Consider the following 50,592-nt stretch of genomic DNA (forward strand, 5'->3'; position numbering starts at 1 on the left):
CACTATTGAGTTCTCAAACAACAGACACACCCGGCACCACCCAAACCAACGTTCAGGATCGCTCCGGAGCAACTTTTCAAACTTACCCGGTTTCACTCCCCGACGCAAACCCATGTTTCAGGATCCACATCGGCAGGAAAACCAGCCCCACCACACCCAAGCAACCTAAAAGTCACCAGATCATGGTCTTGATTTCGGGGATTTGGCCGCCCGCGGTTACCAGCTCTTCGCTGTCTCCCTCGCGGCGACTTAGAAAACAATACACCCGCTGCCGCCCCACCGCAAACCGTCCTCGCGAGAGCATGGGATCCCTGCGTTTCCGCGGTGAAACGGTGCGCGAAGGCACCCTGGTGAGCCTCCGCCGTCGTAATTCCCCTCTGTGCGGTGCGTCACCTACACCCAGCCGTTACCGCAAACGTGCGCGGTTAAAGCAAAGGAGGGCCGGCAACCATGTGGTTGCCGGCCCTCCTCAAGCAGCTGGAATCAGCGGTGCTGAATTACCAGGAAGACTTGGTGATGCCCGGGAGCTCACCGCGGTGAGCCATGTCGCGGAAGCGAACACGGGAGATACCGAACTTCTGGAAGGTACCGCGCGGACGGCCGTCGATGATGTCGCGGTTACGCAGACGGATCGGGGAGGCGTTGCGGGGCAGCTTCTGCAGGCCGAGGCGTGCAGCTTCGCGTGCTTCGTCAGTCGCGTTCGGGTCAACCAGGGTCTTCTTCAGCTCGAGGCGCTTTGCAGCGTAACGCTCAACGATGACCTTGCGCTGCTCGTTGCGAGCAATCTTGGACTTCTTAGCCATGTGTTTAGCGCTCCTCTCGGAATTCGACGTGCTGGCGGATCTTGGGGTCGTACTTCTTCAGGACCAGACGGTCCGGATCGTTACGACGGTTCTTACGGGTTACGTAGGTGTAACCCGTGCCCGCGGTCGACTTGAGCTTGATGATCGGACGTACGTCCTTGTCCTTTGCCACTAGAGCTTCACTCCTCGTGCCAGGATGTCGGCGACGACAACGTCGATGCCGCGTACGTCGATGGTCTTGATGCCCTTTGCAGAAAGCTGCAGAGTGACATTACGGCGCAGGGACGGAACCCAGTAGCGCTTCTTCTGAATGTTCGGGTCGAACCGACGCTTGTTGCGGCGGTGCGAGTGCGAAATGCTGTGTCCAAAGCCCGGCTCGGCTCCGGTCACCTGGCAGTGTGCTGCCATGACGACTCTCCTCTGAAAATGAATGAAACGGCTGGCAGAGTTCTGCTTCACCGTGCGGCAGGCGGCGTCCGCATACAGCCTTACGCGTCCGCACGTTTCAACACCGGCGAACCGGGTTTACTGCGGCGGAATACGATGAGGCACTAACACCTGGCAATGGAAGCCACTGCGAAGTGCCGGGATACTGGGCGAATACAGGAATGCACGCAACTTGAGCCCCTAACTACCGGCCTCCAGGACTGTGAATACTCCAACAGCCACCGCAAACCGGAGCAATTGCACACGCTCCGCGCCACCTAGCGCCAACCAAGTCTACGAGACACCCGAATTAAAGACCAATCCGGGGGCGAAGTGCATAGAGCGCCCGGCGTCGAGGGGGCCTTCTTCCAAGACATATGCGGAAAGAAGGCTCTTCACAGCAAAGGCAAAGGATGGGGGCGGAATCTTGAGCCATGAACACACAGCTCCTGCCCTCCCCCGGGACCGGCACTCCGATGCGCCCGGCCCATGGGCCTGCTCCGGTTCGGGAGGCCGGCCGTTTCGCCGGCCAGCACCGGCGCAGGCTACTCCGCGCCGATGTCCTGACGGTGACTGCCTGGTCCTCGTTGGCCGCTTCGGTGGCGCTCTGGCTTGCCGACGGCGGCCTGACGGCAGTTTCGTCGCCGGCGGGCATGGTCACGGCGCTAGGCATAGTTGCCGGCCTTGCCGGAATGGACCTGGTGCTGCTGATGCTGCTGCTGGCTGCGAGGATTCCGTTCATTGACGGCGCGGTGGGGCATGACCGGGCGCTGGAGTTTCACCGGAAGCTGGGGAAACCCTCGCTGTACCTGCTGCTGGCCCACGGGCTCCTCATCGCGGTGGGCTACGGCATGGCCGAAGGCCTCGACCCGGTCAGCGAAGCCGTGGCGCTCTGGGTGCTCGTGCCCGATATGTGGCTCGCCTTCATCTCCCTGGCCCTCTTCATTGCGATTGTTGTCACGTCCCTCGTGGCGGTCCGCCGGCGGTTTCCCTACGAATTCTGGTACGCCGTGCACCTGCTCACCTATGCTGCCGTGCTCACCTCGCTGCCGCACCAGTTCAGCGTGGGCGGCCTGTTCGCCGTCGGCACCGGGCAGCGCTGGTACTGGCTCGCGATCTGCATCGCCACCGGAGCTACCCTGCTGTACTACCGGATCATCCAGCCGGTACGGGCAACCTTCAGGCACCAGCTCACGGTTGAGCGCGTCACCTCCGTGGCCCCCGGGGTGGTCAACATCGAAATGAGCGGCCTGCAGCTCGGCTCGCTGGCCGGAAACGGCGGGCGGTTCTTCATCTGGCGCTTCCTCGCCCCGGGCCTGTGGTGGCATCCGCATCCGTTCAGCCTGTCTGCGGAGCCGGTGCGGACAGGACCTGATGGCCACGGGAGATTGCGGATCACGGTTCGTGATCTGGGCCGGGGCTCCGCGCAACTACTGAGGCTGCGGCGCGGAACGAAGGTCGCGGTCGAAGGGCCCTACGGACTCTTCAGCTCCGCCGCACGCAGCAAGGACCAGGTGGTCATGATCGGCGCAGGCATCGGTATTACGCCGTTGCGGGCCCTCCTGGAGACCACGCCTTTCGCCCCCGGCCAGGCCACGGTCCTGCTCCGCGGGCACAGCAACAAGGAGCTCTACCTGGGCGAGGAAATCCTCGAACTGTGCCGGCTGCGCGGCGCCACCCTGTTCCACCTGACCGGCGGACGGGACCCCGGCTCACCTGACAGCTGGCTTCCGGCCGCCGAACACCGGGCGGGGTATGCCCTGGCGGACTACGTCCCGGAAATCGCTTCCGCCGACGTCTATGTATGCGGTCCCTCGCGGTGGGCAGGCAACGTCCTGAACGCCGCCCGCGCCGGCGGCGTCCATGAAGATCAGCTCCATCACGAAAGGTTTGACTGGTGAGAATCAGAGCAGCAGTTTCAGCCGCCTTGGCTTCGGCCGGCATCCTCCTGGTCGGCTGGCAATCAGGTGTCCATGTGGCCGATACCCGCAGCGCGGTTGCGGCCGCGGCAGCGGGAAACCAGGCGTCGGGGACGGGAACCACGGGCACCAGCGGCGCAGCGTCGTCGGAATCCGCGGCGTCGTCCGGGACGACCGGCAGTTCGGGAACGGCCGGCGCATCCGGAGCCGCCGGTGCGGCGGCCAAGGCCGGCGGCACGTACGACGGCGATGTGGTCCAGACCCGCTTCGGCACCGTGCAGGTCCAGATCACCGTGAAGGCCGGGGAGATCACCGACGTCACGGCCCTGAAACTCACCGACGCCGAGGGCCGGTCCGCGCAGATCAGCAACTATGCCGCCCCGGTTCTTCGCGATGAGGTGCTTCAGGCACAGTCCGCCGACGTGCAGACCGTAGGTGGGGCCACCGTGACCAGCGACGCCTACCTCACCTCCCTCCAGGCGGCCCTCGATGCAGCCAACCTCTGAGACCGCGCACCGGCTCCGCGCCCGGACCTTCACCTGCATGGGAACTGTCACCAGCCTGGCTGTCCCGACGGACGCGCACAAAGCACCCCAAGCGGCGGCCGATGAGCTGGAGGCGGCAACCGCCGTCGTCGAACGCCTGTTCACGGAACTGGACAGCATCTTCAGCCTCTACCGCCCCGATTCGGAGGCGAGCCGGTTGGTGCGCGGCGAACTGACGCTGCCGGAGGCGTCGGCCGAGATGCGGGCGCGGTATGAGGAGGCGGCCGAGTGGCGGCTCCTCACGGAGGGAGCCTTCACGCCGGAACGTCCGGATGGGGCGCTGGATCTCTCCGGAATCGTCAAGGGCCACGCCATCAGGGAAGCCGGCATGTCGCTGCTGGCGCTCGGCATGGCCAACTGGTGCCTAAACGCCGGCGGGGACGTGCTGGTCAGCGGCTCCCCCAACCCCGACACGGATGTGCCGTGGCGGGCGGGGATCGTTGACCCGGCGGACAGGAGGACCCTGCTCGCCGGATTCCCGCTGGGCGGGGCGGCGCTGGGTTCGGCCCCGCCGGACGGAATGGTGGCCGACGGCGGGACCCGGGCGGCGCTGGCCACCTCCGGTTCCGCTGAGCGTGGGGACCACATATGGAGTGTCGCGGCCGGGGCCGCGGAATTCCGGCAGGTTTCCGTCGCCGCAGCGGACGTGGTCACCGCCGATGTGCTGGCTACCGCGATCGTGGCAGGCGGGGTGCCCATGCTCAACCGCGCCACCGCCATGTGGGACATCGAGGCGCTGGCCGTCAGCGCAAATGGCGAGCTCCTGGCGACCGGCGGGTTCCGGCGGTAGTTAGAGCCGGGTGAGCTGGGCGTACCTGGGCTGGAGGTTGTCGCCGGAGGACCTGCCGGTGACCCGCCGGACCACCCACGGTGCGGCGAACTCCCGGACCCAGCGGGCGTTGGCCCTCAGCGCCTCCGCCTTGCTGAGCTCCGGGACGGGGGTCATGGGCGGAACCTCGATGGAGTGCTCATGTTCGAGGACCGTCAGGACGCGTTTGGCCATGTTCGCGTGCCCGGCGGCGGACATGTGCATCCGGTCCTTGGCCCACATGCCCCAGTCGTAGTACTCGTTGAAGCGCCAGTAGTCCACCAGCAGGGCGCCATGGTCCCCGGCGATGCCGCGCACGAGTTCGTTGTAGATGGCCGTGCGCCCCCGCATGGTGCCGAAGACCTTCGAGCCCCGCGCATCGAAGCCCGTGAACAGCACCACGGTGGCGCCCGTGGCCGCGAGCTTCCCGACGGCTTTTTCGTAATCCGCGAGCAGGTCGTCGATGTCGACCTTGGGCCGGAGAATGTCGTTGGCGCCGGCGTAGAGGGTCACCAGCGTGGGGTTGAGCGCGATGGCGGCGTCCACCTGCTCGGCCAGGATCTGCCGCAGCTTGCGGCCGCGGATGGCAAGATTCGCGTACCCGAAGCCGGGGTCGGCCACGGCAAGTTGCTCCGCCACCCGGTCAGCCCAGCCGCGGAGCCCGTTGGGCCGCGCGGGGTCGTCGTCGCCGACGCCCTCCGTGAAGGAATCTCCAAGGGCAACGTACCGGGCCGTGAAATCCATGGGAGCAAGTCTGCCACCCGTTGCCGGGAGCAACCAAGACGGGCCCGTGCTGTCCGGCTCGCCGGGAGCTGCTGCCTCCGACCGGCTGGGTACTGCTACTGCTACTGCTGCCGCTCGCGGAGAATCCAGTGATTGCTGTCCAAACGGGCGACAATCTTTTCGCCGATGCGTGCGAGATCCGCTACATCAGGCTCAGTCAGGGCGTCGAGGAACAGCGAGCGCACGGATTCGACGTGGCCCGGCGCCAGTTCCACAATGGTGGCGATGCCCTGCTCGGTGAGGTGCGCGGTAGTGACGCGTGCGTCGCCGGGATGCGGCCGGCGTTCCACCCAGCCGCGGTTCTGGAGTTTGGTCACCACATGGGACAGCCGCGAGAGGGAGGCGCTGGTCCGCGCCGCCAACTCGCTCATCGGCAGGAAGCGCCCCTCGGCCTCGGAGAGCATCGCCAGCACGTTGTAGTCGAACAGCGACACCTTTCCGGCAGCATGCAGCTGGGTATCAAGCGACGCGGGCAGCATGGTGTTGATGCTCAGCAGGGCAAGCCATGCCCGGCGTTCATTGGCGTTGAGCCAGCGCGGTTCGGTCATTACTCCATCCTAGGAGAACAGACGCTTGACGGTTCAAGGCCGGTTCTGTTGGCGGCGAGTCGCCGGGCGGCCAGGGCCCTGGCGGTAGGCTGGCCGTCATGTACGTAGTTTCCCTGACCTACAAAGTTGCCCAGGAGATCGTGGACCAGCACCTGGATGCCCACGTGGACTGGCTGAAGGATGCCTTTGACGAAGGCGTCTTCATCGCCGCCGGCCGCAAGGTTCCGCGTACCGGAGGCGTGCTGCTCTCCAGGGCCGACCGTCCGACACTCGACGGGTCCTTGGCCCAGGACCCGTTCAACGTTCACGGCGTCGCCGACTTCGAGGTCGTGGAATTCGCAGCAAACCGCACCGCGCCGGGGTTCGAGAACCTGCTGGACTAGCCTGCGCGTCCGCGACTGTCCGGCTCCATCAGCTTTCTCAGGCCGCCTTTTCGCGGAACCTTGACCGGCTGCGGCCACCGGGGCCTCAGGTTGTCGCCCAGCGTGATGCCACGGAGCTTCCGGCCGAACAGCGGCAGCACCCAGTCATTCAGCCAGCGCCGCTGCCGGCGCTCCCAGTCGCGGAGGGTCATCCTGCCCGGCGGCTCCCATTCCTTGAGGCTGATCTTGTGCGGCACACCCAGGTGGTCCAGCACCTGGGCCGCGAGGTACTTGTGGCCGGCCTTGGACATGTGCAGCCGGTCGGTGTCCCACATCCTGCGGTCGTGGAAAGCCTCGAAACACCAGTAGTCCACGAGTACAGCCCCGTATCTGGCGGCGACCTCCCGGACCCGCCGGTTGTACAGGGTGTTCCTCTTCTTGAGCGGTTCGAGCACCGCGGACACCTTGACGTCGAACCCCGTGAACAGGACCAGCGTGGCGCCGGTGGCCGCCAGCCGGGCCACCAGTTCCTCGTACTGGGCCAGGAGCTGGTCCATGTCCGTGCCGAAGTCCAGGATGTCGTTGCCGCCGGCATAGAGGGTGACGAGTGTGGGCTCCATGGCGATTGCCTGCTCCAACTGCTCATCCACGATGTGCCGCAGCCGCTTGCTCCTGATCGCCAGGTTGGCGTAATGCCAGCCGGGTTCTGCCTTGGCCAGCTTCTCCGCCACACGGTCAGCCCAGCCACGCACCCCGTTCGGCAGCCTGGAACTCCGGTCGCCCACACCCTCGGTGAACGAGTCCCCCAAGGCAACGAACAGCCGCCGCCTGCCCCGGTCCGGATGCAAAGGAGAGTCACCCACCCGGACAAGGTACACACGTTGAGCAACGCACAGGGAAACCGCAGATGAACACCAGCCAGAGCGCCAGGGTCAGAGTTCGGCCTTGCCCTGACGCCAGTACCCCATGAAGGCCACCTGCTTGCGGTCGATCCCGACGTCGCGGACGAGGTAGCGCCGCATGTCCTTGATGACGCCGGCTTCCCCGGCGATCCACGCGTAGAACGGCAGGGCGCCGGCGGGCTTGCCGGGGTTCTTCGTGGCACCGACCGCGGCGGCGCCGAGCCGGGCCGGGGTTTCCCACAGGATCTCCTGGTCAACGTTCACGTCGTCGGGCTCCGGGCCGGCGGCGTCGGCGGACTTGATGCCCACCCAGCCCGGCACGGGGACCGCCGCCCGCACGGCTTCCTGAAGGAGTTCGCCGTGCGGCCGGGACCTGCCGATCGAGGCGCCGCGTGCCAGCCAGGTGATTTCGACGTCGGCCGCCGTCTCCAGGTCGAGGAAGTCGCCGGCCGCCGGTACTTCCAGGAACGCATGCCCGGTCATGTACTCGGGCAGGCTTTCGAGAATGGCGCTGATCGCGGGGACAGCCGTCTCGTCGCCGGCCAGGAGCACACGCCCGGCCAGGCCGGGCCGCCATTCGATGCCCGAGTACGTTTCCGCGGTGACGCAGTGTGCCGCACGGTTGTTCGGTCCGATCAGGGTGATGGCGTCGCCCGGCCTGGCCGTCCGCGCCCAGTTCGCCGCGGGACCGCCGTGGCCGGCGGCGTCGAAATGCATCACGAAGTCGACGTCGATCTCCGGGTACACGGCGTCCAGCCGGGCCTGCCGGACGGTGTAGGTGCGCATGGAGCCGCGGGTGGCCGCATCCATGGCCAGCCACTCCTGGTACCAGCCACTCTCCTCCATCCGGAACTTCGGCAGCGGAAGCCGGCTGCGGTCCGGCGCCAGCGAAGGAATCATGAGTTTGACGCGAAGGTCCAGGCTGTCGCCGTGGACACCGAAGTCGCGGAGCGAATAGCCGCCGAACGTCACGCGCCGGAAATTTGGGCTGAGCTCCTGCGCTGCCGAGACGGTGACATCAAACGCCAGGGTCATTGGCTCGGTGGCGAGGCCTGGACGGTCCGCGGTGGAGGTGCGGGCAGGGCTGTTTTGTACTGCACTAGTCTGTACTGCGCTCATGAGGCCATCTCCAGGGTCGTCGTCGAAAGGGTCGTGGTCTGAACTTTTGGGTCGGCGTGGTGCCTGCCGAGGGGGATGATCAGCGGGGTGCCGGACACCGGATCCGGCACCACCCGGGATTCCAGCCCGAAGACGTTCCGGACCAGTTCCTCGGTAATCACGCCGGACGATGCGCCCTCGGCCACGATCTGCCCGGCCTTCAGGGCGATGACATGGTCGGCGTACCGCGCGGCGAGGTTGAGGTCGTGCAGAACGATCGCCACTGTGGTCCCGCGCTGCCGGTTGAGGTCGGTGACCAGGTCCAGCACTTCCACCTGGTGTGCCAGGTCCAGGTAGGTGGTGGGCTCGTCGAGCAGCAGCACGTCCGTTTCCTGGGCGAGCGCCATGGCGATCCACACCCGCTGGCGCTGTCCGCCGGAGAGTTCGTCGACATTCCGCCCGGCGAGCTCCAGCGTTTCGGTGGCTACCAGCGCACGCTGCACCGCGGCGTCGTCCTTCTCCGACCAGCTGCGGAAGAAGCCCTGGTGCGGGTACCGCCCGCGGCCCACCAGGTCACGGACGGTGATGCCGTCCGGCGCCGTCGGATGCTGCGGCAGCAGGCCGAGCGTCCGTGCCAGCTCTCGCGCCGGGCGGGAGTGGATGTCTTTGCCGTCGAGGGTGACCGTGCCGCCGGCAGGCTTGAGGAGCCGGGACAGGCCGCGCAGCAGCGTGGATTTTCCGCAGGCGTTGGCTCCCACGATCATGGTCACCTTGCCCTCGGGGATCTCCGCCGTGAGGTTTTCCACGACCCGGCGCTGGTCGTACTGCAGCGTGAGGTCCCGGGCTTGCAGAACAGCCATCAGGCATCCTTTCGGTTGGACGTGACCAGGAGCCACAGCAGGAATGGGGCCCCGAGGGCGCCGGTGACGACGCCGACCGGCAGGACGGTGCCGTCCAGCAGCAGCGGAGCGATATTGGCGGCGGCATAGTCCGCCGCCAGGACGATCAGGGCGCCCACCAGGGCCGACGCCGGGAGGCTGGCTTTGCCGGTGAAACGGCGGGCAATGGGGCCGGCCAGAAAGGCGACGAACGCCACGGGCCCGGCGGCAGCCGTCGCCACTGCGGCGAGCCCGACGGCGGTGAGCACCAGGCCCAGCCGGGTCGCGGCCACGCGGATGCCGAGTCCCGCGGCGGCGTCGTCCCCCAGTTCGAGGATCCGCAGCGGTCCGGCCAGCAGTGCGGCGACCGGGACCAGGACCACCAGGGTCAGGGCCAGCACGCCCGCTCGGTCCCAGCTGGCGGAGTTGAGCGAGCCGTTGATCCAGATCAGCGCCTCCGCGGCGGTGCGGATGTCCGCCCGGGTCATGAGGAAGCTCACCATGGCGTGCAGCGCGGCGGCGACGCCCACGCCGGCGAGGATGAGGCGGCTGCCGGCGGCGTTCCCTCGGCTGCCGCCGCCCAGGGATCCGCTGCGGGAAATGCCGTAGATCAGCGCCGCCACGGCCATCGCCCCGCCGAGCGCAGCACCGGACACCGCGGCGCCGGAGGCGCCGAACACCACGATGGCCAGCACCGCGGCCGCGCTGGCGCCGTAGCTGATGCCGATCACGTCCGGGCTGGCCAGCGGGTTGCGGAGCATGGTCTGGAACAGCGCGCCCGAGAGCCCGAAGGCCACCCCGATCAGCGTGCCGATGACCGCCCGCGGCAGCTTGGCTCCCATCACGATGAAGCTGGCGCCCGGGATCTTCTCGCCGCCGGTGAAGTGGGCGGCGAGGATTTTGAAGAAGTCGGGGATGGTCACGGTGTAGCTGCCCAGCAGGATGCTGGCGGCCAGGAGAAGCACGACGCCGGCGGCCAGTGCCGCCGTCCGGTTCAGCAGGCACCGGTTGAGCCAGTCACGTTGCCGGTTCGAAGCGCGAACGGGCAGATAATGCCGTGTTTCGGCGGTTTTGGGGGCATTATCTGCCCGTTCGCGCTTCTCTGTAGTCGCGGGGGTGGTGTGGTGCGGAGTCACAGGCCCGCCCCCTTGCCGCGGCGGACCAGCCAGACGAAGACCGGCGCCCCGATCAGGGCGGTCATGATGCCGGCCGGAACCTCGCCGGGTAGCAGGACTACCCGGCCCACGATGTCGGACACCAGCAGCAGCACGGGTGCGAGCACGGCGGAGAACGGCAGGATCCAGCGGTAGTCGGGGCCGGTCAGGGAGCGGACGGCGTGCGGGACCACGAGGCCCACGAACCCGATGGGGCCGGCCAGCGCCGTCGCCGACCCGCACAGCAGGACGATGCCCAGCGCGGTGACGGCCCGGGCCAGGCCGACGTTCTGGCCCAGGCCGCGGGCGACGTCGTCGCCCAGCGCGAGACTGTTGAGGACCCGCCCAGTCAGAAGCACGATCAGTGCCCCCGCGATGAGGAACGGCAGCCCGGGCAGCACCACGGACCAGTCGCGGCCGGCAATGCCGCCCACCTGCCAGAAGCGGAAACGGTCCAGGGTGTCCTGGCTGGAGACCAGGATGACGTTCATCAGTGAGAACAGCCCGGCGCTCAGGGCGGCGCCCGCCAGGGCGAGCTTGACCGGCGTCGCACCGTCTCGGCCCAGGGAGGCAATGAGGTAAACGACGACGGCGGCAGCAGCCGCGCCGATGAACGCGAACCAGATGTAGCCGGTCAGTGAGGAGATGCCGAAGACGTAGATTCCGGTGACCACGGCCAGCGCGGCGCCGGCGTTGACGCCGATGATGCCCGGGTCCGCCAGCGGGTTGCGCGCCACGCCCTGCATGGCGGCACCGGCCAGGCCCAGCGCCGCACCGGCGAGCAGGCCCAGGACGGTCCGCGGGATGCGGGCATGCACCACGGCATGGTCGCCGTCCGCCGGGTTGAACCGGGTCAGTGCCTGCCACACCGTTTCGAGGGACAGGCCCCGGGCGCCCACGGCCAGCGAGGCGCCGCAGACAACAACGAGCACGACGACGGCGGCCAGCAGCCAGGCGGCGCGCGGGCCGGGGACCCTGCGCCCCGACTGGGCGCGAACTGGCAGGTAACGCCCTTCGGCGCCGGGTTTGGCGTCGTTAGCTGCCAGTTCGCGCTGGGTGGCGGGCGCCGTCGTCGTGCTCGGTGTCATGGGAAGTTGCCTACTCGACCGCGGCTCAGACCGCGGCAGTAGCCTTATCCGCTGCGCTGGCCAGCTGCGGCAGGAATGTGTCCAGCGACCACGGCAGGCTCAGCGGCGAGGAGGCCGAGATGGACAGGGTGAGCGTGTTGTCCGAGTCCGCGACCATGGCGCCGTTCTTGATGGCCGGGATCTGGCCCAGCAGCGGGTCAGCCTTGATGGTCTCGGTGGTCTTGGCGTCCGGAACCCAGGTCACGAAGATGTCGGACTTGAGCTCGTTGGCCTTCTCTGCGGACCACGGGATGAAGAATTCCTTGGAGCCCTTCGAGTTCTCCTCCACCACGGGGGCGAGCTTCATGCCGATCTCGCTGAGGAAGCGCGGGCGGTTGTCGTTGGCGGTGTAGACGTTCACGCCGTCGCTCTTGGCCGGCTCGAGGTTTCCGTAGATGAAGCTCTTGCCAGCGAGCTGCGGGTAGGCGGAGACCTTGTCCTTGACGGTGGCCTCGGTGTCGGCGATCAGTTTCGTGGCTTCGGCTTCCTTGCCCAGCGCCTTGCCGATGATGCTCGTGGAGTCCTGCCAGGACGTGCCGTAGGCCAGCTCGGGGTGCGCAACCACGGGCGCAATTTCCGTGAGCTTCTTGTAGTCCTCTTCCGTCAGGCCGGAGTAGGCACCCAAAATGACGTCAGGGTTGAGCTTGGCGATTTCAGTGAAGTTGATTCCGTCCGCCTCGGAGAACTGGACCGGCGCCTTGTCCGACCCGAAGCCCGCGCCGAGCTTCTCCAGCGCGGCGTCCTTCCACGGCGTGGAGCCCTTGTCATTGCCGCCCCACTCATTCTTGGGTACGCCCACCGGAACCACGCCCAGCGCAATGGCAACGTCGTCGTTGACCCAGGAGACCGTGACGACGCGCTTGGGCTGCGCCTTGATGGTGGTTTCACCAAAGACGTGCTTGATGGTCACGGGGAACTGCGCACTCGCGGATGAAGTGGCGCTGGCTTCCGAAGCGGAGGAAGCGGCCGGCCCCGTGGAGCACGCGGTCAGGGAAAGCGCCGCGGCGGCGAGAACGGCGGTGGCCTTGCCGGCGGTTTTGAGCAGCGAGCGGCGCGTGGTGCCAGCGGCAGCAGCACCGCGGGAAACGGCCGACCGGCCGCGGAAGAGGGGGGAAGTCACGGAACTCCTTAGGTGAATGAAGCGAACCTAAGTAAGGCTAGCCTATCCTTTTGAAGATTACGAAAGGTTTGCATCACGTAATTGCCCCGCGTGCCCAAAGTTACTGCAAACGGCCTTGCCAGCCTGGGGTGAACAATGGTTCACTCAAAGGGAGTAAACGCCCGTTCACCCCAAGACGGGCACCCCTAGCCCACAAAGGTCTGCAGCACATGACAGCACCCCCTGCCCCGAAGCCAACCCGCAGCGCGTCCGCCATCACCACGGTCCTGGCGCTCAGCGGCACGCTGGTGGCACTCATGCAGACCCTGGTGGTGCCGCTGCTGCCCGACTTTCCGCGGATCCTTTCCGTCACGCCTGACGACGCATCCTGGCTGGTGACGGCCACGCTCCTCGCCAGCGCCGTCGCCACGCCGATCGTGTCCCGCAGCGCCGACATGTACGGCAAGCGGAAGATGATGGTCATCTGCCTGGCCATCATGGTGGCCGGTTCGGTCATGGCTGCCCTGGGCGGAACCTTCCTGTGGCTGATCATCGGACGGGCGCTGCAAGGGTTCTCCGCATCACTGATCCCGGTGGGCATCAGCATCATGCGCGATGAACTGCCGAAGGAAAAGATGGGCTCCGCGGTGGCACTCATGAGCGCCACCCTGGGCATCGGCAGCGCCATGGGCCTGCCGCTCGCCGGCCTCCTCTATGAAAGCCTCGGCTGGACGTCCATTTTCTGGGTCTCCGCGGCCGCCGGCGTACTGCTGCTACTGGCGGTTGTGCTCGTGGTTCCGGAGTCCAGGGTGCGCACTCCCGGCCGCTTCGACTATGCGGGCGCGCTGGTGCTCTCCGCCGCGCTGGGATCATTGCTCCTGGCCATCTCCAAGGGCGGCACCTGGGGCTGGGGCTCGGAACCCGTGCTGCTGCTGTTCCTCGCGGCGGCGCTGCTGCTGGCCGTCTGGATTCCCTACGAGCTCAGGGTGGGCCAGCCCATGGTGGATCTTCGCACCACGGCGCGGAGGCCTGTGCTGATGACCAACCTCGCGTCACTGCTGATCGGTTTCGCGATGTTCGCCAACATGCTCCTGACCACCCAGCAGCTCCAGCTCCCCGCTGCCACAGGTTACGGCTTCGAACTGAACGTCATCACGGCCGGCCTCTGCATGGTGCCGTCCGGACTGGCCATGGTGGTGTTCGCCCCGGTGTCCGGCGGCATCATCCGGCGCTTCGGCGGAAAGTCCGCCCTGTTGGCCGGCGCCGGAGTGATGATCGTCGGGTATGTGGGCCGGGTCTTCTTCTACGACTCCATCACCTGGGTGATCATTGGTTCCACCGTGGTGAGCGTCGGCACGGCTATCGCCTATGCCGCGATGCCAACACTGATCATGGGTGCCGTCCCGATCACGGAGACCGCCTCCGCCAACGGCCTCAACAGCCTGGTCCGCTCCATCGGCACGTCGACCTCCAGCGCCGCCGTCGCCGCAGTGCTGACCTCGGTCACCATTCCGCTCGGCGCCGCCCGGCTGCCGTCGTTCGATGCTTTCAGGGACGTGTTCTGGATGGCCGCCCTGGCGTCCGCCGCCTCTGTCCTCGCCGCCATCTTCATTCCCCGCGTCACCACGCACCGCCCGGCCGCGCCGGCGGCAGCGGAGCTCGTGGTGCAGGGCCGCGTCCTGGCACCCGACCACCGCCCGCTTACTCCCGCCGTCGTCACCGTCCTCCAGACCGGGGGCGAACCGGTGGACTGGAGCCGCGTGGACACCGACGGCAACTATTCGGTGGCGCTGCCTGGGGCCGGGAAGTACCTCGTGGTGGCCAACGCGGCGGGCTGGGCGCCGATGGCGGAGGTCTTTGATTTCGACGGGCGCACGCTGAAGCAGAACTTCCTCCTGCAGCAGCGGCTGGAGATCAGGGGCCGGGCGGCCATCGGCCGCGAGCCCGTGACCGGCGCCGTGGTCACGCTGCTGCACGCCACCGGGGAGCACGTGGACACCGCAAGGACGGACGACGACGGCGTGTACACACTTCCGCTGCCCGCCGCCGGACGCTACATAGTGGCTATGCTTCATCCCGTGACTCATCAAGCCGTGGCGCGGAAGCTCGCCGTCGACAACCGGTCCGTGACCGTGGACCTTTCAGCCGCCCCTCTTGGGGAACGGACGGGCGGGGAGCCGGTGCGCGCATGAGCAGCCCCAGCCAGGAGTCCATCCTCACCGCGGCGGGCCGGCTGTTCGGCGAACGCGGCTACCGGGCCGTGACGGTCAGGGACATCGCCGCTGAGGCCGGGGTTTCGGCGGCCCTGGTGATGAAACTGTTTATCTCCAAGGCCAAGCTGTTCGCAGCGGTGCAGCCGGACGAGTCGCTGCTCACCGAACTTTCCGTCCCGGCCTCCGAGCTCGGCGGCGCCCTGGTCTTCCGAGTGCTGATGCGCCGGGAACGCGGCATGCACGAGCCGTGGGCCATTATTCCGATCAATGTTCACGATGCCCCGGATCCCGAAGCGGCGCGGAACGAGCTGCGCGAACGCTACGTGGGCAGCATCGCACGGCTGATCGGGGATGGGACGCCGGACCGCCGCTATGCGTCGACTGTCACCGCGCTGATGACCGGCTTCGGCGAAACCGTGCGGACCCTGGGACTCTTCGACGGCTGGGACTTTGACGAGCTGGTGGCCTACTACGGCGGGATCGTGCAGGCGCCGATCGACGCCTGCACGGCCGCACACTCCCCAACCGCCCCCTGACCTCGCAAGGCCATTCCGGCTCCCTGCCCTCGCAAGCTCGGGCCGGGGCCCTCGCCGGATCGGCTCCACGGCCAGGGAACCCGGCGGTCGTGGCCCCAGCTCAACCTGCGGAAAGCTCGGGTTACGTGTAGGAGATGCTCAGCAGCAGGGCCTTGAGGGCCTGCCCTTCGGCGCCTGCCAGCCAGGACTTGGCGGCGGCGTCATTGGCGAACGGCTTTTCGATGAACTTCACGTCGGCCAGGATGACACCGTCCCCGGCCCGGATGAGCCCGTCGAGCGCGTTCCCCTGCCCTGACTTGGGAGCCCCTGCTGCCAGGTGCATCCGGTAGGTCGCGTTGCTGTCCATCCGGTCCACGTAGAACCCATAGTGGGCCGCCGGCGCGGGCTGTGCCGCAAGTCCCGGTACCGGAGCGGACTCGAAGACGGTGCGGGTCACCGGGTGGGAGACGCCGTCGGCGATCCGGCCGGAGTACACGGTGGCCTGCTCGGTGCCGCTCGCGTCGACGACCGTCGCCGTGGCGGACTCTGACGGTGACCCCCCGCCCGTGAACAGCTCAACCTTCCAGTCGCCCGGGTATTTAAAGGACACGTGGCCGTTCGGGAACGTGTACGTCTTCAGCTCGGCAGGCGCAGGAGCGGACGACGGCGTGGTTCCCGGCGTCGCTGCACCGCCGGCACCGTCGCCGGCAGCGGTGGAGCCTGAAGGGCTCGGTGATGCCGGCGCCGTCGCGGAAGCAGCCGCGGACGATGACGACGGGGCCGCCGACACCACGGCCCCGCAGCCGGCCAGGGCGAAGGCGGCGGCGGCAGCAAGGACAGAGACGACGGGGGCGCGGAACGCAGGGCGCATGATGATGCCTTTCGTGATGACGCCGTCAAGCTCCGAAGGGGCTGCTCTGCCCGCCGCATGGGAGTGTCCAAGACCCTGTGGAGCGCTTGGCGAAGACTGGTGGAGTCACCACAATGGCATGCCAAAACTGCCCGCCACTAGGGCCAGAACAATAAATCCATCGATTTGTTATAGACCGCGCGAAAGCGTTATGGACTAGCGCAGCACGATATCGACGGGATTGGCCTCGGACCGCCACTGCCCTTCTGTGCCCGGTTTCGGGGTGATAACGGGGGCAGTGAGGACGCCGGAGCGGTTGGTGCGCCTGTCCCGCAGAATCTCCGTGACCGAGCCCAGGTGCCGGGACAGGTCGATGACGTTCTCGGGTGCCGCCAGGAGCAGCTGGAAGCCGAATTCGTGCAGCGCCTTGATGCCTGCGCCGGCGAATTCCTCGGAGGCCAGCACGAATGCCTCGTCCATCATCACTGTGCCATACGTGGTGAAGCCCTGCTCGGCGATGCCCAGCTGGTAGCTCAGCGCCGCGGCCATGATGAACGCGGTGAACCGCTGGCGTTCACCGCCGGACATGGAGCCGGTGTCGGCGTGCATGAAGACGTCTGTTCGCTTGCCGCCCTTCTTCCCGGGGGCGTCCACCTCGCGGTGCTCCTTGCACTGGATGAACAGGTGGCCGCGCACGTCCAGGACCTCCGCCCGCCAGCGCCGGTCCTCGGGAGTCTGCGACCCCAGCCGCTTCACCAGCGTCTCCAGGGACTTGTAGCGGGCGGTCAGTTCGGCGTCGTCATTCTGGCCGGCGTGGGCGGTGTCCGCCTTGGCTGCCTCTGCCTTGGCCGGCCGGACATGCCGGGTCTTCAGCGCGTTCTGGATGGCGTCCTTGAACTGCTTGGCCGTGGCCGGGAGGGTCTGCTTGATGTCGAGTTCCAGGTAGCTGCCCTCGTGGAAATTCACGTCGGACAGGATGCCGTTCAGCGGCAGGATCCTGCTGGTGATGGACCGGCGTTCCTCGTCGAGCAGGTGGAGCAGCGTGCTGAACGACTCGTGGGTGCGCTGGTTGAAGAACTGCCGGAACTCGGCCTCCTGCGCCGGCAGCCCGTCATTGATGATCGCGTGGTAGCGGGCTTCGAACTCGCCGACGGCGCCGATGGACGTGCCGTGGTCGGCCGAAATGGCGGTGCCCCAGTCGCGGACGAAGCCTTCGAAGATCCGGGTGAGCCGCTCCGACGTTGCCTGGGCCCCGGACTCTGCACTGTGCAGGTCACCGAGCAGCTGGGCCCGCACCCGGCCGGCAAGGTTGTCCAGCTCATGCATTTCCGTGACGTCGCCGAATTCGGCGAAGTACGGCGCCAGGGCCGCGGAGGTGGAGTCCGACGGCGGTGCCTGATTCAGGCGGAGGCGCGCGGCTTCCAGCAGCGAATCGGAGGCGGTGAGCTGCTGGTCCAGCGCCTTGTATTCGCTCTGCAGCACCGCGGCAGCCTCGGTGCTGGACTGGTGCTTCTGGCGCGCCGCCTCGATGTTGGCGCGGAGCGGTTCGAGGTCCGCCTGGGCGGCGAGGGCGTCCCTGAGCCGCTGTTCAATCCTGGCAAGCTCGTCTGCCGCTACTGCGGCCGAGACCTGCTCCCACGGGCGGTTGTCTCCGGCCACTTTGCGCAGCGCGTCGAGCTGCCGGGACATGCCCTGGTGTGATTCCTCGCGGCTTTGGGCCAGCTGTGCGGCCTTGGCCAGTTCCTGGCGCAGGTCCTCCACCTGTCCGGCCACGAGCTCCAGCTTGGAGGCATTGTCGAACCCGAGGACGTAGTCCTGCCGGCTGGTGAACCGGTCGTCCTTCTCCACGGTGTGCCGGTTGCGCTTGACCACTCCGCCGAGGCTCAGGCCCTTGTCCAGGGCCGCAAGCTCGTCGGGGTTCTCCACGCACGGGTACGCGAAGTCGAGGGCGATCCGCTCACGGATCCACACGCTAGCCTGTGCGGCGGACCCGCCCTTTGCCCCGGTGGTGAGGATGTCCAGCTTGGTCAGCAGGTCGCCGTCGGCCACGTCCTCCACTGCGAGCGCCGCCCCGGTGAGCGGCTTGGACACGTCCACCGCGCGCAGTGCGCCGCGGACGGTGTGGTTGTTCAGGTAGCGGGTGACCGCTGCGAAGTGCTCGCCCGGGACCAGCAGCGTGGTGGCCAGGTTCCGCAGGGCACGTTCGGCGGCGGGGCGCCAGTGCTCCTGGCCTTCGGCGAGGTCGATCAGCTCGCCGCCGAACGGCATCTGCTCCTCGGGGACGCCGGTAGCGGCCGCAATCGCGGCCCGGTTTTCAATGCTCGACGGCGGCAGCAGGGACTTGCGCGTTTTCAGCGACACAAGCTCCTGCTCGGCCGCGGCAAGCTCGCGCTTCTTCGTGGCGTGGGCGTCGAAGGCCTCGAAACGGAGCTCCTGCAGGGCCGCGGAGTCGTCCTTCAGTTCAGCGGAGCGGGTGGCCGCCTGCTCGTGGGCCTGCTCCCAATCCTCAGCGGTCCATTCGAGGTCCAGGCCGGCGTCGGTCAGCGCCTGTCGGGCCGCCTCCTCCACCTGCTGGCGGAGCTTCAGCCCCACCCGGGCGTTCTCCAGGGACTGCTCGATCGAGGAGATGGCGTTGCCGCCCTGGTTGTTGTACTCCGCCTCCAGCTGCCGGAGCTCCTTGGCCAGGCCGTCCCGCACGCCGCGTTCGGCCGCGAGCTCCTTGGCCTTTGCCTGGGCGAGCGCCTTGAAGCGGGCGAGCGTTGTCTCGTGCACGGTGACAGCAAGCTGCTGCCGGTAGGCCTCGAACTCCTCGCCCGCGAGTTCACGGATCCGGTTGGCGTCGAGCAGGGACTGGGCGTACTCCCGGTTCAGCCCCGGGACGGGGGCCAGCTGGTCGCGCTGCTGCCGGACGTCCTCCAGCCGCTGCCGGATGGACATGAGGTTGCTGAATTCCTCGACGACGTCGTCCGCCGCCGCCAGGGTGGCCGGCGCATCCAGCACCTGGTCGCGGAAGAACGTGTTCACGCTGCCACCCAAGCCCTTGCCGGCCTGGATGACGCGGAGCAGGGGCAGCGCCTGGTCGGAGTTGATGCCCAGGAGCCTGCGGAACCGCTCCGCGAAGGCCTTGTGCACGTCAAAGACCTGGGCGTCCGGGAAGATGTTTTCCAGCGCAGCCCTGGTGAACCGCTTCTCGGCAATGTCCTCGATGGCGGCGAGGTCCAGCGGCCTGTTGTCGATCAGGTAGTACCGGCCGACGCTGGACTCCGTGCCGTTCTTCGGCAGGTCAAACAGGGCCGACACCGTCACCTTGGTGCCCGCGGCGTTGTCGAACGTCAGGGCGACGGCGGACCAGGTGGCACCGGGGCGCTGGAATGCACTGGCCGAGCCCTCGCCGACGGCCTTGTCCCCCACCTTGCCGCGCATGTACGTGAATGTGGTCCGCTTGTCCTCCACGGCGCCCGAACGCTGGGCTGCTGCCTCATTGGAGCGCGGGCGGGCATCGAAGACCCGCAGCATGGCGTCGAACAGCGTCGACTTGCCGACGCCGGAGTTGCCGGTGAGCAGGGTGCCGTTGCGGTCCACGTGCATGGTGTGGGCGCCATGGAACGTACCCCAGTTGACCACCTGCACCAGGGCCAGGCGCATCTGGCCCGGGTTAACGACGTCACCCAGCGGAAGCATGCTCGCAATACTCACTTGGCTGCCTCCTCAGCCGGTGCCGGTTCGGGGGACGTCGACGGCATGTCACCTTCCGATTCGTCCTCAGGGTCTTCGTCGCCACCGGGCTTGTCGACGTCGAGCTCTATTAGGGGTTCTGTGCCTGACTGATCTGCTGTGGCAGCCACCAGGGCTTCGATTTGGGCGGTAATGTCGCCTATGTTGTCGAAGGGGAGGGCCAGGGGCAGGGCGTTGGAGATCGTGTAGACGTCGTCCAGGCCGGTGGAGAGCAGGAGCTGGCGGGCGAGGAGCTTCGTTATTGCGCGGTTCACTACGTCCGAGTCGCGCAGGGCGTCCTGCTGGCCTGCCGGCTGGTAGTGGGCCACGAGCTCGGCGATTTCTTCCCGCGTGATGGTGGGGTCCGTCTGGGCCGTGACGTGGCGGTCCAGCAGGAGCCTCAGGCGCAGCAGCACGATGGTTTCCACCCGGCTGAGGGCACGCTGCTGGCGCAGGATGCTGGAGCGGGCGCTGCCGCCGATGGCTTCGGGGTCGACGGGACGCAGAACAGCGATCTTTTTCTCGTGGTCCAGCTGCAGCGTGAGGAACAGCTCGGAGAGCCGGCTGCGCAGGATCAGCTGGTTGTCCAGCAGCGTTGTCCAGAGTCTCTCGTCCCGGCCGCCGTCAACGTACGGGCCCTTCAGTAGCTTCACGAGTGCCTGGCGCACCTTCATGGGAAGCACCCCTGTATCCCCAGGGAAAAGAGCGGCGCCGTCCACAAACGTGTCACGGGGGCTGACAGAGCCGTTGATTGAGCTAGTCGAAATCGCGGGGGTTTCGGCAGGCTCAACCAGCGGGGCCGATGCGTCCGCCGTCGTAATCTCTTCAGTCATCGCTAATCCTTTTTGAGCGTTACCACCGGCAGGTACGCCTTGCGGGTGGTGCCGTCTATCTGTTCGAAGTCGAGGGCCTCCCACGCCAGCTGGTCAAAGCCGGCGCCGGTGTGGAGTGCGTGCGAGAGGAGCGCCCGAATGGAGTTGATGTGCTGTTCCTCCGGCGGCAGCTGCTCCCACGCCTCGGCGAGGGTCGAGGCGCCCGCTGCCGCGGCGCGGATCGCCTCCGGCCTGGCCTTGGCGGTCCTGGGCGAGCGGACCCGGTCCGAGTCGCTGAACGCGATGGGATCGGCGAGCTTGGGCGGGGCAGCAAACTCGTCCGGGTCGAAAAGCTTGACCATGGCGAGGGATTCGAAACCTGCGTTGAAGAGAACCGGACCCCGGACCAGGCCAGGCCGTTCGCGCTCGTAGGGCATTGACCGGATGGCCTGTTCCGCCTCGCGCAGCACCTTGCGGAGCCGCACCGACTGACGGAAATCGTCGCTCTGGACGTAGGTGTTCAGGCTCTCGCTGAGCTTGCCGTAGATGCGCTGGATCTGGCTGTGCTGCTGCCGGAGCTCCGCCACCAAATTTTTCAGGGTTTCCCGGTCCTCCGGCGAAAGGTCGTCCGCGAACTGCCGGCTTAGCACCTCGCCGATGGCGGACCGGAAGCGCAGCTGCTGCTGCGGGTCCTCGAGGAAAGCGGTAAAGGAACGGAAGGTCCTGCCCTCCGGGCTTTGGCGCAGCCGCTTGTCCGCCTCAAGAACCTGGGCCATCGTGGCGCCCTTGGTCAGGGACTCCTCGATGATCTGGTTCCGGAGCTCGCCCACGAGCTCCTCGATCCGGTCACGCATTTTCTTGTAGTCCGCGGGCAGGCTGGCAGCGAGGTCCAGGATGTTGCCGGCCGCCTCGACGGCCTGGTCGTCGTCGAGGAGGCCGTCGAAGTCACCTGAGCTGATGTCCTCGATCAGCTGCTTCCGCTCCCCGATCTCCTCCTCGAGCGCTTCCAACCGGGCACTCTGGTCCGGGTTGGTCTCGTTGGCGAGCTTCTCCACGTCGCCCAGCAGCGTGCCCAGCCGGGACCCGTTGAGCGTGGACCTTTCGCTGGAGAGGCTGTCCAGGAACGCCAGCACGCGCGCGGCCGGCTCGGTGACCTCGTAAACGATCTGCCCCGACTGGTTCCGGCGCGTCAGGAACTGCTTGCGGGTCCACTCATCGCCGAAGGACTTCCCGTTGGCATGGCCGCCCAGCCCCGGGTCCTGGCGGCGCAACTGCTCGAGGAAGGAGTCGACGTCGGCATGGAATTCTTCCAGCGGAAGCTGCGGCCGGGTGCGGGTGAAGGATGCCTGCAGGACGGCGATCACCCAGGGGGCGGAACGGGTGAGGGCCCATGCGGGCCCCTTGGTGAGGAGCTCAAGGTCCCTGAGCCTGGCGCTGATCGCGTCAGCGGAGGACGTAGTGGACCGGGGCACACACACTCCTTCGGCAGCTTGGGGATGGTCTGGGCAGCGGAAACCCGAAAACTGCCAACTACAAGGTTAACGCAGAGCCCCGGCCGGCCCGCGCCGCGGTTCCCGAGAACCCCGGAGGCGGCTCCGCGCGCCGGTCAGGCAACGTTACGCATGTGACAGCCGAGGTTTTCGCAATCACTCCGTGACCTACGGCGCGGTATTGTCTCGATCCCGTATCAACGCGGCCACAGCACGGCCGGGGCGCTAGAGGAAGCTTCGCCCATGGCCCTAGTCTCGAGCTACTGATCTGATCCATCCGCAGCAACGGCGCAGGGGGAAGCATGCAGTTCGACTTGAGCGCAGTGGAGACAGGCACCTTGGTGTTCATCGGGACACTGATGGTTGCCTTGGCACTTGTCCTCTTCGTGGCGGTGGCGGCATTCGCCGCCCTCGTCCTGGTGGGCGTGGGGAGGCTGGCCTGGGTGGTCATTGCCGGGGCCCTGCTCAGGGCCGTCCACGGGATCAACCACGCCTGGGACAGCCTGGTGCACCACGCCTCTGCGGTCGAATTTCCCGCGGAGTTTCAGGGGCAGCCGGCCCCTAGCACCGGAACCTACCCGCGGGTAGCATTGAGGGACAGCTGAAGGGTTCTCCACCCGCGGCGGACCCAGGGCTTTGAGCCGGTCATCCGGTCAGAGGAGATGCCCCGTGAGCTCCGCCACTGACAGCCAGGCAACTGATCGCCAGGCCCCTGACAGCAGGGCTGGTCACAGCACAGCCACAGCAAACCCGGCTGCGGACGGCACTGGCGCCATCCCGCCCGTGGACAGTCCCGCGTCCGAAACACCCGTTGCTCCGGAGAAGATCGGCGCGGGGGCGTCCGCAGAGGATGCCCGCGCCATCGCCGAGGCAGCACGCGAGACCGAGTGGGCCAGGCCCAGCTTCGCCAAGGGCCTGTACCTCGGCAGCTTTGACCTGGCACTCATCCATCCCTGGCCCGCCGCCAAACCCGATGACGTGGAACGCGGCGAGGCCTTCATGGCACGGTTGACGGAATTCTGCCGCACCATGTCCGGACGGATCATTGAGCGCGACGCGAAAATTCCCGACGAGTACCTCCGCGGCCTGGCAGAGCTGGGCGTGTTCGGCATGAAAATACCGCAGGAGTACGGCGGCCTGGGCCTCTCCCTGGTCTACTACGGGCGGGCGCTGGCGCTGCTGGGATCGGTGCACCCGAGCCTGGGCGCCCTGCTCTCGGCCCACCAGTCCATCGGCGTGCCGGAGCCGGTGAAGGTATTCGGTACCCCCGAGCAGAAACGCAGGTACCTGCCGCGCTGCGCGGAGGGTGCGGTTACCGCGTTCCTGCTGACCGAGCCCGACGTCGGCAGCGACCCTGCACGGATGGGCAGCACCGCTGTCCCCAGCGCCGACGGCGGGTCTTACGTTCTGGACGGCGTCAAACTCTGGACCACCAACGGCGTCATCGCCGAGCTCGTGGTGGTGATGGCAGTGGTGCCCCAGCATACGGACGCGGACGGCGCCGTCCATAAGGGCGGCATCACCGCGTTCGTGGTGGGAATGGACTCCCCGGGAATCACGGTGGAGAACCGGAACACCTTCATGGGCCTGCGTGGCATCGAGAACGGGGTGACCCGGTTCCACCAGGTCCGGGTGCCGGCCGCCAACAGGCTCGGCCGTGAAGGCCAGGGTCTGAAAATTGCGCTCACCACGCTGAACACCGGCAGGCTCTCCCTGCCCGCGCTGTGCGTGGCGACGGGCCGCTGGAGCCTCAAGATCGCGCGGGAATGGTCCAATGCCCGCACCCAGTGGGGCCGACCGGTGGGCAAGCACGAGGCAGTCAGTAAGAAGATCGCATTCATCGCTGCCACGGCCTTCGCCCTGGACGCCGTATTCGAGCTCTCCGCGGAGATGGCCGACGCCGGGCAGAAGGACGTCCGCATTGAGGCGGCCCTGGCCAAGCTGTGGTCCACCGAGATCAGCTACCGGATCGCGGACGAACTTGTGCAGATCCGCGGCGGCCGCGGCTTCGAGACGGCCGAATCGCTCGAGGCCCGCGGCGAGCGGGCCGTCCCCGCCGAGCAGCAGCTGCGCGACCTGCGGATCAACCGCATCTTCGAGGGCTCGTCCGAGATCATGCGTTTGCTGATAGCCCGCGAGGCCGTGGACGCCCACCTCGCCGCAGCCGGGGACCTGGCCTCCGCGGAGGCGAGCCTTCCGGACAAGGCGCGGGCCGCCGTCGGAGCCTCCGGCTTTTACGCAAAATGGCTGCCCAAACTGGTGGCCGGCGCCGGCATGGATCCGCGGTCCTACAGCGATTTCGGGCGGCTGGGAAAGCACCTCCGTTTCGTGGAGCGGTCCTCGCGGCGGCTAGCCCGGCAGACCTTCTATGGCATGGGCCGCTGGCAGGCCAGACTGGAACACAAGCAGGCCTTCCTTGGCCGGATCGTCGATATTGGAGCCGAGCTGTTCGCCATGGCGGCCTGCTGCTCGCGCGCCGAGATGCTGCTCCGGACCGCACCTGAACGAGGCGCCACCGCGTTTGAACTGGCCGACGCCTTCTGCGAGCAGGCACGCGTCCGGGTGGACGAATATTTCGACCAGCTGTGGCGCAACACCGACGATGGCGACCGCGACCTCGCGCGCAAGGTGCTCGCCGGCGACTACACGTGGCTGGAGGCCGGCGTGCTGGACCAGTCCGAAGGAACCGGGCCGTGGATCGCCGATGCCTCCGCGCGCGAGTCGACCAAGGAGAACTTGCACCGCGCCTACCGCTGACCGCACCAGCCGCCTGGCACCTGGACACCCGACGCCTGGACACCCGAACACCGGCTCTGACCGCCCACGCCGCCTGCGACAAGGGGAGACGCGCCAAAACCAAGATACTAAGCATCCTTGCTAATGCCCATTGAACGGAGTTAGCTAGAAACTGAGGCCAGTGCCTTGGCCTCAGGCATTGCGTTGCCCGGCTTAGGCCCCTGAGTCCGGGTCCGTTCAATGAAAGCGAGTCGCTGATGAGCAGCCCAACCGGCTCCGGGGACAGGCGCCCCCGGCGCACCTCCCCTGAATCAGGCACGTCCGAACCCAACAGGCCCGAACGCACCAGGCCTGAACACAGCGCGGCAGAGCCCTCCCCTGCCAACTACAGCACCACGGAGCACAGTTCAGCAGACGCTCCCACGGAGGCAACTCCGGTCTACGACGCCACCCAGACCCGGCGTTCCGCCGCCCGCCCCAGTGCCGCAAGCACTGGCGCCACCAGCACCGGCGCCTCGACGGACACGCACACGCGGGCCCTCAACACCACGGACGCGGACACTCCGTACGCCGAGCGCGACTACACACCCGACACTGAACGGGACGACCGCCCGGACAAGGCACGCTCCGATGACCCGGCCTTTGCCACCCGGGAAATGGCCGCGGCCCGCGAGAAGGAGGCGTTCGGCGGCATCAAGATTGGCTCGGCGTTCTTTGGCTGGCTGGCCGCCACGGGCATGGCCGTGCTGCTGACCGCCCTGGTCGCCGCGGCCGGCACCGCGGTGGGACTTGCCACGAACACGGACGTGAACGCCGCCGTGGGCCGGGCAGCCTCAAACCAGACAGTGGGAATCGCGGGCATCATCGTCCTGCTGGTCATTCTCTTCGCCTCCTACTACAGCGGCGGGTACGTCGCCGGCAGGATGGCCCGGTTCAATGGCGCGAAGCAGGGGTTCGCCGTGTGGATCTGGGCCCTGATCGCGGCTGTGCTGGTGGCCGTGCTCGGCATGATCGCGGGCGAGCAGTTCAATATCCTGGCCCAGCTGAACAGCTTCCCGCGGATTCCAGTCAACGAAGGCCAGGTGACCACCACCGGCCTCATTGCCGCCGTCGTGGTCGCCCTGGTGGCACTGGTGGGCGCCGTCCTGGGCGGCATGGCCGGCATGCGCTTCCACCGCAAGGTGGACCGCGCCGGTTTCACTCCCACGGCCGATTACGAGGAGCACTGAATCACAAAGACAAGTGACCTGCGGCTGGGCGCGGCCCGCGGGTTTCGCTACCGGTAGAGCGGGACGGCGACTGCGACTGCGTCTATGTAGTACCAGCTCCGGTCCACCCTGAGGAAGCGGCTGGTTTCGTGGTGGACGCCCCGCACGCCGTCCTGACGAAAGTGCGCCTTGAACTCCACGGTGCCTTCGGTGTCGAGCGGGCCGCCCCGCTCCACGGAGAGGATGTCCAGCCGCCGCCATTCCAGGCCCGGATCAATTTCCAGCTCCGAAGGCCGGGTGCTGGGATGCCATGTTTTCAGGAGGTAATCGGCATGGAGCAGGACGAAGGCGGAGTAACGGGAACGCATCAGCTGCTCGGCGGTGGCTGCGTCTGCCGAGCCGGAGTGGAACCGGCCACAGCAGTCCGCGTACTGCTCGCCCGAAAGGCACGGGCAGTTACCGGAGAAGGGTTCTGGTTCAGTCATGGCATCCCTGGGAACGTGGCGGTCACTTGCTGAATCAGCCTATCGCCGCCTGCGTAAGGCCGCGTCCTATAACAGCTTTGAAACAACAGTTGCCGCTACTTGCCATGCGGGCATGTCGGCAGTAAATAGTCCGTATGGTGGTTAGGGGCTGTTTTCCGGCGTAATCACCGGCTCGATCACTGGGGGACGAGCCGGGCGCCGATGGTAAGGAGGGTGAAGTGGAAGATCCGACAACGATTGCACTGAACCTGACATTTTTGGGCACCCTGGGCGTTGCCTTCCTCATGTTCATCGGACTGTGCATCAGTGTCATGCTCACACTGGTGATTGCAGGGCTGGGACGCCTTGTCGCGCTGATCGTGATGGCGCTGTTCGGCCGCCTCCCCAAGAACGAGACCATAGAGATCGTGCGGCTCGCCGCGGACGGCCGCCCGCTGCCCGCCAGGGCGGAACCGGAGCCGGCAAAAGCCAACGCGAAAAAGTCCCCCAAGGCCCCCCGCCCGGTCCGCGAACCCCGCGCACCGATCGACTGGAAGAAGCTCCGGACCCGCACCGGCCTCCAGGAGGCGCTCCGCAGCGCCGTCGTCCACCACCCTCTGGTGACCGCAGCCCGGCCGGTACCGCCGGTCCTCTCCAAAGGCTGGGCCGACGCCGTGGCTGCCGCCGACGCCCGCGCGGTGGCGCGCGCCCGGGCCGCCGCGCCGGATATAAAGCTCACGGTGCGGGACCTGCCGCCGCCCGACGTGGCCGCGGCCAGCGTGACGGAGGTGGCGCCGCTCGTGGAATCAGCCCTGCGACACGATGCCGTTCCGGCCGAACCCTCCGGAACGGGCGCGTCCGGAATGGGCGCGACCAACACGGGCGCCTCCAGCAAGGGTGAAACGGTCCGGTCCGCCTTGGCGCTGTCGGCCCAGCCGCCGCAGCCTGCGCGGAAACCGTCGGTTGCCGGGCATGTCACCGTCCTGGACACCGGCTCCATGACGTCGCTCGCGCAGCACCCGGACGCCCGGGCCCGCGCCTGACCGCGCTGGTTCTCCATGCCGTCAGGCGCCTGGCGCCCTCCGTTCGGCGGTGAGTGCCGGCTGCGAGATAAGCCGCCGGCATCCCTTATCCTGAGCAACCATCTCCGCTAGCGTGAAACCCATGGAATTCAGATACCTCGGAAACAGCGGCTTCAAGATTTCGGAAATCACGTTCGGCAACTGGCTCACGCATGGCTCCCAGGTGGAGAACGACGTCGCCACGCAGTGCGTGCGGGCGGCGCTGGACGCCGGCATCAGCAGCTTCGACACGGCTGATGTGTACGCCAACACCGCCGCGGAAACCGTTCTGGGCGAAGCGCTCAAGGGTGAACGCCGGCAGTCCCTAGAGATCTTCACGAAGGTGTTCGGCCCCACCGGCCCCAAGGGAAAGAACGACCTCGGCCTGTCCCGCAAGCACATCATGGAATCCATCGACGGGTCCCTTAGCAGGCTGCAGACAGACTATGTGGACCTGTACCAGGCGCACCGCTACGACTTTGAAACGCCGCTCGAGGAGACGATGCAGGCCTTCGCGGACATCGTCCGGCAGGGAAAGGCCCTGTACATCGGCGTCAGCGAGTGGACCGCTGAACAGCTTCGCAACGGCCACGCCCTGGCCCAGGAACTCGGCTTCCAGCTGATCTCCAACCAGCCGCAGTACTCCATGCTGTGGCGGGTCATCGAGGAGGAAGTGGTTCCGGCGTCGGAGGAGCTGGGCGTCTCCCAGATCGTCTGGTCACCCATGGCGCAGGGCGTGCTGAGTGGCAAGTACATGCCCGGCCAACCGCTGCCGGAGGGCAGCCGTGCCACCGACGACAAGGGCGGTGCCAAGATGATCGAGCGCTGGATGCGGGATGACGTCCTGGCGGCCGTGCAGGAGTTGCGGCCGGTCGCCGAGGAAACCGGGCTGACCATGCCCCAGCTGGCGGTGGCCTGGGTGCTGCAGAACCCGAACGTGGCCTCGGCCATCATCGGCGCCTCCCGGCCCGAACAGGTCGCCGACAGCGCCGCTGCCGCCGGAGTGCGCCTTGAACCGGACGTCCTGAAGAAGATCGACGCTGCCGTCGGCTCCCTCGCCGAGCGGGACCCGGCTAAGACAAAGTCCCCTGCAACCCGCGAGGCCTAGGAGCGCCAATGACTGATCTTCCAGACCTCGCCGTCACCGGCGCCACGGGGGTCCTGGGCGGCATGGTGGCCCGGCAGCTGTCCGACGCCGGGTTTTCCCAGCGCCTGCTGGTGCGCGACCCCCGGCGGGCGCCCGACCTGGAGGACGCCCCGGCCGTGGCGGTCAGTTACGGGGACCCCGTAATGTCGCGGCCGGCCCTGGAGGGGGTCAAGGTCCTGTTCATGGTGTCGGCGGCGGAGGCGGAGGACCGGTTGCAGCAGCATTACGCGTTCGTGGACGCCGCCGCGGAGGCCGGCGTGCAGCACATTGTGTACACGTCCTTCTTCGGGGCCGCGCCGGACTGCACCTTCACGCTGGGCCGCGACCACTACGCCACCGAGGAGCGGATCAGGGCGTCCGGTATGCGGTTCACTTTCCTGCGGGACAACTTCTACCTGGACTTCCTGCCCATGCTGGCCGGGGAGGACGGCGTCATCCGGGGCCCGGCGGGCGACGGCGTGATGGCCGCCGTCGCCCGGGAGGACATTGCCCGGTCTGCGGTGGCGGTACTTCGCGACCCGACGGTCCACGCCGGGGCAACCTACGACCTGACGGGCCCGGAGGACATCTCGCTGGCGCACGCCGCCGAAGTGCTTTCGCGTGCCACGGGCAGGACCGTCACGTACCACCACGAAACCGTGGAGGAGGCATTCGCCTCCCGTGCCTCCTACGGCGCCCCCGCGTGGCAGGTCGAGGCCTGGGTCAGCACCTACACGGCGATCGCCGCCGGCGAGCTGGCCGGGGCGACGTTGGACGTGCACGGCCTCACCGGCCGGGACCCGATGGCACTCGAGGAACTGGTGAAGCTGCCGCAGCTGTAGGGGCCCGGCTGTTGACGGTCATTTACGCGCGGCGTAAACCTGTGAGGAGGAGCACGCCTATTCGCGGCTGCACCCCGCAGCCCCGAGAAACCGCAGCACCGAGCAGAATCGCAAGGCCATGTCCAAGCTGATCTACCGACGCCGACCGTCCGCCAGCCCCGCAGCACATTCCGGTGTAACAGCACACTCCGGTGAACCCACGCATGGCCCGCTCACCAGCGAAGAGCTGCAGCTCGCCGTGCGGAATCACTCCATGCCGCTTGAGGCCCTGCGAGAGGACGTGACTCCGCCCGGGCTGCATTACGTGCTGACGCACTTCGACATTCCCCAGATCAGCGGCGCGTGGCACCTGCGGATCGGCGGCGCCGTGGAGCGGGCAATGGAACTGAGCCTTGCGGCGCTGAAGCGGGATCCGGCCATCAGCGTCCAGGTGACCCTGGAATGCGCCGGCAACGGGCGTTCGCTGCTGAGGCCGCGGCCGCTCAGCCAACCCTGGACGCTGGAGGGCGTGGGAACGGCCGTGTGGACCGGTGTTCCGCTCGCATACCTGCTGGCCCAGGCCGGCGTCGAGCCCGAAGCCGTCGAGGTGGTTTTCACCGGCATGGATGCCGGAATCCAGGGCGGCGTCCGGCAGCAGTACGCCCGAAGCCTGCCGATTACGGAAGCCTCGCGGGCCGACGTCGTCCTTGCCTACAAGATGAACGGCACCGAACTGCCGCCCCAGCACGGCTACCCGCTACGGCTTGTCGTTCCGGGCTGGTATGGCATGGCCAGCGTCAAGTGGCTGCAGTCCATCCAGGTGGTCACGACGCCGTTCACCGGCTTCCAGCAGTCGGTCGCCTACCGCTACCAGCACAACGCGGACGACGCCGGCACGCCGGTTTCGCGGATCAGGGTGCGGTCCCTGATGGTTCCGCCGGGCATTCCTGACTTCTACACCCGCCGCAGGTACCTCCCCCGCGGGCCCGTCATGCTCCAGGGCAGGGCGTGGTCCGGTGAGGGCGCCGTAACGAAAGTGGAGGTCGGCATCGACGGCAAGTGGGTTCCGGCGCAGCTGGACAAGCCTGCCGGCGCCTTTGCCTGGCGCGGCTGGAGCCTGCCATGGGTGGCCGACCCAGGCCACCACGAACTGTCGTGCCGGGCCACCGACGCGACCGGCTCTACCCAGCCGCTGGAGCAGCACTGGAATTACCAGGGCATGGGCAACAATACGGTGCAGCGGGTGCGGGTCATCGTCGAATAGCCTGCTGAGCTGGCCTTGGCCGGCGTCCTCTTAGTGCATGTGGCTTCCGCCGTTGATGTCGATGGTGGTGCCGGTCAGGTATGCGGAGTCGTCGGAGGACAGGAAGGTGATGACTGCTGCGACTTCCTCGGTGGTGGCGTTGCGGCCCAGCGGGATGCCGGCGTTGATGGCGGCTTCCTGCTCCTCGGTGCTGCCGACGCGGATGTTGGTGTCCACGGCGCCCGGGGTGATGGCGTTGATGGTCACACCGGAGTCACCGAGCTCCCGGGCGAGGGCCTTGGTGAAGCCGAGGATGGCGGCCTTGGCAGCGGAGTAGGGGACCTTGCCGAAGACGCCGCCGCCGCGCTGCGCGGAAACGGAGGACATGTTGACGATCCGGCCCCAGCCGTTGTCGATCATGTCCGGCAGGAAGGCCTTCGTGACGAGGTAGGTGCCGGTGGAGTTCACGGCCATGACCTTGTTCCAGAGGTCAAGGGTGGTTTCCAGGAAGGGTACCGGCGAGGTGATGCCGGCGATGTTGGCCAAGGCCCCGACGGCGGGAAGTGCGCCGTTCTTGACCTCGGCTGAAACTGCGTTGTAGGCGGCGTTGACGGAGTCCTCGTTGGCGACGTCGATCTCGTAACCGAACGCCGGAACGTTGAATTCGTTGCCGATTTCGGTGGCGACCTTCGCGGACTTCTCGCCGTCGAGGTCCAGGATCACCACGCCCCAGCCCTGGCTGGCGTAGCGGCGGGCCGTGGTGATGCCGATGCCCCTTTCCGAGGTGGCTCCGGTGAGGACTGCGGTGCGCTGAATGGCGGTCATGATGCTCCTTGGTTTTTGTGGGGTTGATCAGATGAGGTCGGTGATGAAGCTGGCTGCCTTGGCGGCAGCCGCCGGGCGTTCGTCGTGGGTGATGTCCCGGGTTTCGAGTTCCAGGCTGAAGTGCCCGGTGTAGCCCTGCTCGGCCAGGCCCCGCAGCCCGGCGGCGAAATCGGCCTGGCCGTTGCCGATGCTGAGGTTGATGTTCCCGGGCACGGCATCGCGCAGGTGCACGTGGGCTATCCGGCCCTCGTGCCTTGCCAGGTACTCCAGCGGGTCCTCGCCGGCGGCGACGATGTGGCTGAAGTCCATGACAATACCGACGCCGGAGCCCGCCAGCCGCTGCGCCAGACGTTCGGCGCGTTCCAGGTTCCAGCAGAACCGCAGGAAGTGCAGCGATTCGGTCCAGAGTTCTACGCCGAATTCAGCTGCACGACGCTGGGCTTTAATGAGTTGAGCCGCGACGGTGTCCAGGTCCTCTTCGAGGCTCTTCACCGGCTCGTGGCTGAGCGCACCGCAGGGCAGGACCAGCGCCTTGGCTCCGGTTTTCGCCGTGAGGGTGAGCAGGGCATGGAGGTGCCTGTCCCGCTCAGCCTGCCGGCCCGCGTCGAGCACTGCATTGAGGTCCCCGATATCCCCGTTCACGGAACGCACCCGCAGTCCCGATGCGGCAACGTCACCGGCCACCGCTGAAACGGCGTCGGCGTCGGCGTCGAGCTCATACGGAACGTGATCGCAAACGCCGGGAAGGGCGCCCAAGTCGATCTCGCCGAAACCCAGCCCGGCGATGGTTCGCAGGGCTGTCGGCAGGTCCTGCTGGCGGAAGCTGATGGATGAGCACCCGAGTCGGGAATGGAACATCGTTGTTGATCCTCTAGTCGTGCCCGGCAGGCGGTAGTGATGGACACCACATTAGCGCTGGCGACTGTCAACAGTCAACTCCTGACGGTGACTGTTGACAGTCAGCATGACGTCGGTCACACTGGAACACATCTTGTTAACAGTCGACAGCGCTGGAGCTTCTTCAGCCGCTCTTCGAAAGGGAACCACCATGAGCAACGAAGCTCTGAACATGCGGGGGCCGGTCCACGGCACCAAGGACGCCCGTCGGGTCGCCATCGGCTCGGGCGTCGGCGCTGTGATCGAGACGTACGACTTCATTGGATTCGGTACTGCGGCCGCCCTCTACTTCGGAACTGCGTTCTTCCCCACCGGCGACCCGGTCACCGGAACGCTGGCCGCCTTCGCCACCCTCGGCGTCGGCTTCGCAGCCCGCCCGCTGGGCGGCATCATCGGCGGCCACCTGGGCGACAAGGTGGGCCGCAAGCCCGTCCTGGTCACGTCCCTGATCCTTATGGGCATCGCCACCTTCTTCATCGGCCTGCTGCCCACGTACAGCCAGGTGGGCCTGCTGGCTCCGGCGCTGCTGGTGTTCGTCCGCATCGTCCAGGGCCTGGCCTTCGGTGCGGAATGGGGCGGAGCCATCCTGATGAGCTACGAGCACGCGCCGTGGAAGTCCAAGGGCAAGTACACCGGCATCGTCCAGGCCGGCTTCCCGGTGGGCCTCCTGCTGGCCAACCTGGTGTTCCTGGTCAGCGTGAATCTCGGCGGCGAGCTCGCCTGGCGCATCCCCTTCCTTGCCAGCATTGTGCTGGTGGTGGTCGGCCTGATCATCCGCTCCAAGGTCCCCGAGTCCCCCGTCTTCGACGAGGTCAAGGGCCACGGTGAGATCGTCAAGTCCCCCATCGTAGAGGTGATCAAGACCGACTGGCGCAACATCGTGAAGGGCATCGGCCTCCGTATAGCCGAGACCGCCGGCTACGCCGTGTCCATCACCTACATGATTTCCTACCTCAACAGCCAGCACCTGGCCGACAAGACCCAGACCCTGGTGGCCCTGTGCATTGCGTCCGCCATCGGTATCTTCGCCACCCAGGCCTGGGCCCGCTTGACCGACAGGATCGGCCGCCGCCCCCTCTACATCTGGTCCACCGCGTTCGCCGCATTGTTCGCCATTCCGATGTTCCTGCTGGTCAACACCGGCCTGTTCGTCTTCATCATCGCCACGATCGTGATCTCCTACGCGGTCTGCCAGAACTCGCTCGCCGGAGCCCAGGGCGCGTGGTTCCCCGAGCTCTTCCAGGCCAAGACCCGCGCCTCGGGTGCCTCCCTGGCTTACCAGATCTCGGCTATGGTCTCGGGCTTCACGCCGTTCATCACCACCCTGCTGTTCGTCAGCTTCGGCTGGATGGGCCCGGCCCTGCTGTTCGGTCTGTACGCCGTGATCGGCCTCTGGGCAGCCTTCACCACCCGGGAAACCTGGGGCAAGAGGGAGCGCCAGCTGGCTGATGAAATCACCAAAAGCACCCCCCAGTCGGTGAACGCGTGATGACCACCATCAATGAAGCCAACCCGCAGGAACTGCACACCACTACACTCCCCACCGCCACAACACTGTCCAAGAAGGAACGAATGACCCAGGAAACTGCCGCAGAACGACTCGAACGGGTCAGCGCCGCCGCCTACCGCATCCGGCACCACGCCCTGAACATGGGCGAGGTCCAGGGCCAGGGCTACGTGGGCCAGGCGCTGGGAGCCGCGGACATGCTCGCCGTCGTGTATGCCGACCAGCTCCGGTTCCGTGCCGAAGATCCGCACTGGGAACAGCGTGACCGGTTCCTGCTCTCCACCGGGCACTACGCCATCGGACACTATGCAGCTTTGGCCGAGGCGGGCATCGTCCCCGTCGAGGAGCTCGAGACCTACGGCTCAGACGACTCCCGGCTCCCCATGTCGGGCATGTCCACCTACACCCCCGGCATGGAAATCTCCGGCGGTTCCCTGGGCCACGGACTGACCATCGCCGTCGGCATGGCCCTGGGCCTGCGCTACCAGGGCTCCGACGCGAGGATCTACAACTTCCTCTCGGACGGCGAACTCGACGAGGGCTCCACCTGGGAGGCCGCCATGGGCGCGCACCACCACCAGCTGGGCAACCTCACCGCCATGGTGGACATCAACGCCCTGCAGGCCGACGGCAAGACCGATACCGTGCTCCGCACCGAACCCATTACCGAAAAATGGGAAGCCGCCGGCTGGTATACCCAGCGGGTGGACGGAAACGACGTCGCCGCGCTGCTCACCGCTTTCGACAATGCTGCAGAGCAGTCCGCCACCAGCGGACGCCCCTCGGTGATCCTCTGCGACACCAAAGTGGGCCGAGGTGTAACGCTGCTGGAGGAACGGGAAAAGGCGCACTTCATGCGCATTGAAGAACACGAATGGCAGCTCTGCCGCGAGCAGCTGACCGCAGGATACGAAGGAAAGGCTTCAGCATGAGCGCCACCACCGAGGCTCCCGACACTACAGCAGCCGCTAAGCCGAAGCTGAAGACCTCGGCCATGATCGCGTCCTTCGCCGATCCGGGCCAGAAAACAGCCTCCGCCCCGTTTGGCCACGCCCTGGTCAAGGCCGCGCAGGAGAACGACAGGATCGTTGGCCTCACCGCGGACCTGGGCAAGTACACGGACATGCACATCTTCGCCCAGGCTTTCCCGGAGCGGTTCTTTCAGATGGGCATGGCCGAGCAGCTCCTCTTCGGCGCCGCGGCCGGCCTCGCCGAAACCGGCCTGGTGCCGTTCGCCTCCACCTACTCCGTGTTCGCCGCCCGCCGCGCCTACGACTTCCTCTGCCTGGACGCCGCCGAACCCAACCTGAACGTCAACATCGTGGGCGGCCTCCCCGGCCTTACCACCGGCTACGGCCCCAGCCACCAGGCCACGGAGGACATGGCAATCTTCCGCGGCATGCCCAACCTGACCATCGTGGACCCCTGCGACTCCATCGACATCGAACAGGCCGTCCCGCAGCTCGCGGCCAGCGAAGGACCCACCTACCTGCGCCTGCTCCGCGGCAACGTGCCCACGGTCCTGGACGAGTACGACTACACCTTCGAGCTCGGCAAGGCCAAGGTCCTGCGCGGGGGCAACGACGTCGTCTTCGTCTCCAGCGGCCTCATGACCATGCGTGCCCTGCAGGCAGCCAAGGCGCTGGGGGAACACAACGTGGATGTCGCCGTCGTCCACACCCCCACCATCAAACCGTTCGACGCCGAGACCGTGCTGGCAGAAATCAACACCGACCGGCTGGCTGTCACCCTGGAGAACCACTCCGTGGTGGGCGGACTGTTCGAAACCGTCGCCTCGGCCGTCGTCAGCGCAGGCCTTGGCAAGCGCGTGGTGCCGGTGGCACTGCCCGACGAGTTCCTCGACGCCGGCGCCCTGCCCACGCTGCACGAACGCTACGGCCTGACCGTCCAGCGCATCGTGGCCAAGGTGCTCGCCGAGCTCGGCTAAGCCCGGCTTCGGCTAGGCCGGAGCGCAGCCACGGCAGGAGTGCGGGACAACACCTGGCCCCGCACTCCTGCCGTGGCATCATTGTTAACACGCTGACTGTAAACAGTCGACCTCTGACCTTGGGAGAATCCGATGGCTGCGACAGCAACCCTGCTGGGACTGGAAAAGAAAAGCCTCCGCGAGCAGGCGCTGGCCGCGCTGCGCACCGCCATCACCAGCGGAGCGCTCGAGCCGGGCCGCCACCTTGTGGAAACCGAGCTGTCCGAGATGCTGCAGATCAGCCGCGGAACGCTCCGGGAGGCCCTGCGGCAGCTTCAGCAGGAAGGCCTGGTGTCCGCGGGAACCCGCGGGAGGCTCTCTGTCCGCCACCTGGATGCCAAGGAAATCCGCGACATCTACTCCGTCCGGGCGGCCCTGGAATCTCTGGCTGCCCGCACACTGTGTGAACTGCCGGACCGCCAGCACGTCATCGGGTCGCTCCGCGCAGCCATCCAGGCGATGGAAGCGTCCACCCACGGCACGCTGGAGGAGCGGGTCGAATCCGACCTCGACTTCCACCGCACCATGTGCCGCCTCACCGGCAACGAGACCCTCCTCCACTCGTGGGAATCCCTGGAAGGGTCCATCCGGATGTCCATCATGTTCGCCGGGCTCGAAAAGGGCGTTCGCAACATGAGCGTGGACCGGCACAACGACATCGTCGCCGCCATCGAAACCGGCGACGCCACCCTGGCCCGCAACACGATCCGCGAGCACATGGACTCCGCCGCGGCCGTACTCGTCGCATAGGCCCCTGACGTGCGGTCCTGAACCCGGCCGTCGTCGGCGAGTCCCGTCCGACACGCCTTCAGCGCGTTTAGGCGGCAAAAGCCCTGGGTACCTGAACCAGTGCACCGTACGACTCATCGGTCCCGGAAAGGCCGTGATCATGGATCGCCACACATCCGCCAACTGGGCCTCGGGCCACACCATTGAGGACGCCGTCCTGGACATCCTCATCCCCACGTGCGACCGGCCGGCCGAGCTTGCCGTCACGCTGGCCGGGCTTGCGGCGCAGGAAGGCCCGGTCTTCCGCCTGGTGATTAGTGACCAGTCGGACGGGCCGCCGGCCTGGGAGCATCCGCCGGCAGCCAGCCTGCTCCGGGTTCTTCGTGCGCAGGGCACCGCCGTCGAACTGCATCGGCACATGCCGCGCCGCGGCCTCGCCGAACACCGCCACTTTGTCCTGGAGCGGGCACGGGCGGACAAAGTGCTGTTCCTCGATGACGATATCTGGCTGGAGCCGGGCGCCCTGGCCAGAATGAGTGATGCCCTCGATGACCTGGGCTGCGGCTTTGTGGGAATGGCCCCTCAGGGTCTTTCCTTCTTGGACGACCGCCGCCCCGACCAGACCGGAACCTTCACGCCATGGCAGGGACCGGTGACCCCCGAGCGCATCCGTCCCGGCGAGGAGGGTTTTGAGCGGTGGCCGCTGCACAGCGCAGCCAACCTGAGCCACCTGAGCACGGAGCTGGGACTGAAATCGGGGCAGTGGATTCCGTACAAGGTGGCTTGGCTGGGCGGGTGCACCATGTTCCGCCGCCAAGCCCTGGAGGACGCGGGAGGTTTCCGGTTCTGGACTCAGCTCCCGCCCGAGCACTGCGGTGAGGACGTGGTGGCCCAGTGGCGGGTGATGGAAAAGTTCGGCGGCGCCGGCATCCTGCCCACGGGCGCCGTCCACTTGGAATCTCCCACCACGGTCACGGACCGCCGGGTGGAGGCCTTCGACATCGTGCTGGCGGACGGCCCGGCGGCGGCAGGTTCCGCCGTCCCGGACCCCTGAGTCCGCAGCGGTCCGGCTATACTCGGCTGCAATCATGAGCAGCCTTCCCTCAGCCCCCGCCACCGTCCGCGTCGACGCCTGGCTGTGGGCGATCCGCGCCTACAAGACCAGGTCCGCCGCCACCGCCGCGTGCCGTGCCGGGCATGTGCGCATCAACGGTAACCCGGCCAAGGCCTCGCAGTCACTCGTCCCCGGCGACACTGTGCGCGTCCGCCAACCCGGTTATGAGCGCATCCTCGAGGTGCGCCGGCTGATCGCCAAGCGGGTGGGGGCGGAGGCGGCGTCGCACTGTTTCAAGGACCATACGCCACCCCGGCCCGTGGCGCCGGCGCTCGGGCTGCCGCAGCGGGACCGCGGGACCGGCCGGCCCACCAAGAAGGACCGCCGGGAAATGGAGCGCCTGCGCGGAGCGGGCTAACAGCGGCCGGCTAACTGCGGCTTGGGCACATCGCCTCAGTCCTTAACCTGCTCCCGACCTTCCCGCACCTCGAACTCCCCTACCTCCAGGTCGGCGGCACCAAATGCGGCGGGCAGGAGGGTCAGGTGGACGGCACCTGACGACGTCGCCTTGCTTCCGCCCAGGGTGAAGGCCGACGGCGTGACGCCGGGCTCGAAAAGCCGCTTGCCCTGGCCCAGGACCACCGGGAAGATGATCAGCCGGTACTCGTCCACCAGGCCGGCGTCGTGCAGGGCCCGGACCAGCCGGTAGCTGCCGTGGACCTGGAGCTCCCGGCCCGGGCCTGATTTGAGGTCGTCAACGGCTTCGAGGAAGTTCGCTGGAAGGATGGAGGTGTTGTTCCAGGTCGCCTCGGTCAGCGTTGAGGACACCACGTACTTGGGCAGGTTGTTGAGCGCCGTGGCTACGGCGTCCTCCGGGTCCGTGACCTGCTCCCAGTAGGGCTGGAACATCTGGTAGGTGGTGCGGCCGAGCAGGATCGCGTCGGCTTCGGCGAACCACCCGTTCACGATCCTGCCCATGTCCTCGTCGAAGAGCGGCACCAGCCAGCCGCCGAACTCGAAGCCGCCGCTGGTGTCCTCGTCCCTGCCGCCCGGACCCTGCATGACGCCATCGAGGCTCACGAACGTGTGAACCGTGAGCTTCATGACAGCCCTCTCGGTGGAGTGGTTTGTGGACTGACGACCGGGCGTTCGTTTGGATCGGCAGGCCCCATGTCGAGTCGGAACGGAGGATATTCGTCCCGCATCAGCGCCACGTATGCCGCGACGCGGTAAACCCAGCGGTTGAGGCCGATTAGCAGGTCGAACAGGGTTCGGAGGTACCTGCCGGTGAACAGCAAAATGACGCCGGCGATGAAGGCCAGCAGCGTGAGCAGGGAGACCGCGCTGCCTGCCGTGTAGCGGCCGGCGTCGCCGGCAAAGTCGTCGTCGGAGGAGGCCACCCAGGTACGCGTGGATCCCGCGAGCACACCCACAATCATGAGGTGCGGAATGGCAAGCAGCCAGGACTTCACCAGCACCAGGCCGCGCGAGAGGTGGTCCGGGTAGTCGACGTCAAAGTCGGCCGGGTAGTCGGTGCGGGCAAGGGTGAAGGGCGGGTAGCGGTCCGTTCCGATCGCCGTGAAGGCGTAGAAGGACACCCGCCAGCTCCAGCGCAGCACGCCCACGTTGAAGTTGAACAGCGAATGCGGGTAGCGGGCGGTGAAGAGGATGGCGAACCACGCCACGATGCTGGTGATGATCAGTGCGAACCAGAGGAAGAACAGGACGATCAGGTGCGGGATGGCCAGGAACCATTTGACCAGCCACATCCACCGGGACAACGCAGGGTCGATGTGTCCGGTCAGGCGGGCCGGGTACCTCGGGTTCTCAAATTGGTCGACGACGGAGGGCGGTGGCGGTGCGCCCGCCCCGCCGCCGGGGGCCGGATAGCCGGGCGCCGGATAACCCGGGGCCGGGTAGGCAACTGCCGGGTACGCGCCCGGCTGCATGCCGGGAGGACCTGCGCTGCCACCTGCACTTCCGTCCGGCACGGCAGGACTCGCGAACGGCCCGGTGGCGCCGGCAGCGGCGGGTGGCCCCGCCGTCGGGGTTTCCACTGGCGGGGCATGACCCGCGAGCGGCTGGCCAGCGGGATAGTGGCCGGGTTGGTACTGGCCTGGTGGATAGTGGGCCGGAGGAAGATGAGGCGGCGGCCCGTGCCGTCCGAGCCCCATCGCGCCCGCAACGATCAGCGGCACTCCGATGACCAACAGCACGATCCCGGCAATGACCAGCCACAGGAACAGCGGCCAGAGCAGGTCGGAGCGGACGCCGGCCTGCAGATCCACAGAAACCGGTGCGGTGGCATCGGCGTTCATGACCACCACGGTCCAGCTGCCGGGAAGGACGTTCCATTTGAGTTCCTGCGTTCCGGTGCCTTCGGCGGATGCGACCCAGAAGTTCTGGGCACCCGGGCGGGCCGGGGTCCGCGTCCCCGGCACTTCGGTGTAATCGACCCTGAAGGGCCGCAGATTCAACTCGCGGATCTCGGAACGCTTGACTCCCTCGAGATAGCGCGCCGCGTCCTGCTGCGGTGCGATGCCAACGAAAATCCCCTTGCCGGGAGTGGCTGCCGCTCCGCGGAGCAGGATGCTGCCTGCCGTTTCCGAAGGAATGACGTCCGGCAGCCTGCCTCTGACCATGACGTCCAGTCCTGCCGTGGTGATGGCGGAGGACGCGGCGTCGAACCGGTGCGGCTGCGTAGTGAAGTAGCCTTCGTCGCGCTGCTGGAAGTTGAGCCAGCCCACCCCCGCCGCGCCCGCCAGCAGCCCCAGTCCGAGGAGCGCGGCGAGTGTACCGAGGACGAGCATCACCATGCGGCCAGGTTTCATGCCGGTTCCTTATCTCGGGCCCTGCGGCGGGCTGCCACCCGTGGTTCGGCATGGCTGGGTTGGGCGGTGCCCGGTTCCATGGCAGTTGCTTGGACGGCAGTTGCTTGGGCCGTGCGTGATCGGGCTGTGAATGGTCCGGCTTTGCGTTCCTGGGCTTTGCTGGTCTTGTCGCCGTGCTTGCCGTCCGGGTGCTTGTGATCGCCGTGTTGATGGTCTGCGTGCTTGCCGTCAGGGTGCTTGTGGTCGCCGCGGCCGTGAGTGAAGGAGGGGTGCGCGTGGATGCCCGGCCGGGGGTCCAGAATGCTAAGCCGGCAGGGTTTCTCGGACGTGCCTTCACCGCTGAGTTGCGTGAGCTGGGCAGGGTCATGGAGCGCAGCGATGGTGTCCATGGCGGCACGGGCCATTGATAGGTCCAGAACAATTTCCTTGCCCGGCAGCAGGGTCCTGGCACGTCGCGCAACAACATAAAGCGCCCGGATGTTGGCCGGCGTCAAGGTTCCGCGGACCTCGATGCAGGCACGCTCCATGTTCGCGTCGATGTGGACCACGACCTTGAGGCGGTGATGACTTGAGGTGATGTCCACGGCACTCACGTCCCCCGGGCGGGCAGTCGCTGCCCAAGTTGGCTCGGCCGGAACGCATCAAGGGACCGGATATTAAAGTTCATGTGGCCTACGCCTCCCCGACTTCGTTGTCGGAACCGTGTCACGTCCAGAATGCACCCTGTCGCCAGCACAGGGAAGAGGCGTTCGGTGGAGCCCTGGCGGCGCAGGTCAACGAACGAGCGGCGCGGCGCGGATTGGTGTTGACCCGCCACCCGCCTAGCCTGTTCCTATGCCTTCCAGCCAGGACCGTGCAGCAGGTTACGACCCAGCAGCTCAAGACCCCACGTCGCAGGACCTGGTGCTGGCGTCCGTGAGGCTCCCCGGCGACACAGTGTGCTCCGACCTCCATGTTCGCGATGGCCGGGTGTCCGCAATTACCGCTGCGGGGGCGCGCGCCGGAGGTTTCAGGGCAGCGGGTGCCCAGGTGCTGGATCTCGAGGGACGCTTCGTCATCCCCGGGCTGTGGGATGAGCACGTCCACATGACGCAGTGGGCCCTGGCCGCCAACCGGATCGACCTGTCCGGTGCCGCTTCGGCGAGCGCCGCCGTCGAGCTTGTCCGGAAGCGGATTACCGCGACGGACCCCGGGGCTGAACCGGCCAGCACGGTGGTGGGCGCGGGCTTCCGCGACGCCATTTGGGACGACGTCCCGAGCGCCCAAACGCTCGACGACGTCACCCGGGGAGTCCCCACCGCCCTGATCAGCCATGACCTGCACTGCGTCTGGCTGAATTCGGCGGCCGCGCGCCGGTACGGAGTCCAGCTCCCGCCAGACGGCCTGCTCCGTGAGGAACCGGCGTTCGCCCTCACGCGCGAACTCGGAAAGCTGCCGGACGACGTCGTGGACAGCTGGGTGGGCACGGCGGGCCCGGAAGCCGCCGCCCGCGGTGTTGTGGGCGTGGTGGACCTGGAGATGACATGGAACCGCGACGTCTGGCTGCGCCGGATCGGCGGCGGATTCCGTTCGCTGCGCCTTGACGCGGGGGTGTACCCGGAGGACCTGGAGCGGGCGGCCGCTGCCGGGATGCGGACGGGACAAATGGTCGACGGCGGTGCCGGCCTTCTGCGGGTGGGTCCGCTAAAGGTACTCATCGACGGATCCCTGAACACGCGCACCGCTTTTTGTGTTGACCCGTACCCGCACGGCGGGCATGGCATCCTGACCGTGAGTGAACCGGAGCTGGTTGCCCTGCTCGCCAGGGCCCGGGAGACGGGCTTCGTTCCGGCGGTCCATGCCATTGGCGACGGCGCCAATAAGGTTGCACTGGACGCCTTCGCTGAAGTTGGGATCGGCGGCCGGATCGAGCACGCCCAGTTTGTACGGCGGGAGGACTTCGCGCGGTTCGGTGAGCTTGGCCTGACGGCCAGCGTCCAGCCCGCCCACGCACTCGACGACCGCGACGCCGCTGACACTAACTGGGCCGGCCGCACTGACCGGGCCTTCCCGCTGCGGTCGCTGCTGGACGGCGGGGCGCAGCTGGCTCTCGGTTCCGATGCGCCGGTGGCGGCCCTGGATCCGTGGCTGGCAATGTCCGCCGCGACCGCGCGGGTACGTGAAGACGGCCGCGGCCCCTGGCACCCGGAGCAGGCCCTGACCCGCGAGGAAGCGCTGCTCGCCTCAACCCGTGGGCGAGGCCGGATCCGGGCCGGGGTGGTGGCTGATGTTGCCGTGCTGGATGCTGATCCCCTTGCCGTGTCCGATGCTGTGTTCGCCGGAATGCCCGTGGCTGCAACGCTGGTGGCCGGCCGGTTCACGTTCCGGGGCGCAGGGGTTTAGGCGTCCTGCCGGATCGGCGGAAACTCGCCCACGCACCCTTACCGCCAAAAGCGTAGAGTGGCCTAAGACGCCTGATTCTTGGACGCCATGCAGCTAAGGGAGAAATCGTGACGATTGACTGGGACGAAAAGAAAGCCCTGCTACAGGAACCGAACATCGCAGCAGTGACGCAACTGTGCGATGAACTTATGGAGAAGAAGCCGGGATCGACCGTTCCTTACATCGACCCCGTCCATGACGAGGACGAATGCCGGATTGTCAGCCTCCAGGTCAGCCCGGGCAAGGGAACCGAGTCCGGTTTCGTGTCCCATTTCAACGACGACGAGGCCGCCCGGCGGGCCACCCAGATCTACGAGCTCGCCGAGCTCGATCCGCGCTACGTCATGCCGTGGAACGCCTACCCCTGGGTGCGCGACCCGGACATGCCCTCGGCCCTCAGCATCCAGGAGAAGACCGACGGCCTGCGCCCCTTCCGGCAGTTCATGAAGATCAACAGGCGCGTCTCGGCCATCATTGCCCACGGGACCGACGCCGCCACCTTCCTGACGCTCTTCGAGAAGACCTACCACTACTCGCTCAAGAACAACGGCATCAAGATCTACAAGGCCAGCGCGCTCGGCGGGCGGGCCTTTGCTGTTTCCGAGGCCAAGCAGGAAGAACTCCTGACCAAGAGCGTGGACGTCTACAAAGACGCCATGCAGCGCGCGGGCATCCAGCACCTTTAGCACCGGTTTCCGGCTCGGATAGACACGTGCTCGACTGGCTGCTCGATTCCGACCCCTCGATCCGCTGGCAGGTCCTGCGTGACCTGACGGATGCGCCTGCCGGGGAGGTTCGCGCCGAACGTGCCCGCGTGGCCACCGAGGGCTGGGGTGTGCGCCTGCTCGCCCTGCAGGGCGGCGACGGCCAGTGGGACGGCGGCACCTTCTTCCCTGTGCCGTATGACGGCTCCGAGCCGGGCCAGCCGTGGACCGCCACGACCTACAGCCTGCTGCTCCTGCGGGACCTTGGGCTCGATCCGGGCAGTGAGGAGGCCCGTGCCGCCGTCCGGAAGGTGAGGGAGCACAGCCGCTGGGAGGAGGGCGGCCAGCCGTTCTTCGACGGCGAGGTGGAGCCCTGCATCAACGGCAAGGCCGTGGCCCTCGGAGCGTACTTCGGCGAGAATGTCGACGGCATCGTGCAGCGGCTGCTCCGCGAGCAACTGGCCGACGGCGGCTGGAACTGCGAGGCGGAACGGGGATCGGTGCGGTCGTCGTTCGCCACCACCATCAACGTGCTGGAGGGGCTGCTGGAACACGAACGGGCTACGGGCGGAACTCCCGAGTCCATTGCTGCCCGGAAGCGGGGCGAGGAGTACCTGCTGGAGCGCGTCCTGCTGCGGCGCAAGAGCACCGGCGAGCTGGTGGACCCGGACTGGCTGCAGTTTTCCTACCCGACCCGCTGGTTCTATGACGCGCTCCGCGGCCTTGACTATTTCCGCGACGCTTCCTTCCAGGACGTATTTCTCAACGGCACGGGCGGACTGCCGGACAACCGCCTTGCCGAGGCCGTCGGCCTGCTCCGCTCGAAACGGCAGCCCGACGGAACCTGGCTGCTCGAGAACACCCACCCGGGACGCATCCACTTCGCCATGGAAGACGCCGACGGACGCCCCAGCCGGTGGAACACGCTTCGTGCCCTGCGCGTGCTCAGATGGTACGGCGGCTTTACCCCTCCATCAGCCGACGTCGGTGCTTCAGCTCCTTGACCCACGCCCTGGTGACCATGTCCGGAAAAGGCGAGGCGCCGCCGTCGTCCTTAGAAATGATGGCTGGTGGGACTGTGGCCGTTGCCGTAACCGTCGTTGAAGCGAAGGCCGTCCCGGACTCCAGATCCGCCAGTAATGGGCCCGCCGCCTTCAGCGCCAGATCCACGGCCTGCACGGACGTCCGTTCGGACAGGCCGAGTCCCGTGGCCCAGGCCAGGAAGTGCTTCCGCGAGATACCGCTGCGCTTGCCGCCGAGCGTCAGGGCGAGCGTCTTGTCGCCGTAGACCACTGTGGAGGGGATGTCGTAGACGGGAGCGATGGACCATTCCCCGTGCGGTTGCTGCACCATGGATACGTTTTTCGCGTGCAGGTCACCGTTGCCGCTCAGTAGGGCGAAGGCAGCCTGGATGGCGAGGTTCCGGAGCGCCGGCAGCGGCGCCGCGCAGTAATCGGCGAGCGCATGGCACACCGTCCCGAACCCCACGTTGTACTTGTCCGCCGGGTACAGCTTCAGGACCTGCGCGCCGTCCTCGACGGCGAGTCGCTGCACCGCGTCAGGGCCGCCCGGCGCGCCCGCCGCCGTACCGACTTCCAGGGGCACGCGGTCGAACCGCTCCACCAGCAGCCCCGGCCGGCCGGCGACGTCGCGCATCAGCTGCACCCGGCTCAGCGGAATCCGCAGCTTCGCCGCGTAGCGGAACATGATGAACTCGTTCTCCACCACGTGCGGGAATTCCGGGGCGTTGAGCTTGAGGATGAACCTACGCCCCGCGCTGGCCACGGGCATGGAGATCATTCCAGCGGAGAGCTTGTCCTGCACGCCGGCAAGCGCCACCGGATCGATCAGGCCCGAGTCGCCCAGCAGCTCGTCGAAGTCCACCGGCCTGCGCGGGTCCACCTCGACGGCGTGCTCCTCCGGGTCCAGCGGCTCCCCGTGACCCACGATCTGCACGTCGCCCACGGGGTTGCCGCCGGCGGCGATGAGCAGCGAGAGGTCATCGTCCGCGCTGGTCTTGATGGTCCGGCGCAGTGCGTTCAGCCGCCGGCCCTCCGGGAGCAGCCCGGTGAAATACGGCGGTGCGGCCCCTGCTCCGGAGAGCACAGGTTCCGGGGACAGCGGAAGGGAACTGGCGACGGCGGGGCGGCCGCTTTGCAGGTATGCGGACAGATAGCTGAACCTGGTTCCGCCGTCGTGCCGTTCCAGCCGGGCGGCCAGGACGCCCCGCTTATAGATGTCCGCGATGCGGTGCCTCACGGCTGGTTGTCCCGTTCGCGGGCTACGTTGTCTTCCAACGGACCGGACGACGCCGGAACGCCCGACGGCGGTTGGGTCACCAAAAGCTCCGACGGCTGGTTCACCAGCGCGCGGGCGGCTGCGCTGGTTCGGGTGCCGAGCCCCAGCTCAAGCCCGAGCGTTTCCAGCAAGACCAGCAGGGTGTCCAGCCGGAGGCTAGGCTTGCCCTGTTCCACGAAGCGGACGAAGCGCTCGGAGACTCCTGCCATGTCGGCGAGGTCCTGCTGGCTCAGGCGGAGGTCGGCGCGCCGGGCACGGACGGCCGCGGCGAGCTTCGCACTGAAGTGCTGGGCCACCGCGCCTCCTTTGCAATTAGGAACGATCGTGCCGGTTTACTCACAGATCCCACACTACGCCTGACCACTCCCCGAGCGCAAGAATGGATCGGAACGAACGTTCCGATCAGGCTATGCGTTCGTCCCTGGCGCGCGCCCTTCACATCCCGATCGGGCTCAGGCTCGTGGTTGACACCCGCCTGTGACCCGTGCCATATTCTTATCGTGAACCTGTCAGACAGCCGGACAGTCGGACCGGAGAGCGGAGCTAGCACCTTTCCGCTGGCACGCCTCAGTGCGGCCGAAGCTGTCTTCAACGCCATCCGCGGCGACATCCAGAGCGGCGCGCTGGCCGTGGGTGCCAAGCTCAGTTCGGAAGCCGCGCTGGCCTCGCAGTACGGCGTGAGCCGCTCAGTGATCCGGGAGGCCTTGCGTTCCTGCACCGCTCTCGGCCTGACCGTAACCAAAACAGGCCGCGGCACATTCGTCGTCGCCGACCATGTGGCCAACGACCTCGTCCTGGGCCAGTTCTCCGCCCGCGACCTCACCGAGGCCCGGCCGCACATCGAAATCCCCGCCGCCGGGCTCGCCGCCGAGCGCCGCACCACCGAAGACCTGGAAATCCTCCGCGGCATGATGGCATCCATGGCGGCGGAGACCGATCCAGAAGCCTGGGTCTCCCTCGACTCCAGCTTCCATGCAGCCATTGCCCGCGCCAGCGGCAACAGGGTGTTCGAAAGCGTAGTGGCTGACATCCGCGACGCCCTCGCCCACCAGTCCGAGACCCTCAACATGGTGGCCGACCGCCAGCACGCCTCCGACGTCGAACACCGCCTCATCCTCGATGCCATCGAAAGCGGCTCTGCAGCAGACGCCAGCGCCGCCATGGCCGAACACCTGCGCGCCGTCGGCGAAGCCCTCGACTCGATCCTCAGCCGGTAGCCGCCCGAGCCCCGCTCGGGCCCAGCCCAACCCACTTCCTTCACGGATACACCCAACTCAACACATCAACACCCAACGCAGAGGACACCATGCCTTCCCCCGCCACGCCGGCAAGCCGCTCCCTTTCCGCGCCTCCCGCACCAGCAGCGATCCTGCCGCGGCACGAGCCGCTTGCAGTCCAGACCCGCGACGGGCTGGTCGAAAGCGTCCACTACGGCTCCCTGATCGCCACTGCGCCCGACGGCCGCACCCAGCTCTCCGCCGGCGAACCCCACGCCGCGTTCTACCCCCGGTCCTCGCTGAAACCCCTGCAGTCCGTGGCCATGGTCCGGGCCGGGCTGGACCTGCCCGCGGACCTGCTGGCCCTCACGGCCGCGAGCCACTCCGGCGCACAGCGGCACCTCGACGGCGCCAGCCGCATCCTGGAACTCCACGGGCTCACGCCCGCAGCCCTCGAAAACAGCTCCGACCTCCCCTACGGCGTCCGCGAGCGCGAGGATTACCTGCGTGATGGCGGCCGGCCCACGCAGCTGGCCCAGAACTGCTCCGGCAAGCACGCCGCCATGGCCGCCACCTGCGTCATCAACGGCTGGCCGGTGCAGGGCTACCTGGACCCCTCCCACCCGCTGCAGAGGCTCGTCGCCGAAACCGTCACCGACCTGACCGGCGAGGAACCCGCCGGCGTCAGCACCGACGGCTGCGGCACCCCGCTGTTCGCCCACACCCTCGCCGGCATGGCCCGCGCCTTCGGCCGCCTCGCCTCCGCCGAACTTGCCGACGGCGCGTCCGCCCCCGAAAGCCCGGAAGCCGCCGTCGCACATGCCATGCGCCGCCACCCGGACATGGTGGCGGGCGAGGGCCGCGACGTCACGGAGCTCATGCGCCTCCTGCCCGGCGCCCTGGCGAAGGACGGCTTCGAAGGCGTGCAGCTGGTGGGGCTCCCGGACGGGCGGGCCGTCGCTGTCAAGATTTCCGACGGCGGTGACCGGGCCCGGATGCCCGTCACCATCCGCGCGCTGGAAGCGCTCGACATCGACACCTCCGCCCTGGCGGGCATCGCCACCGGCGCGGTCCTCGGCGGAGGCCGCCTAGTGGGCCTGCTGCAGGCCGCCGACTTTTCCTCCCTGTCCCCGACCGACGACGTTCTTTAAGGACTGCACCACATGACCGAAACACAAACCCTGCCGGATGCCCAACCGCTGGCTGTCCGCTCCGAGCATGACCTGCTCGGCGACCGCGACATCCCCGCCGGCGCCTACTGGGGCGTCCACACGCTCCGCGCCGTGGAAAACTTCCCCATCACCGGGCAGCCGCTCTCCAGCAACATGCACCTTGTCCGGGGCCTCGCCGCCGTGAAGCTGGCCGCAGCCCGCACCAACCTTGAGCTCGGGCTCCTGGACGCCGAACGTGCCGCGGCCATCGAACAGGCCTGCACCGACGTGATGAACGGCGAACTCAGCGAACAGTTCATCGTCGACGTGATCCAGGGCGGCGCCGGAACATCCTCGAACATGAACGCCAATGAGGTCATCGCCAACCGGGCGCTGGAAATCCTTGGCCACCCCAAGGGCGACTACGCCCGGCTGCACCCCAACGACCACGTCAACCTAAGCCAGTCCACCAACGACGTCTACCCGACAGCGGTGAAGCTCGGCACCATCTTCGCCGCCCGCGAGCTGCTCTCCGCACTGGCCGAACTGGAGGAAGCGTTCGCGGAAAAGGCCATGGAGTTCCGTACCGTGGTGAAGATGGGCCGCACCCAGCTCCAGGACGCCGTGCCCATGACCCTTGGCCAGGAATTCGGCACCTACGCCGTGACCATCGGCGAGGACCGGCAGCGGCTGGCCGAGGCGGACCTGCTCATCCACGAGATCAACCTCGGCGCCACCGCGATCGGCACCGGGCTGAACGCCCCCGCCGGCTACGCCGAGGCCGCCTGCCGGCACCTGGCCGAGATTACCGGGCTGCCCCTGGTCACCGCCGTCGACCTCATCGAAGCCACCCAGGACGTGGGCGCGTTCGTCCACCTGTCCGGCGTGCTCAAGCGCGTGGCCGTCAAACTGTCCAAGATTTGCAACGACCTCCGCCTGCTCTCCTCCGGTCCCCGCGCCGGCCTCGGCGAGATCAACCTTCCGGCCGTCCAGTCCGGATCCTCCATCATGCCCGGCAAGATCAACCCGGTGATCCCGGAAGTAGTCAGCCAGGTAGCCTACGAGGTCATCGGCAACGACGTCACCATCACCATGGCCGCCGAAGCCGGGCAGCTCCAGCTCAACGCCTTCGAACCCATCATTGTCCACAGCCTGCACAAGAGCATCTCGCACCTCGAAGCCGCCTGCCGCACGCTCACGGCCCGCTGCATCCGCGGCATCACCGCCAACACCGAACACCTGCGCCTCACCGTGGAACAGTCCATCGGCCTGGTCACCGCCCTCAACCCCCACCTCGGCTACGCAACCGCCACGGCCATCGCCCAGGAAGCACTCGCCACCGGCAAGGGCGTGGCCGAACTGGTCCTTGAACACGGCCTGCTCACCGAAACCCAGCTGCAGGAGCTCCTCAGCCCCGAACGCCTCGCGAACCTTAGCAAGTAACAAGATTCCTCCCCCCAACAGGAAATCAAAGGACCACCATGAGTAACCAACCCGTCACGGACCATACGGTCCCAGCCCAGGCACACGCTACAGAAAACCTTCTCCATGCGGAGGACAAGGGCTATCACAAGAGCCTGAAACCGCGGCAGATCCAGATGATCGCCATCGGCGGCGCGATCGGCACCGGCCTGTTCCTCGGCGCCGGCGGCCGGCTCAACGCTGCCGGGCCGTCCCTGGTCATCGCCTACGCCGTCTGCGGCTTCTTCGCCTTCCTGATCCTGCGCGCCCTCGGCGAACTCGTGCTGCACCGGCCCTCGTCCGGCTCTTTCGTCTCCTACGCCCGCGAATTCTTCGGCGAGAAAGCAGCCTTCGTCTCGGGCTGGTTCTACTGGATCAACTGGGCCACCACCACCATCGTGGACATCACCGCCGCCGCCCTCTACATGAACTTCTTCGGCAACTACATCCCCTGGATGGCCGACGTCCCCCAATGGGTCTGGGCACTGACCGCCCTCGTCGTCGTCCTCTGCCTGAACCTCGTTTCCGTCAAGGTCTTCGGCGAAATGGAATTCTGGTTCGCCATCATCAAGGTCGCCGCCCTCGTGGCCTTCCTCCTCATCGGCACCTACTTCGTCATCTTCGGCACCCCCGTCCCCGGCCAGGAAACCGGCTTCAACCTCATCACCGACAACGGCGGCATCTTCCCCAACGGCCTGCTGCCCATGATCATCCTCATGCAGGGCGTCCTGTTCGCCTACGCCTCCATCGAACTCGTCGGCACCGCCGCCGGCGAAACCGAAAACCCCGAAAAGATCATGCCCAA

The 50,592-nt window shown here is 67.3% G+C and carries 49 protein-coding genes; 26 read left to right on the forward strand and 23 right to left on the reverse strand.

The window, feature by feature from the left end; genetic code table 11:
- Positions 1–497 precede the first annotated feature (497 nt).
- The 3 genes from rpsN to rpmB are packed head-to-tail and all read right to left on the reverse strand — an operon-like array spanning position 498 to position 1,211.
- Positions 498–803 (reverse strand): 30S ribosomal protein S14, encoded by a 306-nt coding sequence (gene rpsN, locus DBZ45_RS10015; RefSeq protein ID WP_003798555.1) that lies wholly within the window; start codon positions 801–803, stop codon positions 498–500.
- A gap of 4 nt (positions 804–807) precedes the next feature.
- Positions 808–975 carry a 50S ribosomal protein L33 gene (gene rpmG, locus DBZ45_RS10020; protein ID WP_003798558.1) on the reverse strand — a complete coding sequence of 56 codons (168 nt, stop codon included), beginning with the start codon at positions 973–975 and terminating at the stop codon, positions 808–810.
- The gene (rpmB, locus tag DBZ45_RS10025) at positions 975–1,211 is read right to left on the reverse strand and encodes a 50S ribosomal protein L28 (protein WP_111903767.1); all 237 of its coding nucleotides are present in this window, start codon (positions 1,209–1,211) and stop codon (positions 975–977) included. Before rpmB ends, rpmG begins: the two co-directional genes overlap by 1 nt.
- Positions 1,212–1,663: 452 nt before the next feature.
- On the opposite strand from rpmB, the gene DBZ45_RS10030 reads away from it, so the two are divergent.
- From DBZ45_RS10030 to DBZ45_RS10040, 3 genes are read left to right on the forward strand one after another with little or no spacing between them, the layout of a single operon-like run.
- A complete protein-coding gene (locus tag DBZ45_RS10030) occupies positions 1,664–3,130 on the forward strand; it encodes a ferredoxin reductase family protein (protein ID WP_111903768.1) in 1,467 nt (488 codons plus the stop codon).
- Positions 3,127–3,654, forward strand: a complete 528-nt coding sequence (locus DBZ45_RS10035; RefSeq protein ID WP_190243078.1) for an FMN-binding protein — start codon at positions 3,127–3,129, stop codon at positions 3,652–3,654. Before DBZ45_RS10030 ends, DBZ45_RS10035 begins: the two co-directional genes overlap by 4 nt.
- Positions 3,655–3,691: 37 nt before the next feature.
- On the forward strand, positions 3,692–4,483 hold the full coding sequence (locus DBZ45_RS10040) for an FAD:protein FMN transferase (RefSeq protein ID WP_111903806.1): 792 nt from the start codon (positions 3,692–3,694) through the stop codon (positions 4,481–4,483).
- Here DBZ45_RS10040 and DBZ45_RS10045 read toward each other — a convergent pair whose 3' ends face one another.
- Both DBZ45_RS10045 and DBZ45_RS10050 read right to left on the reverse strand, forming a co-directional pair.
- Positions 4,484–5,245 carry an SGNH/GDSL hydrolase family protein gene (locus DBZ45_RS10045; RefSeq protein WP_111903769.1) on the reverse strand — a complete coding sequence of 254 codons (762 nt, stop codon included), beginning with the start codon at positions 5,243–5,245 and terminating at the stop codon, positions 4,484–4,486.
- Positions 5,246–5,346: 101 nt separating this feature from the next.
- Positions 5,347–5,832 carry a MarR family winged helix-turn-helix transcriptional regulator gene (locus DBZ45_RS10050; protein WP_111903770.1) on the reverse strand — a complete coding sequence of 162 codons (486 nt, stop codon included), beginning with the start codon at positions 5,830–5,832 and terminating at the stop codon, positions 5,347–5,349.
- A 98-nt stretch (positions 5,833–5,930) separates the two neighbouring features.
- Here DBZ45_RS10050 and DBZ45_RS10055 point away from each other — a divergent pair, with 98 nt between their 5' ends.
- Positions 5,931–6,215, forward strand: a complete 285-nt coding sequence (locus DBZ45_RS10055; protein WP_111903771.1) for a YciI family protein — start codon at positions 5,931–5,933, stop codon at positions 6,213–6,215.
- Here DBZ45_RS10055 and DBZ45_RS10060 read toward each other — a convergent pair.
- The 6 genes from DBZ45_RS10060 to DBZ45_RS10085 all read right to left on the reverse strand — a co-directional run bounded on the left by DBZ45_RS10060 (position 6,212) and on the right by DBZ45_RS10085 (position 12,473).
- Entirely contained in the window at positions 6,212–7,057 is an 846-nt protein-coding gene (locus DBZ45_RS10060) for an SGNH/GDSL hydrolase family protein (RefSeq protein WP_111903807.1), read from the reverse strand. The genes DBZ45_RS10055 and DBZ45_RS10060 overlap by 4 nt on opposite strands.
- A 69-nt stretch (positions 7,058–7,126) precedes the next feature.
- Positions 7,127–8,131: a siderophore-interacting protein gene (locus DBZ45_RS10065; protein ID WP_111903772.1), complete on the reverse strand. Its 1,005-nt coding sequence runs from the start codon at positions 8,129–8,131 to the stop codon at positions 7,127–7,129.
- 80 nt (positions 8,132–8,211) lie between these two features.
- Positions 8,212–9,054 carry an ABC transporter ATP-binding protein gene (locus tag DBZ45_RS10070; protein ID WP_111903773.1) on the reverse strand — a complete coding sequence of 281 codons (843 nt, stop codon included), beginning with the start codon at positions 9,052–9,054 and terminating at the stop codon, positions 8,212–8,214.
- On the reverse strand, positions 9,054–10,073 hold the full coding sequence (locus DBZ45_RS10075; RefSeq protein WP_111903808.1) for a FecCD family ABC transporter permease: 1,020 nt from the start codon (positions 10,071–10,073) through the stop codon (positions 9,054–9,056). The genes DBZ45_RS10070 and DBZ45_RS10075 overlap by 1 nt, the downstream gene beginning before the upstream one ends.
- 131 nt (positions 10,074–10,204) lie before the next feature.
- A complete protein-coding gene (locus DBZ45_RS10080) occupies positions 10,205–11,314 on the reverse strand; it encodes a FecCD family ABC transporter permease (protein ID WP_111903774.1) in 1,110 nt (369 codons plus the stop codon).
- 25 nt (positions 11,315–11,339) lie between these two features.
- The gene (locus tag DBZ45_RS10085) at positions 11,340–12,473 is read right to left on the reverse strand and encodes an iron-siderophore ABC transporter substrate-binding protein (RefSeq protein WP_223257005.1); all 1,134 of its coding nucleotides are present in this window, start codon (positions 12,471–12,473) and stop codon (positions 11,340–11,342) included.
- A gap of 209 nt (positions 12,474–12,682) precedes the next feature.
- On the opposite strand from DBZ45_RS10085, the gene DBZ45_RS10090 reads away from it, so the two are divergent.
- Together DBZ45_RS10090 and DBZ45_RS10095 are read left to right on the forward strand one after the other, a co-directional pair.
- On the forward strand, positions 12,683–14,644 hold the full coding sequence (locus DBZ45_RS10090) for an MFS transporter (RefSeq protein ID WP_111903775.1): 1,962 nt from the start codon (positions 12,683–12,685) through the stop codon (positions 14,642–14,644).
- On the forward strand, positions 14,641–15,201 hold the full coding sequence (locus tag DBZ45_RS10095) for a TetR/AcrR family transcriptional regulator (RefSeq protein WP_111903776.1): 561 nt from the start codon (positions 14,641–14,643) through the stop codon (positions 15,199–15,201). The genes DBZ45_RS10090 and DBZ45_RS10095 overlap by 4 nt, the downstream gene beginning before the upstream one ends.
- A 121-nt stretch (positions 15,202–15,322) precedes the next feature.
- On the opposite strand, the gene DBZ45_RS10100 is transcribed toward DBZ45_RS10095, so the two are convergent.
- The 4 genes from DBZ45_RS10100 to DBZ45_RS10115 all read right to left on the reverse strand — a co-directional run bounded on the left by DBZ45_RS10100 (position 15,323) and on the right by DBZ45_RS10115 (position 22,028).
- The gene (locus DBZ45_RS10100; RefSeq protein WP_111903777.1) at positions 15,323–16,051 is read right to left on the reverse strand and encodes a hypothetical protein; all 729 of its coding nucleotides are present in this window, start codon (positions 16,049–16,051) and stop codon (positions 15,323–15,325) included.
- A 195-nt stretch (positions 16,052–16,246) separates the two neighbouring features.
- Positions 16,247–19,726, reverse strand: a complete 3,480-nt coding sequence (locus DBZ45_RS10105; RefSeq protein ID WP_111903778.1) for an ATP-binding protein — start codon at positions 19,724–19,726, stop codon at positions 16,247–16,249.
- Positions 19,723–20,577, reverse strand: a complete 855-nt coding sequence (locus DBZ45_RS10110; RefSeq protein WP_111903779.1) for a DUF4194 domain-containing protein — start codon at positions 20,575–20,577, stop codon at positions 19,723–19,725. Before DBZ45_RS10110 ends, DBZ45_RS10105 begins: the two co-directional genes overlap by 4 nt.
- Positions 20,578–20,579: 2 nt before the next feature.
- Complete coding sequence (locus DBZ45_RS10115; protein WP_111903780.1) at positions 20,580–22,028, reverse strand: DUF3375 family protein; 1,449 nt, start codon at positions 22,026–22,028, stop codon at positions 20,580–20,582.
- A gap of 320 nt (positions 22,029–22,348) precedes the next feature.
- On the opposite strand from DBZ45_RS10115, the gene DBZ45_RS10120 reads away from it, so the two are divergent.
- The 3 genes from DBZ45_RS10120 to DBZ45_RS10130 all read left to right on the forward strand — a co-directional run bounded on the left by DBZ45_RS10120 (position 22,349) and on the right by DBZ45_RS10130 (position 26,011).
- Positions 22,349–22,651, forward strand: a complete 303-nt coding sequence (locus DBZ45_RS10120; protein WP_111903781.1) for a hypothetical protein — start codon at positions 22,349–22,351, stop codon at positions 22,649–22,651.
- A gap of 178 nt (positions 22,652–22,829) precedes the next feature.
- The gene (locus DBZ45_RS10125) at positions 22,830–24,803 is read left to right on the forward strand and encodes an acyl-CoA dehydrogenase family protein (RefSeq protein WP_111903810.1); all 1,974 of its coding nucleotides are present in this window, start codon (positions 22,830–22,832) and stop codon (positions 24,801–24,803) included.
- A gap of 236 nt (positions 24,804–25,039) precedes the next feature.
- Positions 25,040–26,011 carry a YrzE family protein gene (locus DBZ45_RS10130; protein WP_111903782.1) on the forward strand — a complete coding sequence of 324 codons (972 nt, stop codon included), beginning with the start codon at positions 25,040–25,042 and terminating at the stop codon, positions 26,009–26,011.
- Between the two features lie 47 nt (positions 26,012–26,058).
- On the opposite strand, the gene DBZ45_RS10135 is transcribed toward DBZ45_RS10130, so the two are convergent.
- Entirely contained in the window at positions 26,059–26,475 is a 417-nt protein-coding gene (locus tag DBZ45_RS10135) for a YchJ family protein (protein ID WP_111903783.1), read from the reverse strand.
- A gap of 218 nt (positions 26,476–26,693) precedes the next feature.
- Here DBZ45_RS10135 and DBZ45_RS10140 point away from each other — a divergent pair, with 218 nt between their 5' ends.
- The 4 genes from DBZ45_RS10140 to DBZ45_RS10155 all read left to right on the forward strand — a co-directional run bounded on the left by DBZ45_RS10140 (position 26,694) and on the right by DBZ45_RS10155 (position 30,726).
- Positions 26,694–27,497 (forward strand): hypothetical protein, encoded by an 804-nt coding sequence (locus tag DBZ45_RS10140; RefSeq protein ID WP_111903784.1) that lies wholly within the window; start codon positions 26,694–26,696, stop codon positions 27,495–27,497.
- A gap of 121 nt (positions 27,498–27,618) precedes the next feature.
- Positions 27,619–28,623, forward strand: a complete 1,005-nt coding sequence (locus tag DBZ45_RS10145; protein WP_111903785.1) for an aldo/keto reductase family protein — start codon at positions 27,619–27,621, stop codon at positions 28,621–28,623.
- Positions 28,624–28,631: 8 nt separating this feature from the next.
- Positions 28,632–29,483 (forward strand): SDR family oxidoreductase, encoded by an 852-nt coding sequence (locus DBZ45_RS10150; RefSeq protein WP_111903786.1) that lies wholly within the window; start codon positions 28,632–28,634, stop codon positions 29,481–29,483.
- A 118-nt stretch (positions 29,484–29,601) separates the two neighbouring features.
- Positions 29,602–30,726 carry a sulfite oxidase gene (locus DBZ45_RS10155; protein WP_111903787.1) on the forward strand — a complete coding sequence of 375 codons (1,125 nt, stop codon included), beginning with the start codon at positions 29,602–29,604 and terminating at the stop codon, positions 30,724–30,726.
- Positions 30,727–30,756: 30 nt separating this feature from the next.
- On the opposite strand, the gene DBZ45_RS10160 is transcribed toward DBZ45_RS10155, so the two are convergent.
- Both DBZ45_RS10160 and DBZ45_RS10165 read right to left on the reverse strand, forming a co-directional pair.
- On the reverse strand, positions 30,757–31,530 hold the full coding sequence (locus DBZ45_RS10160) for an SDR family NAD(P)-dependent oxidoreductase (RefSeq protein WP_111903788.1): 774 nt from the start codon (positions 31,528–31,530) through the stop codon (positions 30,757–30,759).
- A gap of 27 nt (positions 31,531–31,557) precedes the next feature.
- Positions 31,558–32,388, reverse strand: coding sequence for a sugar phosphate isomerase/epimerase family protein (locus DBZ45_RS10165; RefSeq protein ID WP_111903789.1), 831 nt, complete (start codon positions 32,386–32,388; stop codon positions 31,558–31,560).
- A 190-nt stretch (positions 32,389–32,578) separates the two neighbouring features.
- Between DBZ45_RS10165 and DBZ45_RS10170 the strand changes: the two genes are divergently transcribed.
- The 6 genes from DBZ45_RS10170 to DBZ45_RS10195 all read left to right on the forward strand — a co-directional run bounded on the left by DBZ45_RS10170 (position 32,579) and on the right by DBZ45_RS10195 (position 38,122).
- Positions 32,579–33,916 (forward strand): MFS transporter, encoded by a 1,338-nt coding sequence (locus DBZ45_RS10170; protein ID WP_111903790.1) that lies wholly within the window; start codon positions 32,579–32,581, stop codon positions 33,914–33,916.
- Positions 33,917–33,999: 83 nt separating this feature from the next.
- Positions 34,000–34,866, forward strand: a complete 867-nt coding sequence (locus DBZ45_RS10175) for a transketolase (protein ID WP_111903811.1) — start codon at positions 34,000–34,002, stop codon at positions 34,864–34,866.
- Positions 34,863–35,882 carry a transketolase family protein gene (locus DBZ45_RS10180; RefSeq protein ID WP_111903791.1) on the forward strand — a complete coding sequence of 340 codons (1,020 nt, stop codon included), beginning with the start codon at positions 34,863–34,865 and terminating at the stop codon, positions 35,880–35,882. The genes DBZ45_RS10175 and DBZ45_RS10180 overlap by 4 nt, the downstream gene beginning before the upstream one ends.
- A 132-nt stretch (positions 35,883–36,014) precedes the next feature.
- Positions 36,015–36,671 (forward strand): GntR family transcriptional regulator, encoded by a 657-nt coding sequence (locus DBZ45_RS10185; protein WP_111903792.1) that lies wholly within the window; start codon positions 36,015–36,017, stop codon positions 36,669–36,671.
- A 139-nt stretch (positions 36,672–36,810) separates the two neighbouring features.
- Entirely contained in the window at positions 36,811–37,704 is an 894-nt protein-coding gene (locus DBZ45_RS10190) for a glycosyltransferase family 2 protein (protein ID WP_111903812.1), read from the forward strand.
- Positions 37,705–37,738: 34 nt separating this feature from the next.
- On the forward strand, positions 37,739–38,122 hold the full coding sequence (locus tag DBZ45_RS10195; RefSeq protein WP_111903793.1) for an RNA-binding S4 domain-containing protein: 384 nt from the start codon (positions 37,739–37,741) through the stop codon (positions 38,120–38,122).
- Between the two features lie 35 nt (positions 38,123–38,157).
- On the opposite strand, the gene DBZ45_RS10200 is transcribed toward DBZ45_RS10195, so the two are convergent.
- Genes DBZ45_RS10200 through DBZ45_RS10210 form a run of 3 tightly spaced genes read right to left on the reverse strand, consistent with a single transcriptional unit; the run spans position 38,158 to position 41,119 of the window.
- Complete coding sequence (locus tag DBZ45_RS10200) at positions 38,158–38,808, reverse strand: dihydrofolate reductase family protein (protein ID WP_111903794.1); 651 nt, start codon at positions 38,806–38,808, stop codon at positions 38,158–38,160.
- On the reverse strand, positions 38,805–40,535 hold the full coding sequence (locus tag DBZ45_RS10205) for a DUF4389 domain-containing protein (RefSeq protein ID WP_111903795.1): 1,731 nt from the start codon (positions 40,533–40,535) through the stop codon (positions 38,805–38,807). The genes DBZ45_RS10200 and DBZ45_RS10205 overlap by 4 nt, the downstream gene beginning before the upstream one ends.
- Complete coding sequence (locus DBZ45_RS10210; RefSeq protein WP_146617480.1) at positions 40,532–41,119, reverse strand: hypothetical protein; 588 nt, start codon at positions 41,117–41,119, stop codon at positions 40,532–40,534. Before DBZ45_RS10210 ends, DBZ45_RS10205 begins: the two co-directional genes overlap by 4 nt.
- A gap of 250 nt (positions 41,120–41,369) precedes the next feature.
- Between DBZ45_RS10210 and DBZ45_RS10215 the strand changes: the two genes are divergently transcribed.
- The 3 genes from DBZ45_RS10215 to DBZ45_RS10225 all read left to right on the forward strand — a co-directional run bounded on the left by DBZ45_RS10215 (position 41,370) and on the right by DBZ45_RS10225 (position 44,664).
- Positions 41,370–42,917 (forward strand): amidohydrolase, encoded by a 1,548-nt coding sequence (locus DBZ45_RS10215; RefSeq protein ID WP_111903797.1) that lies wholly within the window; start codon positions 41,370–41,372, stop codon positions 42,915–42,917.
- A gap of 107 nt (positions 42,918–43,024) precedes the next feature.
- Positions 43,025–43,642, forward strand: a complete 618-nt coding sequence (locus tag DBZ45_RS10220) for a uracil-DNA glycosylase (protein ID WP_111903798.1) — start codon at positions 43,025–43,027, stop codon at positions 43,640–43,642.
- A gap of 26 nt (positions 43,643–43,668) precedes the next feature.
- A complete protein-coding gene (locus DBZ45_RS10225) occupies positions 43,669–44,664 on the forward strand; it encodes a hypothetical protein (protein ID WP_111903799.1) in 996 nt (331 codons plus the stop codon).
- Here the strand turns inward: DBZ45_RS10225 and DBZ45_RS10230 are convergent.
- The gene (locus DBZ45_RS10230; protein WP_111903800.1) at positions 44,624–45,919 is read right to left on the reverse strand and encodes a type II toxin-antitoxin system HipA family toxin; all 1,296 of its coding nucleotides are present in this window, start codon (positions 45,917–45,919) and stop codon (positions 44,624–44,626) included. The genes DBZ45_RS10225 and DBZ45_RS10230 overlap by 41 nt on opposite strands.
- Entirely contained in the window at positions 45,916–46,254 is a 339-nt protein-coding gene (locus DBZ45_RS10235) for a type II toxin-antitoxin system Y4mF family antitoxin (RefSeq protein WP_111903801.1), read from the reverse strand. The genes DBZ45_RS10230 and DBZ45_RS10235 overlap by 4 nt, the downstream gene beginning before the upstream one ends.
- A gap of 204 nt (positions 46,255–46,458) precedes the next feature.
- On the opposite strand from DBZ45_RS10235, the gene DBZ45_RS10240 reads away from it, so the two are divergent.
- The 4 genes from DBZ45_RS10240 to DBZ45_RS10255 form a co-directional block, all read left to right on the forward strand.
- Positions 46,459–47,175 carry a FadR/GntR family transcriptional regulator gene (locus DBZ45_RS10240; protein WP_111903802.1) on the forward strand — a complete coding sequence of 239 codons (717 nt, stop codon included), beginning with the start codon at positions 46,459–46,461 and terminating at the stop codon, positions 47,173–47,175.
- An 89-nt stretch (positions 47,176–47,264) separates the two neighbouring features.
- Complete coding sequence (locus DBZ45_RS10245; RefSeq protein ID WP_111903803.1) at positions 47,265–48,326, forward strand: asparaginase; 1,062 nt, start codon at positions 47,265–47,267, stop codon at positions 48,324–48,326.
- 12 nt (positions 48,327–48,338) lie between these two features.
- Positions 48,339–49,769, forward strand: coding sequence for an aspartate ammonia-lyase (locus DBZ45_RS10250; protein ID WP_111903804.1), 1,431 nt, complete (start codon positions 48,339–48,341; stop codon positions 49,767–49,769).
- 38 nt (positions 49,770–49,807) lie between these two features.
- Positions 49,808–50,592, forward strand: a 785-nt coding sequence (locus DBZ45_RS10255) for an amino acid permease (RefSeq protein ID WP_146617481.1), incomplete at its 3' end; no start/stop codon positions are given.

Source organism: Arthrobacter globiformis (assembly GCF_003261175.1).
In the GTDB taxonomy this organism is placed as follows: Bacteria; Actinomycetota; Actinomycetes; order Actinomycetales; family Micrococcaceae; genus Arthrobacter; species Arthrobacter globiformis_A.

Bases quoted from the DNA above. Each gene is read 5' to 3' on its own strand.
- rpsN (WP_003798555.1), bottom strand. From the start codon at position 803: ATGGCTAAGAAGTCCAAGATTGCTCGCAACGAGCAGCGCAAGGTCATC.
- rpmB (WP_111903767.1), bottom strand. From the start codon at position 1,211: ATGGCAGCACACTGCCAGGTGACCGGAGCCGAGCCGGGCTTTGGACAC.
- DBZ45_RS10030 (WP_111903768.1), top strand. From the start codon at position 1,664: ATGAACACACAGCTCCTGCCCTCCCCCGGGACCGGCACTCCGATGCGC.
- DBZ45_RS10040 (WP_111903806.1), top strand. From the start codon at position 3,692: ATGGGAACTGTCACCAGCCTGGCTGTCCCGACGGACGCGCACAAAGCA.
- DBZ45_RS10045 (WP_111903769.1), bottom strand. From the start codon at position 5,245: ATGGATTTCACGGCCCGGTACGTTGCCCTTGGAGATTCCTTCACGGAG.
- DBZ45_RS10050 (WP_111903770.1), bottom strand. From the start codon at position 5,832: ATGACCGAACCGCGCTGGCTCAACGCCAATGAACGCCGGGCATGGCTT.
- DBZ45_RS10055 (WP_111903771.1), top strand. From the start codon at position 5,931: ATGTACGTAGTTTCCCTGACCTACAAAGTTGCCCAGGAGATCGTGGAC.
- DBZ45_RS10065 (WP_111903772.1), bottom strand. From the start codon at position 8,131: ATGACCCTGGCGTTTGATGTCACCGTCTCGGCAGCGCAGGAGCTCAGC.
- DBZ45_RS10070 (WP_111903773.1), bottom strand. From the start codon at position 9,054: ATGGCTGTTCTGCAAGCCCGGGACCTCACGCTGCAGTACGACCAGCGC.
- DBZ45_RS10080 (WP_111903774.1), bottom strand. From the start codon at position 11,314: ATGACACCGAGCACGACGACGGCGCCCGCCACCCAGCGCGAACTGGCA.
- DBZ45_RS10090 (WP_111903775.1), top strand. From the start codon at position 12,683: ATGACAGCACCCCCTGCCCCGAAGCCAACCCGCAGCGCGTCCGCCATC.
- DBZ45_RS10095 (WP_111903776.1), top strand. From the start codon at position 14,641: ATGAGCAGCCCCAGCCAGGAGTCCATCCTCACCGCGGCGGGCCGGCTG.
- DBZ45_RS10100 (WP_111903777.1), bottom strand. From the start codon at position 16,051: ATGCGCCCTGCGTTCCGCGCCCCCGTCGTCTCTGTCCTTGCTGCCGCC.
- DBZ45_RS10110 (WP_111903779.1), bottom strand. From the start codon at position 20,577: ATGACTGAAGAGATTACGACGGCGGACGCATCGGCCCCGCTGGTTGAG.
- DBZ45_RS10120 (WP_111903781.1), top strand. From the start codon at position 22,349: ATGCAGTTCGACTTGAGCGCAGTGGAGACAGGCACCTTGGTGTTCATC.
- DBZ45_RS10130 (WP_111903782.1), top strand. From the start codon at position 25,040: ATGAGCAGCCCAACCGGCTCCGGGGACAGGCGCCCCCGGCGCACCTCC.
- DBZ45_RS10135 (WP_111903783.1), bottom strand. From the start codon at position 26,475: ATGACTGAACCAGAACCCTTCTCCGGTAACTGCCCGTGCCTTTCGGGC.
- DBZ45_RS10145 (WP_111903785.1), top strand. From the start codon at position 27,619: ATGGAATTCAGATACCTCGGAAACAGCGGCTTCAAGATTTCGGAAATC.
- DBZ45_RS10150 (WP_111903786.1), top strand. From the start codon at position 28,632: ATGACTGATCTTCCAGACCTCGCCGTCACCGGCGCCACGGGGGTCCTG.
- DBZ45_RS10155 (WP_111903787.1), top strand. From the start codon at position 29,602: ATGTCCAAGCTGATCTACCGACGCCGACCGTCCGCCAGCCCCGCAGCA.
- DBZ45_RS10160 (WP_111903788.1), bottom strand. From the start codon at position 31,530: ATGACCGCCATTCAGCGCACCGCAGTCCTCACCGGAGCCACCTCGGAA.
- DBZ45_RS10165 (WP_111903789.1), bottom strand. From the start codon at position 32,388: ATGTTCCATTCCCGACTCGGGTGCTCATCCATCAGCTTCCGCCAGCAG.
- DBZ45_RS10170 (WP_111903790.1), top strand. From the start codon at position 32,579: ATGAGCAACGAAGCTCTGAACATGCGGGGGCCGGTCCACGGCACCAAG.
- DBZ45_RS10175 (WP_111903811.1), top strand. From the start codon at position 34,000: ATGACCCAGGAAACTGCCGCAGAACGACTCGAACGGGTCAGCGCCGCC.
- DBZ45_RS10180 (WP_111903791.1), top strand. From the start codon at position 34,863: ATGAGCGCCACCACCGAGGCTCCCGACACTACAGCAGCCGCTAAGCCG.
- DBZ45_RS10185 (WP_111903792.1), top strand. From the start codon at position 36,015: ATGGCTGCGACAGCAACCCTGCTGGGACTGGAAAAGAAAAGCCTCCGC.
- DBZ45_RS10190 (WP_111903812.1), top strand. From the start codon at position 36,811: ATGGATCGCCACACATCCGCCAACTGGGCCTCGGGCCACACCATTGAG.
- DBZ45_RS10195 (WP_111903793.1), top strand. From the start codon at position 37,739: ATGAGCAGCCTTCCCTCAGCCCCCGCCACCGTCCGCGTCGACGCCTGG.
- DBZ45_RS10200 (WP_111903794.1), bottom strand. From the start codon at position 38,808: ATGAAGCTCACGGTTCACACGTTCGTGAGCCTCGATGGCGTCATGCAG.
- DBZ45_RS10205 (WP_111903795.1), bottom strand. From the start codon at position 40,535: ATGAAACCTGGCCGCATGGTGATGCTCGTCCTCGGTACACTCGCCGCG.
- DBZ45_RS10215 (WP_111903797.1), top strand. From the start codon at position 41,370: ATGCCTTCCAGCCAGGACCGTGCAGCAGGTTACGACCCAGCAGCTCAA.
- DBZ45_RS10245 (WP_111903803.1), top strand. From the start codon at position 47,265: ATGCCTTCCCCCGCCACGCCGGCAAGCCGCTCCCTTTCCGCGCCTCCC.
- DBZ45_RS10250 (WP_111903804.1), top strand. From the start codon at position 48,339: ATGACCGAAACACAAACCCTGCCGGATGCCCAACCGCTGGCTGTCCGC.